Annotated in this window: 40 protein-coding genes (2 of these 40 cut by a window edge); 22 read left to right on the top strand and 18 right to left on the bottom strand. The window is 72.4% G+C overall.

The window, feature by feature from the left end; genetic code table 11:
- The 5 genes from HNQ09_RS19125 to HNQ09_RS07520 all read left to right on the top strand — a co-directional run.
- Window positions 1-914, top strand: the 3' portion of a protein-coding gene (locus HNQ09_RS19125) for a glycosyltransferase (RefSeq protein ID WP_184027453.1). 295 nt of this gene lie to the left of the window's left edge; the window shows 914 of its 1,209 coding nt (coding positions 296-1,209); its start codon lies off the left edge, out of view; it ends in the stop codon at window positions 912-914.
- A 93-nt stretch (window positions 915-1,007) separates the two neighbouring features.
- Window positions 1,008-2,201 carry a glycosyltransferase gene (locus tag HNQ09_RS07535; protein ID WP_343057659.1) on the top strand — a complete coding sequence of 398 codons (1,194 nt, stop codon included), beginning with the start codon at window positions 1,008-1,010 and terminating at the stop codon, window positions 2,199-2,201.
- 271 nt (window positions 2,202-2,472) lie between these two features.
- Window positions 2,473-3,912 (top strand): exopolysaccharide biosynthesis polyprenyl glycosylphosphotransferase, encoded by a 1,440-nt coding sequence (locus HNQ09_RS07530; RefSeq protein ID WP_184027451.1) that lies wholly within the window; start codon window positions 2,473-2,475, stop codon window positions 3,910-3,912.
- 336 nt (window positions 3,913-4,248) lie between these two features.
- Window positions 4,249-7,836: an NPCBM/NEW2 domain-containing protein gene (locus HNQ09_RS07525; protein WP_184027449.1), complete on the top strand. Its 3,588-nt coding sequence runs from the start codon at window positions 4,249-4,251 to the stop codon at window positions 7,834-7,836.
- Window positions 7,837-8,052: 216 nt separating this feature from the next.
- Window positions 8,053-9,207, top strand: a complete 1,155-nt coding sequence (locus HNQ09_RS07520) for a WD40 repeat domain-containing protein (RefSeq protein ID WP_184027447.1) — start codon at window positions 8,053-8,055, stop codon at window positions 9,205-9,207.
- Window positions 9,208-9,217: 10 nt separating this feature from the next.
- Here HNQ09_RS07520 and HNQ09_RS07515 read toward each other — a convergent pair whose 3' ends face one another.
- Window positions 9,218-10,369, bottom strand: a complete 1,152-nt coding sequence (locus HNQ09_RS07515) for a GGDEF domain-containing protein (RefSeq protein ID WP_184027444.1) — start codon at window positions 10,367-10,369, stop codon at window positions 9,218-9,220.
- Window positions 10,370-10,830: 461 nt separating this feature from the next.
- Here HNQ09_RS07515 and HNQ09_RS07510 point away from each other — a divergent pair, with 461 nt between their 5' ends.
- The 4 genes from HNQ09_RS07510 to galK all read left to right on the top strand — a co-directional run bounded on the left by HNQ09_RS07510 (window position 10,831) and on the right by galK (window position 15,366).
- The gene (locus HNQ09_RS07510) at window positions 10,831-11,907 is read left to right on the top strand and encodes a glycosyltransferase (protein ID WP_184027510.1); all 1,077 of its coding nucleotides are present in this window, start codon (window positions 10,831-10,833) and stop codon (window positions 11,905-11,907) included.
- A gap of 46 nt (window positions 11,908-11,953) precedes the next feature.
- Window positions 11,954-13,099: a UDP-galactopyranose mutase gene (glf, locus tag HNQ09_RS07505; protein WP_184027442.1), complete on the top strand. Its 1,146-nt coding sequence runs from the start codon at window positions 11,954-11,956 to the stop codon at window positions 13,097-13,099.
- 96 nt (window positions 13,100-13,195) lie between these two features.
- Window positions 13,196-14,290, top strand: a complete 1,095-nt coding sequence (gene galT, locus HNQ09_RS07500; RefSeq protein ID WP_184027439.1) for a galactose-1-phosphate uridylyltransferase — start codon at window positions 13,196-13,198, stop codon at window positions 14,288-14,290.
- Window positions 14,287-15,366, top strand: coding sequence for a galactokinase (gene galK / locus HNQ09_RS07495; RefSeq protein WP_184027436.1), 1,080 nt, complete (start codon window positions 14,287-14,289; stop codon window positions 15,364-15,366). The genes galT and galK overlap by 4 nt, the downstream gene beginning before the upstream one ends.
- A gap of 176 nt (window positions 15,367-15,542) precedes the next feature.
- On the opposite strand, the gene HNQ09_RS07490 is transcribed toward galK, so the two are convergent.
- Window positions 15,543-18,917 carry a GAF domain-containing protein gene (locus tag HNQ09_RS07490; RefSeq protein ID WP_184027433.1) on the bottom strand — a complete coding sequence of 1,125 codons (3,375 nt, stop codon included), beginning with the start codon at window positions 18,915-18,917 and terminating at the stop codon, window positions 15,543-15,545.
- A 160-nt stretch (window positions 18,918-19,077) separates the two neighbouring features.
- Complete coding sequence (locus tag HNQ09_RS07485; protein ID WP_184027430.1) at window positions 19,078-19,950, bottom strand: tryptophan 2,3-dioxygenase; 873 nt, start codon at window positions 19,948-19,950, stop codon at window positions 19,078-19,080.
- A 56-nt stretch (window positions 19,951-20,006) separates the two neighbouring features.
- On the opposite strand from HNQ09_RS07485, the gene HNQ09_RS07480 reads away from it, so the two are divergent.
- Complete coding sequence (locus tag HNQ09_RS07480; protein ID WP_184027428.1) at window positions 20,007-20,846, top strand: VOC family protein; 840 nt, start codon at window positions 20,007-20,009, stop codon at window positions 20,844-20,846.
- 139 nt (window positions 20,847-20,985) lie between these two features.
- Here HNQ09_RS07480 and HNQ09_RS07475 read toward each other — a convergent pair whose 3' ends face one another.
- Entirely contained in the window at window positions 20,986-23,121 is a 2,136-nt protein-coding gene (locus HNQ09_RS07475) for a hypothetical protein (protein WP_184027426.1), read from the bottom strand.
- A gap of 847 nt (window positions 23,122-23,968) precedes the next feature.
- Here HNQ09_RS07475 and HNQ09_RS07470 point away from each other — a divergent pair.
- The 6 genes from HNQ09_RS07470 (at window position 23,969) to HNQ09_RS07445 (ending at window position 31,608) form a co-directional block, all read left to right on the top strand.
- Complete coding sequence (locus tag HNQ09_RS07470) at window positions 23,969-24,889, top strand: hypothetical protein (RefSeq protein WP_184027424.1); 921 nt, start codon at window positions 23,969-23,971, stop codon at window positions 24,887-24,889.
- 284 nt (window positions 24,890-25,173) lie between these two features.
- Window positions 25,174-26,031, top strand: coding sequence for a fimbrial biogenesis chaperone (locus HNQ09_RS07465; protein ID WP_184027422.1), 858 nt, complete (start codon window positions 25,174-25,176; stop codon window positions 26,029-26,031).
- On the top strand, window positions 26,028-26,576 hold the full coding sequence (locus HNQ09_RS07460; protein ID WP_184027420.1) for a hypothetical protein: 549 nt from the start codon (window positions 26,028-26,030) through the stop codon (window positions 26,574-26,576). The genes HNQ09_RS07465 and HNQ09_RS07460 overlap by 4 nt, the downstream gene beginning before the upstream one ends.
- Before the next feature lies 1 nt (window position 26,577).
- A complete protein-coding gene (locus HNQ09_RS19240; protein WP_184027417.1) occupies window positions 26,578-29,853 on the top strand; it encodes a carboxypeptidase regulatory-like domain-containing protein in 3,276 nt (1,091 codons plus the stop codon).
- 91 nt (window positions 29,854-29,944) lie between these two features.
- Complete coding sequence (locus tag HNQ09_RS07450) at window positions 29,945-30,439, top strand: universal stress protein (protein WP_184027414.1); 495 nt, start codon at window positions 29,945-29,947, stop codon at window positions 30,437-30,439.
- A 119-nt stretch (window positions 30,440-30,558) separates the two neighbouring features.
- Window positions 30,559-31,608, top strand: coding sequence for a zinc-dependent alcohol dehydrogenase family protein (locus HNQ09_RS07445; protein WP_184027411.1), 1,050 nt, complete (start codon window positions 30,559-30,561; stop codon window positions 31,606-31,608).
- Between the two features lie 11 nt (window positions 31,609-31,619).
- Here HNQ09_RS07445 and HNQ09_RS07440 read toward each other — a convergent pair whose 3' ends face one another.
- The 3 genes from HNQ09_RS07440 to HNQ09_RS07430 form a co-directional block, all read right to left on the bottom strand.
- Window positions 31,620-32,240, bottom strand: a complete 621-nt coding sequence (locus tag HNQ09_RS07440) for a methyltransferase domain-containing protein (RefSeq protein WP_184027409.1) — start codon at window positions 32,238-32,240, stop codon at window positions 31,620-31,622.
- Window positions 32,241-32,399: 159 nt separating this feature from the next.
- The gene (locus HNQ09_RS07435) at window positions 32,400-33,416 is read right to left on the bottom strand and encodes a TerC family protein (protein WP_343057657.1); all 1,017 of its coding nucleotides are present in this window, start codon (window positions 33,414-33,416) and stop codon (window positions 32,400-32,402) included.
- A gap of 307 nt (window positions 33,417-33,723) precedes the next feature.
- Window positions 33,724-34,080, bottom strand: coding sequence for a helix-turn-helix transcriptional regulator (locus tag HNQ09_RS07430; protein WP_184027408.1), 357 nt, complete (start codon window positions 34,078-34,080; stop codon window positions 33,724-33,726).
- A 147-nt stretch (window positions 34,081-34,227) separates the two neighbouring features.
- Between HNQ09_RS07430 and HNQ09_RS07425 the strand changes: the two genes are divergently transcribed.
- Window positions 34,228-35,727 (top strand): NADP-dependent isocitrate dehydrogenase, encoded by a 1,500-nt coding sequence (locus HNQ09_RS07425; protein WP_184027406.1) that lies wholly within the window; start codon window positions 34,228-34,230, stop codon window positions 35,725-35,727.
- Window positions 35,728-35,770: 43 nt separating this feature from the next.
- Here the strand turns inward: HNQ09_RS07425 and HNQ09_RS07420 are convergent, their stop codons facing one another.
- From HNQ09_RS07420 to HNQ09_RS07410, 3 genes are all read right to left on the bottom strand, one after another.
- Window positions 35,771-36,220, bottom strand: a complete 450-nt coding sequence (locus tag HNQ09_RS07420; RefSeq protein ID WP_184027404.1) for a response regulator — start codon at window positions 36,218-36,220, stop codon at window positions 35,771-35,773.
- Window positions 36,217-37,836, bottom strand: coding sequence for a sensor histidine kinase (locus HNQ09_RS07415; RefSeq protein WP_184027402.1), 1,620 nt, complete (start codon window positions 37,834-37,836; stop codon window positions 36,217-36,219). Before HNQ09_RS07415 ends, HNQ09_RS07420 begins: the two co-directional genes overlap by 4 nt.
- 135 nt (window positions 37,837-37,971) lie before the next feature.
- A complete protein-coding gene (locus HNQ09_RS07410) occupies window positions 37,972-39,666 on the bottom strand; it encodes a long-chain-fatty-acid--CoA ligase (protein ID WP_184027400.1) in 1,695 nt (564 codons plus the stop codon).
- 356 nt (window positions 39,667-40,022) lie between these two features.
- Between HNQ09_RS07410 and HNQ09_RS07405 the strand changes: the two genes are divergently transcribed.
- Window positions 40,023-41,813: an NPCBM/NEW2 domain-containing protein gene (locus tag HNQ09_RS07405; RefSeq protein ID WP_184027397.1), complete on the top strand. Its 1,791-nt coding sequence runs from the start codon at window positions 40,023-40,025 to the stop codon at window positions 41,811-41,813.
- Between the two features lie 143 nt (window positions 41,814-41,956).
- Window positions 41,957-43,252 (top strand): hydroxyacid-oxoacid transhydrogenase, encoded by a 1,296-nt coding sequence (locus tag HNQ09_RS07400; RefSeq protein WP_184027394.1) that lies wholly within the window; start codon window positions 41,957-41,959, stop codon window positions 43,250-43,252.
- A gap of 13 nt (window positions 43,253-43,265) precedes the next feature.
- Here HNQ09_RS07400 and HNQ09_RS07395 read toward each other — a convergent pair whose 3' ends face one another.
- The 3 genes from HNQ09_RS07395 to HNQ09_RS07385 form a co-directional block, all read right to left on the bottom strand.
- Window positions 43,266-44,840, bottom strand: a complete 1,575-nt coding sequence (locus HNQ09_RS07395) for a glycerol-3-phosphate dehydrogenase/oxidase (RefSeq protein WP_184027392.1) — start codon at window positions 44,838-44,840, stop codon at window positions 43,266-43,268.
- Window positions 44,841-45,077: 237 nt separating this feature from the next.
- Complete coding sequence (gene glpK / locus HNQ09_RS07390) at window positions 45,078-46,610, bottom strand: glycerol kinase GlpK (protein ID WP_184027389.1); 1,533 nt, start codon at window positions 46,608-46,610, stop codon at window positions 45,078-45,080.
- A 36-nt stretch (window positions 46,611-46,646) separates the two neighbouring features.
- Window positions 46,647-47,474 (bottom strand): MIP/aquaporin family protein, encoded by an 828-nt coding sequence (locus tag HNQ09_RS07385; RefSeq protein ID WP_184027385.1) that lies wholly within the window; start codon window positions 47,472-47,474, stop codon window positions 46,647-46,649.
- A gap of 212 nt (window positions 47,475-47,686) precedes the next feature.
- Here HNQ09_RS07385 and HNQ09_RS07380 point away from each other — a divergent pair, with 212 nt between their 5' ends.
- Window positions 47,687-48,688 carry a sugar-binding transcriptional regulator gene (locus tag HNQ09_RS07380; RefSeq protein WP_343057654.1) on the top strand — a complete coding sequence of 334 codons (1,002 nt, stop codon included), beginning with the start codon at window positions 47,687-47,689 and terminating at the stop codon, window positions 48,686-48,688.
- Window positions 48,689-48,991: 303 nt separating this feature from the next.
- On the opposite strand, the gene HNQ09_RS07375 is transcribed toward HNQ09_RS07380, so the two are convergent.
- Window positions 48,992-49,861 carry a manganese catalase family protein gene (locus tag HNQ09_RS07375; RefSeq protein WP_184027382.1) on the bottom strand — a complete coding sequence of 290 codons (870 nt, stop codon included), beginning with the start codon at window positions 49,859-49,861 and terminating at the stop codon, window positions 48,992-48,994.
- A gap of 266 nt (window positions 49,862-50,127) precedes the next feature.
- On the opposite strand from HNQ09_RS07375, the gene HNQ09_RS07370 reads away from it, so the two are divergent.
- The gene (locus HNQ09_RS07370) at window positions 50,128-51,138 is read left to right on the top strand and encodes an SDR family oxidoreductase (protein ID WP_184027379.1); all 1,011 of its coding nucleotides are present in this window, start codon (window positions 50,128-50,130) and stop codon (window positions 51,136-51,138) included.
- A gap of 102 nt (window positions 51,139-51,240) precedes the next feature.
- Here the strand turns inward: HNQ09_RS07370 and HNQ09_RS07365 are convergent, their stop codons facing one another.
- The 4 genes from HNQ09_RS07365 to HNQ09_RS07350 all read right to left on the bottom strand — a co-directional run bounded on the left by HNQ09_RS07365 (window position 51,241) and on the right by HNQ09_RS07350 (window position 56,588).
- The gene (locus tag HNQ09_RS07365; RefSeq protein WP_184027376.1) at window positions 51,241-52,704 is read right to left on the bottom strand and encodes a S8 family peptidase; all 1,464 of its coding nucleotides are present in this window, start codon (window positions 52,702-52,704) and stop codon (window positions 51,241-51,243) included.
- Between the two features lie 93 nt (window positions 52,705-52,797).
- Window positions 52,798-53,466 (bottom strand): DUF6766 family protein, encoded by a 669-nt coding sequence (locus tag HNQ09_RS07360; RefSeq protein WP_184027373.1) that lies wholly within the window; start codon window positions 53,464-53,466, stop codon window positions 52,798-52,800.
- Between the two features lie 106 nt (window positions 53,467-53,572).
- Window positions 53,573-55,696, bottom strand: coding sequence for a heavy metal translocating P-type ATPase (locus HNQ09_RS07355; RefSeq protein ID WP_184027503.1), 2,124 nt, complete (start codon window positions 55,694-55,696; stop codon window positions 53,573-53,575).
- A gap of 106 nt (window positions 55,697-55,802) precedes the next feature.
- Window positions 55,803-56,588, bottom strand: coding sequence for an IclR family transcriptional regulator (locus tag HNQ09_RS07350; protein ID WP_184027370.1), 786 nt, complete (start codon window positions 56,586-56,588; stop codon window positions 55,803-55,805).
- Between the two features lie 117 nt (window positions 56,589-56,705).
- Between HNQ09_RS07350 and hutU the strand changes: the two genes are divergently transcribed.
- A protein-coding gene (gene hutU / locus HNQ09_RS07345) for a urocanate hydratase (RefSeq protein ID WP_184027367.1) crosses the window boundary here: on the top strand, window positions 56,706-57,671 show its 5' portion. The gene runs 726 nt beyond the window's last position; only the first 966 of its 1,692 coding nucleotides appear in the window; the start codon lies at window positions 56,706-56,708; its stop codon lies beyond the right edge, outside the window.

The raw sequence follows: 57,671 nt of genomic DNA, 5'->3' as shown, positions 1-57,671 counted from the left end.
CGTACCTGGCCTATCCGGTGGGGCTGCTGACCCGCACCCCGGTGGTGGGCTGGGTTCACAACATGATGGACCGCAACCTCGCCGGGCACGAGGCCTGGCACACGCGGCTGGCGCGGCTGATCTACCCCCGGCTTCCGCAGGTGGTCTTCGTGTCGCACGGCGCGCAGCAGACCCTGCAAAACCTGATGGCGCTGCGTCCCGAGCGCCTGACTTCCATCCACAATCCGCTGGACCTGGGCCGGGTGCAGGCGCTGGCCGCCCAGCCTCTCCCCGAATGGGCAGCCTGGATGGCCCAGCGCCCCACCGTCCTCAGCGCCGGCCGCCTGTCGCCCGAGAAGGGCTTCGACCTGTTGATCGAGGCGCACGCCCGCCTGCGTGCCCAGGGCCACCCCCACGAGCTGCTGATTCTGGGTGAAGGCGACGAACGGCCCAACCTGGAAGCCCTTGCCCGCCGTCTGGGGGTAGAGGGCAGCGTGCATCTGCCGGGCTTCGTCGCCAATCCCTATCCCTTCATGCGGCAATCGGCCGTGTACGCGCTGCCCTCGCGCTGGGAAGGGTTCGGGTTGGTGCTCGTCGAGGCGATGGCGTGCGGGGCGCCGGTGGTGGCGGCCGACTGTCCCTCGGGACCGGCCGAGATTCTGGAAGGCGGGCGGCACGGCGTTCTGGTGCCCCCGGAAGACAGCGCCGCCTTCGCCCGCGCCCTGGGTGAGGTCCTGGGGGACGAACCCCTGCGGGGCCGCCTGCGCGAGGCCGGAGCGCGGCGGGTCCTCGACTTCGCGCCGGGGCGGCTGGTCCCCGCCTGGGAGGCGGTGCTGCGCGAGGCGGCGCGGCGCTCACCCAGGTCGCGGGGAGCGGGCCAGGCCCCGGTGGGTCCGGCGGGGGGCGACCCGGGCCAGCCCTCCTCCCGCGCCTGAGGGGTCCGGTCGCCCCGGCGCTCCGCCCCCTTCTCTCCGTTCCGGCGTCCTGCCGTTCTCATCCCCCTGCTCTTTTCCCTGGAGGTTTCATCCGTGCCCCGCCCACTCCGCATCCTGTTCGTCTTCGAGGGCCTGTATGGCCGGGGAGCCGAGCGGATCTCGCTGAGCCTGATCTCGCAGCTTGACCGCCGGGAATTCGCGCCGCAGCTGTGGGTGCTGCACGCCAAGGACGCCACCTTGCGGGACGAGGTGCCGGGCGACATCCCCCTGCGGGTGATCCTGCGTCCGGGCGAGCGCGTGCGTCACCTCCTGCGCCGCAGACACCTGACCCTGCTGCGCGAGGCCGCGCGGGCCGACGTGATCGTGGCGACCGTGGAGATCATGCCGACCTACCTGGCCTTTGCGGTGGGGTGGCTGACCCGCACCCCGGTGGTGGGCTGGGTGCGCAACTCGATGGCCCAGACCCTGGCCGGGCACTCGGCGGGGCACACCTGGCTCGCCCGGTTGATCTACCCCCGGTTGCCCCGGGTGGTCTTCGTCTCGCGCGGGGCGCGGCGCACCCTGCAGGAGTTGCTGCCCCTGCGCCCCGAGCGCCTCCGCGTGATTCACAACCCGGTCGATCTGGAGCGGGTGCGGACGCTGGCGGCCCAGCCGTTGCCCGAATGGGCGGCCTGGATGGCCCAGCGCCCCACTGTCCTCAGCGCGGGCCGCCTGCACCAGCAAAAAGGCTTCGACCTGTTGATCGAGGCGCACGCCCGCCTGCGTGCCCAGGGCCACCCCCACGAGCTGCTGATTCTGGGCGAAGGCGACGAACGGCCCAACCTGGAAGCCCTCGCCCGCCGTCTGGGGGTAGAGGGCAGCGTGCATCTGCCGGGCTTCGTCGCCAATCCCTATCCCTTCATGCGGCAGGCGGCCGTCTACGCGCTGCCCTCACGTTGGGAGGGCTTTGCCAACGTCATCACCGAGGCGATGGCGTGCGGGGCGCCGGTGGTGGCGGCCGACTGTCCCTCGGGACCGGCCGAGATTCTGGAGGGCGGGCGGCACGGCGTTCTGGTGCCCCCGGAGAACAGCGCCGCGCTGGCCCAGGCCCTCGGCAGGCTGCTGGAAGACCCGGCAGAGCGTGAATTCTGGCGGGAGGCCGGAGCGCGGCGGGTCCCCGATTTCGCGCCGGGGCGGCTGGTCCCCGCCTGGGAGGCGGTGCTGCGCGAGACCGCGAGCGGCCGCGCGCCGCAGCCCCGCCCGGACGAGCCGGACCTGGGGAGCGCCGCCGATCTGGCCCGGCGGTAGGTGGCCGCCGCTCCCGCTCCCTGCCCGGGGGTGCGGCGGGTCCTGACAGCAGGGGCCGATGAGCAGCGGCTAGGAAAAAGGCCCCTTGTTGCCGGGGGCGCTCGGCCAGGGCTTCCGGCTGCCCCGGGGGGCCTGGCCGGGCAGCCGGGACCCGCCAGCCGGGCAGGGGGACGGGTCAGCCGCGCCTCCCCGTCCCCATTTGCGTTCGCGTAACGAGCAGGCGGGCAAGATGGCGCTCAATCGGGCCGCAGGCTGCCCGGGGGAGACCGCCATGCAAGCCACCACTGACCGCTTTCCTGCCCTCACCACCCGCAGCGCCGCGCGGCTGTTTCGCAACCGCCAGGCGCTCAATGCCGTGGTTCTCGCCGTGGGGGACCTGCTGGCGCTGGGCACCGCCTTCGCGCTGGTGGCCTGGCAGCAGGGAAGTGGCCCGGCGGCGCTGCTGACCAGTCCCTGGACCGGCCTCTCGCTGGTGATCTGGCTGGGGGGGGCGCTGTTCATGCAGCTGCTGCCCAGCTGGGGCCTGGGCGCCCCCACCGAGATCAAACGCCTGACCGAGCTGACGCTGGTGGTCTTTGCCGGCACGGTCGTGAGCCTGTTTTTCACCCAGGCGGCGGGCGGCGTCCGGCCGGGCGTGCCGGTGCTGGGGGTGCTGGTCGCGTGGCCGCTGGTGCTGCTGCTGCGCCAGAACGCCAAGGCGCTGCTGGTCCGCGCCCGGCTGTGGGGCGTGCCCACGGTGGTCTACGGCGGGGCGGCGACCGGGCGGCTCTTGATCGCGGCGTTGCAGGAAAACCCCGGTTACGGCTACCTGCCGGTCGGCGTGTTCGACGACGACCCGGCCCTCCAGGGCCGCGACGTGCTGGGGGTCCCGGTCCTGGGACCGGCGTCCGGCGGGCGGGCGCAGGCCCCGGTCGCCGTGCTGGCGATGCCCGGCATCGGGCGCCAGCGCACGCTGGAGCTGCTGGAAGGTCCGCTGGCCGAGTACCGCAGCGTGGTCCTGATTCCCGACCTGTTCGAGATGGAGTCGCTGTGGGTCAAGGCCAGCGATTTCGGCGGGGTGCTGGGGCTGGAAGTCACCCGCAACCTGCTCGACCCGGCCGCGCGCACCTTCAAGCGGGCCTTTGACCTGCTCGCCACCGTGCTCACCATTCCGCTGTGGCTGCCGGTGTGCCTGCTCGTCGCGCTGGCAATCTGGCTGGAAGACCGTCAACACCCGCTGTTCGTGCAGGAGCGGGTCGGTCAGGGCGGGCGCCTGTTCAAAACCTACAAGTTCCGCACGATGGTCCCGGACGCCGAGGCCGCCTTGCAGCGCCGCCTGGCCGGGGACCCCGCCCTGCGCGCCGAGTGGGAGGCCCACGCCAAGCTGCGGCACGATCCGCGCATCACCCGGGTGGGGGGGGTGTTGCGCCGCACCAGCCTCGACGAGGTGCCGCAGCTGCTCAACGTCTTGCTGGGCCAGATGTCGCTGGTCGGCCCGCGCCCGCTGCCGCCCTACCACCAGCGGCAGCTCGCGGGGCAGGTGCAGCGCCTGCGCGAGCGGGTCCGCCCCGGCATGACCGGGCTGTGGCAGGTCTCGGGCCGCTCGGCGTCGGGCAACCTCGGCATGGAACGCTGGGACCCCTACTACGTCCGCAACTGGTCGTTCTGGCTCGACATCGTGATCCTGATTCGCACCCTGCGGGTCGTGATCGGCGGCTCGGGCGCCTACTAGTCCAGAGACCGGCGCAGATGAAAGCCGCTGCTCCTCCTGCCGCAGCTGGGCGCCTCCCTCAAGCGCGGTGGGGCAGAGACAGACGAGACGCGCTTCCTTAAGAAAGGGGTGCCCGGAGCCGTCTCCGGCGCCGCCGGGCTGACCTCGCCGCTGCGGGGCGGCGGGGGTGAGAGCTGGCCCGGCGCGGGTGTGGAATTGATGAATCGTTAGCGCCCGCTCACCGATTCTGGGGACAGTTCCGACATCACCCCTGGGCGTTCCAAGGGGGAACGTCCGTGAAGTTCACCGGATTAGCTTATTAAGGTGCCGCCTGAGCGGCCAAGGAGAGGGAGATTCATGCGACAACGTTGGTTTGGCCGTCATGCGGTGGGACGCTCCTTGCTGGCCGTCGCGCTCGGCGCGGGGCTGGTGGGGTGCGGGGGTTCGGTGCCGGGAGCGCCCGGAGCCGGAGCGGGCAAGGCGCCGGGCGCGCCGCTGGGCGGCCTCTATCCCTACGAACCCGGAGTGGACTACAGCTGGACCGATACGCCCGCCGCCGGAGACCCCTACCCCCAGGGCCGCGGCTTTCCCTGGCGCGGGCTGGCGCTGGGCACGCTCGCGGAACCCGCCGACAGCTTTCTGACCGATCAGAACTGGGTCTCGGCGGTCAACGGCTACGGCCCGGTCGAGATCGACCGCAGCAACAACACCAAGGCCGAGAGAGACGGGCTGACGCTGACCATCGGGGGCAAGACCTACGCGCGCGGCCTGGGGGTCCACGCCAACGCCGACGTGCGCTACAACCTGGCGGGGGCCTGCTCGGCCTTCAGCGCCGAGATCGGTGTGGACGACGAGGTCGGCAACCTGGGCAGCGTGGTGTTCGAGGTCTGGAACGGGGCCAGCACCCTGCTCTACCGCAGTCCGGTGCTGCGCGGCAGCGACGTGGCCGTGCCGATCACCGTGAACGTCTCGGGCGTGCAGGAACTGCGTCTGGTCGTCCGCGACGGGGGCGACGGCATCAACTTCGACCACGCCGACTGGGCTTCGGCGCAGGTGCGCTGCACGGCCGCCGCGCCGTCGGGCGACAAGTTCCTGAGTGACCTCGCGCCGGTCTCGCCGGTCAACGGCTACGGTCCCTACGAGCGCGACCGCAGCAACGGCGAGAAGAACCTGGGCGACGGCCGCCCACTCACCATCGAGGGCGTGAGCTACCCGCGCGGGCTGGGGGTGCACGCCCTGTCGCAGCTCACCTACCCGCTCGACGGCAACTGCTCGGCCTTTACGGCCAGCGTGGGCGTGGACGACGAGGTCGGGGCGCGCGGCAGCGTGGTCTTTCAGGTGCTGGTGGACGGCAAGGCCGCCTACGACAGCGGCATTCTGCGCGGCACCGACGCGGCGCGGGCCGTCAACGTGGACGTGTCGGGCGCGCGCGAGCTGCGGCTGATCGTGGGCGACGCGGGCGACGGGGTCGCCTACGACCACGGCAACTGGGCCAACGCCAAGCTGAGCTGCTCGGTCATCGTGCCGCAGGTGACGGCCGTGGCCGTGAACCCCGCCAGCGCGGTGATCACGGTGGGAGCTACCCGGCAGTTCGTGGCCGACGTACAGGGCAAGGGCGCCTACAACTCCGGCGTGACCTGGACCAGCAGCAATCCGGCGGTCGCGACCGTGGACGCCAGCGGCCTGGTCACGGCGGTGGCGCCAGGCACGGTGAGCGTCCGCGCCACCTCGACCTTCGACCCCAGCCAGTCGGGCAGCGCGGCCGTGAGCGTCAACGCGGTCTCGACCCTGCCGCCGCAGGGCCTGCGGGTCGATTTTCAGCCGGCCGGGGCGCCCACCGAGCCGGGATACGTGGCCGACACCGGGGCCGCCTACAGCGACGCCCGGGGTTGGGGCTGGATTCGCGAGGACAGCGTGGGCGGCTCCGGCGTGCCGCTGGACATCTCGCCCAACGCCCGCGACCGCGCGCTTGCGGGGATCGACCCCCGGCTGAACACCTTCCTCCATATGCAGTTCCCGGCCAGCGTCGCCAACGCCACCGCCGTCCGCACGCCCGCCGCCTGGGAATACGCCCTGCCCAGCGGGGTCTACAACGTGACCGTGGCGGTCGGTGACGCCAGCAACACCTTCGACAGCAGCCACCAGATCAACATCGAGGGCAAGCTGGCGGTCTCGGCCTTCACGCCGACCTCGCCGCGCAAGTTCAGCACCGTCACGCTGCCCGTCAACGTGACCGACGGCCGCCTGACCATCGACGCGCGCGGCGGCAGCAACACCAAAATCGATTACGTCACGATCCAGCGCGGCGACCGGCCCTCGGCGCGCAACACCAGTCCGCAAGACCACCAGACCATCGTGCCGACGACCAACTCGATCACGGTGGACGTGAACCTGCCCGCCAGCGCCATCGACCTCGCCACCCTGCGCTCGCCGGGGCTGCGGCTGGTCAACGTGGCGACCGGACTGGAGGTGGCGGGCACGGCCAACACCTCGGGCGGCGGCGACGTGATCGTGTTCAAGCCCACGGCGCCCCTTCAGGCCAACTCGCAGTACGTCTTCGAGATCAACGAGGGGGTTCAGGACACCAGCGGCACGCCCTTCTTGCCCTACCGGCTGAAGTTCGTGACCGGCATGAGCACGGCGGGCGGCAGCACGGTCGCCTTCGAGCAGGTGGCGCTGGGGAACGTGCCGGCGCGGCCCTACACCTCGGTCGAGATCGGTCCCGACGGGCGGCTGTACGCGGCCACGCTGCTGGGCGAGATCCTGCGCTTCGGCATCCTGCCCGACGGCACGCTGGAAGCCCCGCAGGTCATCACCTCGGTGCAGGCGGCCAACGGCGGCCCGCGCACCATCATCGGCATGAAGTTCGACCCCTCGTCCACTGCCGACGCCCCAGTCCTGTGGATCAGCAACAACCACTTCTGGAACGGCCAGAGCAACTCGCCCGACTGGAGCGGCAAGATCTCGCGCCTGACCGGTGCAAATCTGGAAAACGTGCAGGACGTGGTGATCGACCTGCCGCGCTCGATTCGCGACCACGCGACGAACTCGATCACCTTCAATCCCGCCGACCCCGGCGCGCTGTATGTCCTGCAAGGCAGCAACACCGCGATGGGCGCGCCCGACACCGCCTGGGGCAACCGCCCCGAGCGCCTGCTCACGGGGGCGCTGCTGCGGGTGGACCTGAACAAGATCACCTCGCCCCCCCTGAGCGTCAAGACCTCGGAAGGCGGCCTGTACAACCCCTACGCGCCCGGCGCCCCGGTGACGATCTACGCCAGCGGCCTGCGCAACGCCTACGACATGGTCTGGCACACCAACGGCCAGCTGTACGTGCCCACCAACGGCTCGGCGGCGGGCGGCAACACCCCGGACACGCCCGCCACGCTGCCCGAGTCGTGCCAGAACCGCATCGACGGTCCCTACACCGGCCCCGCCGTGCCCGGCCTGAGCGGGGTGGGCGTGCAAAACGACTTCCTGTTCCGGGTCATGCGCGGCAAGTACTACGGGCACCCCAACCCGCTGCGCTGCGAGTGGGTCATGAACGGCGGCAACCCCACGGCGGGCCGGGACCGGGGCGAGGTCGCGGCCTACCCGGTGGGCACCCTGCCCGACCGCAACTGGGGCGGCTTCTCCTACGACTTCGGCGAACACGCCTCGCCCAACGGCGTGATCGAGGAGTACACCACCGCCCAGACCTCGGCGCTGAAAAACAAGCTGCTGGTCGTGCGCTACAGCGCCGGGCGCGACATCATCGTCCTGACGCCCGGCACGGCGAGCCAGAACTTCGACATCGTGGGGGCCGAGACCTTCGTGACCGGCCTGACCGACTTCAACCCCAGCCCCCTGGACCTCACCGAAAACCGCAGCACCGGCCACCTGTACGTCGCGCAGCTCGACGAGCGCACGGGGTCGGGCAAGATCACGCTGGTGCGCCTGCGCTGAGGCTGGCTCCCCCCTGACTCCACCCTCTGGCCCCCGGCATTCGCCCTCCGGGGGCCAGCCCTTCTCGGTACGCCGGGCGCCGCCTCACCTGGGCTTCAACACGCCCACCTTGCGCGGCCCACACTTCAGGGGACTGGCTCAACCGACCGGCCCAACCGACTGGCCCAGCCCCTTTCTCCCCAGACTTTCCACGGCTCAGCCCCCAGGAGACGGAACATGCCCACCCCCGTGACACTCCGAACGGCCCCCTGCCGCAGCGCCCCGGTCCGCGCACTCGGCCTGGGGCTGCTGGCCCTGCCCCTTCAGGTGGGGTGCTCGCCCGCGCTGGCGGTTCTGGCCCAGGCCGCGCCCCAGGCAGCCCCTCCATCCGCGGCGCATTCAGCCCCTTCCACGCCCTCCGCCCCGGCTCAGACTCCTGCCGCCTCCCTCACGGCCAGCACCCTCAACGTGACGGCCCTGGCCTACCGCCCGGACGGGACCCAGCTCGCCACCGGGGGGGCGGAGGGCACGGTGGGGCTGTGGCCGGTGCAGGGGGGGCGGGTGGCGGCCAGCCAGGCCACGCGGTCGCTGACCCAGCCTGCCGCCGTGACCGCGCTCGCCTACAGTCCCGGCGGTGACCTGCTGGCGGCGGCGGGGGCCGACGGCCGGGTGCGGCTGTGGACCACCTCGGACGGACGGCTGCGGCGCACCCTCGATCTGGCGTCGTACTACGCGACCTCGCTGGCCTTCAGTCCCGACGGGCGGCTGCTCGCCACCGGCGGCGGGGACAACACCCGGCTGTCGGGACCAGCCAACAGCGTGAAGCTGTGGGCGCTGGACACGGGCGCGCTGCGGGCCACCCTCCAGGGCCACACCGACGTGGTGACCGCCCTGGCCTTTAGCCCGGACGGCACGTGGCTCGCCAGCGCCAGCCGCGACAAGACCGCCCGGCTGTGGCAGGTCGCCCAGGCGCGCGAGCTGCGGACCTTGCGCGGCCACGGCGATTACCTCAGCGCCGTGGCTTTCAGCCCGGACGGCACCCGCCTGGTCACGGCAAGCTGGGACACCACCCTGCGGCTCTGGGCGGTGCCGGGCGGTCAGGAGCTGCGGACGCTGCGCGGCCACGCGGGGCCGGTCACGGCGCTGGCTGTCGCGCCCGGGGGAGCCAGCCTGGTCTCGGGCGGCGAGGACCGCCGGGTGGTGCTGTGGTCCCTCGCGGCGCCGGGGGCAGGCGGGTGCGCTTTTCAGGCCCAGGCGGACAGCATCAGCGCCCTGGCCTACGCCCCGGCGGGAGACGTGTTCGCCTCGGGCGGGGGCCGTGACCGCACGGTGCGTTTCTGGCCTGCCCGGGCCGCCGCGCTGCCGTGCGAGCCGCCCTCCGGCGGAGGCTGAGAAGAGGGGGTCAGCCTCCGCGGCCGAGCAGCTCGCTGGTCCCCGCAGGCACCGGCAGGGCGTCCCAGTGGGTTTCGACCCGGTTGCGCCCGGCGGCCTTGGCGCGGTACAGCGCCGCGTCGGCGCGGGCCAGGCAGCGGCGCAGGTCGTCGCCGGGCCGGCAGGCCGTCACACCGAAGCTGGCCGTGACCCGGCCCACCTCCGCAAAGGGGCAGGCTTCCAGCAGGCGGCGCAGCCTCTCGGCGACCTGCCCGGCCTGGGACGCGGTCACGCCCGGCAGCACGACCAGGAACTCCTCGCCGCCCCAGCGCCCCAGGCCGTCGCTGCCGCGCAGGATGCTGCGGCACAGCTCGGCGGTGCCGCTCAGAACCTCGTCTCCGGCGTTGTGCCCGAAGGTGTCGTTGAGGCTCTTGAAGTGGTCGAGGTCAAAGAGGATCAGCGCGCCGCTCTCGCCCTGCTGCACGTCTTCCAGCAGCCTCCCGACGGCGGCGTACAGGGCGCGGCGGTTGAGCAGCCCGGTTAAGGGATCGGTGTTCGCCAGCTTTTCCAGCATCAGGCGCTGGCCGTGCTCGAACATGAAGCGTTCGCGGTACCACGCCAGGCTGTAGACCAGCAGCAGCACGGCGCCGCAGGTCAGCTGGACCCGTGCCAGGGCCGGCTGGTCTCCCAGGCCCTCGCCGCGCAGCGCCAGGGCGCCCCACGGCAGCGCCACGCCCAGCAGGTAGAAGCCCGCCGAGAACCACAGCGCTCCCCGGGTGCTGTAAATCAGGTAGCTCAGGATCGAGACGGCGACCAGCATCCAGTAGGCCGGGCTGGTCAGGTCCACCCCGGGGGTCTGCGGGGTCACCAGTCCCAGCCCCAGCTGCGCCAGGATGGCAACCGCGTTGACCAGAAAGACCACCCGCTCGGCCAGCAGCAAAGAGCGTCCCTGAAGCAGCCAGGCGGCGGCCCACACGCACATCACCAGCATCGCCGGATAGCCGAAGCGCACGAACGGCTCGGCGGTCCCCTGCCGCCACTGCAAGACCCACACCGAGATCAGGACGGCGCTTCCCAGCGCGGTCGCGGCCAGATACAGCCGCCGCCGCAGCGCCTCGGCGCCCGGAAGGGCCGGGGGCGCCCGGAGAGCAGGCGGGGGCAGGCGGCGGTCGGGGCGCGGCATCGGTGCCCCGAGCGTAACAGGCGCGCCCCCCCTGCGGGGCCGATCTGGGGAGGCCCCCCCCGGCAACGGGGTCTCTTTCTGATGTGAAATCAATGAAGTTGTCTTGACAGGTTTTACATGGCTGAATGAACTTTTGCTCCAGGGACGTTCAGCCTGCGGTTGGGGACCGGACGCTAAGCTGTATGAGTTCCCGGTGCTGCCCTTTTCGCGGCGGCTGGAGGACCAGGCCACCCCCTCCTTGCGGGCAAGCCTGTCCAACCCACAAGACCCGTCCTGCCGGTGGCAAGGCTTTTTCGCGCCCGGTCCCGCAGGTCGCTGGCGACTATTTCATCCCTGGGGAGGGACCACCTGTGAAAACATCGGAAACCCGTTTGCGCCTGAACCGGGGGGATAGCCCCGCCGCCCTGCTGGTGGTGTCCCACCTGCGCTGGGATTTTGTCTTTCAGCGCCCGCAGCACTTGATGACACGCGCCGCCCGCACCCGGCGCGTGTACTACGTCGAGGAACCGCAGTTCGTCGCTGCCCCTGACAGCTTGAACGTGCGCGAGGACGCCAGCGGCGTGATCGTGGTCACCCCCCAGATTGAGGAGGGTCACGACGCCACCGAGTCGCAGGCCCGCACCGCCCGGCTGCTGGAGGGCCTGGTGGCGTCCGAGGGTCTGGCCGAATACGACCTGTGGGTCTACACCCCGATGGAGTTGCCCATCACGGCGGGGCTGTGCCCGCGCGTCACGGTCTACGACTGCATGGACGAACTTGCCAAGTTCAAGGGCGCGCCCCCCGAGCTGCGCCGCCGCGAGGACCTGCTCTTCCGGCAGGCCGACCTGGTCTTTACCGGCGGCCACCGCCTGTACGAGGCCAAGCGCGAGCGGCACGCGGGCGCCCATCCCTTTCCCTCCAGCGTGGACACGGCGCACTTTGCGCAGGCCCGCGCGGGCCTGCCCGACGCGCCCGACCAGGCGGGGTTGCCCCGGCCCCGACTGGGCTTTTACGGGGTGATCGACGAGCGCTTCGACACCCGGCTGATCGGGGAACTGGCCCGCCGCCGCCCCGAGTGGCAGTTCGTGCTGCTCGGCCCGGTGGTCAAGATCGACCCCGCCGAGTTGCCGCGCGGCGAGAACCTGCACTACCTGGGCATGAAAGGCTACGCCGAGCTGCCCACCTACCTCGCCCACTGGGACGTGGCGCTGCTGCCCTTTGCCCTCAACGAGGCGACCGAGTTCATCAGCCCCACCAAGACGCCCGAGTACCTCGCGGCGGGGGTGCCGGTGGTCTCGACCGGCATCCGCGACGTGATCCGGCCCTACGGCGAGAAGGACCTGGTGCGCATCGCGGACGGGGTGGACGCCTTTGAGGCTGCCTGCGCCGCCGCCCTGGCCGAGCGCGAGACCCCCGCCGGGCAGGAGCGCCGCGAGCGGGCCGACAGGTACCTCTCCACCCTCTCCTGGGACCGCACCTGGGCCGAGATGAGCGCCCTGATCGAGCGCGCGGCCGCCGAGCGCAACGTCGTGGCCCTGGCGGGAGTGGCCGATGACTGAGCCTGTGTCTCCCGGCGCCCCGGTGCCCCACTCTATGATGGACCCGATGACCGATTCCCCTGTTTCTGCTGGTTTCGACTACCTGATCGTCGGCGCGGGGTTCGCGGGCAGCGTGCTCGCCGAGCGCCTCGCCAACGACGGCAAGCGCGTCCTGATCGTGGACCGCCGCCCCCACATCGGCGGCAACGCCTACGACCGTTACGACGACGCGGGCATCCTGATCCACCCCTACGGGCCGCACATCTTCCACACCAACTCCAAGGACGTCTTCGACTACCTCTCGCGCTTCACCGCGTGGCGGCCCTACGAGCACCGGGTGCTGGCGAGTGTGGACGGGCAACTGCTGCCCATCCCCATCAACCTCGACACCGTGAATCGGCTGTACGGCCTGAACCTGACGGCCTTTCAGCTGGAGGATTTTTTCGCCTCGGTGGCCGAGCCGGTCGAGAAGGTCCGCACCTCGGAGGACGTGGTGGTCGGCAAGGTGGGCCGCGACCTTTACAACAAGTTCTTCCGGGGCTACACCCGCAAGCAGTGGGCGCTCGACCCCAGCGAACTTGACGCCTCGGTCACGGCGCGGGTGCCCACCCGGACCAACCGCGACGACCGCTACTTCGCCGATACCTACCAGGCGATGCCGCTGCACGGCTACACCCGGATGTTCGAGAACATGCTCGCGCACCCGAACATCAAGGTGATGCTGAACACCGACTACCGCGAGATCGCGGAATTCATCCCCTACGGCCACATGATCTACACCGGCCCGGTGGACGCCTTTTTCGACCACCAGTACGGCAAGCTGCCCTACCGCAGCCTGGAATTCGTCCACGAGACGCACGCGCGTGAGCAGTTTCAGCCCACCGGCACGGTGAACTACCCCAACGACTACGCCTACACCCGCATCAGCGAGTTCAAGTTCATCACCGGGCAAGTCCACCCGCACACCAGCGTGGTGTACGAGTACCCCCGCGCCGAGGGCGACCCCTACTACCCGGTGCCGCGCCCCGAGAACCAGGAGCTGTACAGGAAGTACGCCGCCCTGGCCGACGCGCGCAGCGACGTGACCTTCGTGGGGCGGCTGGCAACCTACCGCTACTACAACATGGACCAGGTCGTGGCCCAGGCGCTGGCGACCCACCGCCGCCTGACGGGCGCGGCCCAGCCGGAAGCCGAGACCGCCGGAGCGGTCTGAAGCTTTCTTAACTTCCACGCTCGCTGCGCCCTTTCCGCACTCCGGGAAGGGCGCGCGGCTTGTAGGCGGGGGCTGCCCGGCGCATCCTGTGGGGCAATGTACAAATCCGAGTTCCGCAAACCGGACGGCCGCGCGCTCACGCTCTACGGGGTGAAGCCTGTCGAGCTGGCGGGCGAGGTGCCCAGCCCGTCACCCGAGCCGGTGGAGGCCCGGCCCGTGCTGCGCTGGCACCCGGTGCGCGGCGAGTGGGTGATGTACGCCGCGCACCGCCTGAACCGCACCTTCATGCCGCCGCCCGAGTACAACCCGCTGGCACCTACCCGCGATCCCCACAACCCCACCGAGCTGCCCGCCGGACGCTACGACATGGCGGTCTTCGACAACCGCTTTCCCAGCCTGGTGCTGGACGCGCCCGCGCCGGAGCCGGTGCCGGGCGTGCAGGGGCGCGGCGGCGTGGGCAAGTGCGAGGTCGTGGTGTTCAGCCAGGACCCGCAGGGCACGCTGGGCGGCCTGCCGCCGGAACAGGTGCGGCTGCTGCTGGACGTGTGGGCCGACCGTACCGGGGTGCTGGGTGCCGACCCCCGGATTCACTCGGTGCTGCCCTTCGAGAACCGGGGGGTGGAGGTCGGGGTGACCCTGCACCACCCGCACGGTCAGATCTACGCCTACGACCACATCCCTCCCGTGCAGGCGCGGGCGCTGGAGACCATGCGCGCCTACCGGCAGGAGCACGGGCGGCCCTGGCTGGAGGACTTCGTGCGGGGGGAGCGCGCCGCCAAGCTCAGGATTGTCCGCGACCACGGCGCGGCCCTGAGCGTGGTGCCGCCCTTTGCCCGCTACACCTACGAGACCTGGGTGCTGCCGACCCGGCCCGCCGCCTTCCTGCACGAGCTGTCTGAGGCGGAGCGGGACGCGCTGGCCGCCGCCCTCAAGGACGCCCTGCTGCGGCTGGACGCGCTGTTCGGCGTGCGGATGCCCTACCTGCTCACCGTGCAGCAGGCCCCGGTGGACGGGGCGGCCTACCCCGAGTGGCCGCTGAGGGTCGAGATCTTTCCGTACCTGCGCGCGCCGGGCCGCATGAAGTACCTCGCCGGGACCGAGCAGGGCGCGGGCGAGTTCGCCAACGACAAGCTGCCCGAGGCGGCGGCGCAGGAACTGAGAAGCCTGAACCCTCAGGAGGTTTCCCCATGAGCATCCCCACACCCAACCCGGCCGACGCGAGCACCTTCGAAACCGTTTTCGGCCGCCCGCCCGAGGCCAGCGCCCAGGCGCCCGGCCGGGTGAACCTGCTGGGCGAGCACACCGACTACCAGGGGGGCTTCGTGCTGCCCTGCGCGATCCCGCAGCAGGCGACGGTGGCGCTGGCCCGCAGCGGGCGGGAGAGCCACCGCCTGCACTCGGTCAACTTCGGGGAGACGCTGGAGGTGCCTGTGGGCGAGGTGGGCACGGGCTTCGCGCCGTACCTCACGGGCAGCATCGCGGTGGCGGGCGTGACGGACGCGCTCGACGTGTGGATCAGCTCCGAGGTGCCCTCGGGCGGTCTGAGCAGCAGCGCCGCGCTGGAAGTCGCCATCCTGCGGGCGCTGCGGACGCTCTACGGGCTGGTGCTGAGCGACGTGGACCTCGCGCTGCTGGGGCAGCGGGTCGAGCACGAGTTCGTGGGGGTGCGCAGCGGCGTCATGGACCAGATGGCGAGCAGCCTGGCCGACACCGCGCACATGCTGTTCGTGGACACCCGCACGCTGGAGCGCCGCCGCCTGCCCCTCCCGGCGGGCGCGGAGGTGCTGGTGCTGGATTCGGGCGTGCCCCGCCGCCTGGCCGAAAGCGGCTACAACGAGCGCCGCGCCCAGGTCGAGGAGGCCAGCCGCCGCCTCGGCGTGCCCGAGCTGCGCGACGTGAGCGACCCGGAGGCGGTCGGGGCCTTGTCCGACCCGCTGCTGCGCCGCCGCGCGCGCCACGTGGTGACCGAGAACGCGCGGGTGCTGGAAGCCGTCCGGGAGGGCGTCACGGCAGCGCGCTTCGGGGAGCTGATGAACGCCTCGCACGCCAGCCTGCGGGAGGACTACGAGGTCACCGTGCCGCGGGTGGACGAGCTGGTGGCGCTGCTTCAGGGCCACCCCCGCACGTACGGAGCGCGCATGACCGGCGCGGGCTTCGGCGGAGCCGTCGTCGCGTTGGTGGCGGCCGGGGCAGCCCGGGAGGTCGCGGCGGCGGTGCTGGAGGCGTACGGCCCCGAGGGCCAGCTCGTGGTGCCTGCACCGATTTGAGGGCGTGTTCCAGGGGATGGACGGAGGGCGGCGGGGGGCGTGACCGGGGCACGGCAGCCTGACGGCGCCGGTCTCACCCTCCGCCCCGGGCACCCCGCCGGAAGCGGCCCGAGCCTCTGTCGTGTGGGCCTGTGGGCCGGGAGGGAAAGGGGCCTGGCGTTCCGGTCCTCAGGCCTTCAGGGGGAGTCCGGGGCCTCCGGGGCGGGCGCCTTCCCCTCCGCCTGCATCTCGGCCAGCAGGTTCAGGAACACCCCCACGACCTGGGGGTCGAACTGGCGCCCCGCCTGGGCGGCGATCTCGGCCAGGGCGGCCTCGGCGCTCCAGGCGGGCTTGTAGGGGCGCGGGCTGGTCAGGGCGTCGTACACGTCCACGACGCTGAAGACCCGCGCGGCGAGCGGGATCGCCTCGCCCGCCAGCCGGTCGGGGTAACCGGCGGCGTCCCAGCGCTCGTGGTGGTGGCGGACCACCTCGCGCGCCAGCGGGTGCAGGGTGGGAATCGAGCGGGTGAGGTCGTCCCCCACGGCGGCGTGGCCCTGCATGACCGCCCACTCCGGCGCGTCGAGTTTGCCCGGCTTGAGCAGGATGCCGTCGGGGACCGCCAGCTTGCCGATGTCGTGCAGGTAGGCGCCCTGACGCAGGCCCTCGAGGTCGCTGCTGCTCATGCCCACGGCCTGCCCCAGCCGCGAGCACAGCGCGACCACCCGCTCGGTGTGCCCGGCCGTCTCGAAGTCGCGCAGTTCGAGCGCCAGCCCCAGCGCTCTGAGCGCGCCCTCGCGGGTCGCCTCGACCTCTTCCAGGTGGGTGCGGCGCTCCAGCGCCTGCCCGATCAGCTCGGCGGCGCGGGTGGTCAGGGCCACCGCCGCCGGGGGCAGGGCCGTCAGCGGGCTGAACCACACCAGGCTGACCAGCCCGGTGACGCGGCCGTCTTGCAGCACCGGGGCCAGCACGGCCGCCTGGACGCCCGCCGCCACCAGCTCGGGCCGGGCATACGGCTGGGCGGGGTAGGCGTGGGTCGCGACCACGCCGCGCGCCTGGCCCAGCCCGGCGAGAAACTCGCCGGGCCGCTGCATGTGCCGCTGCACGGCCTGCTCGAATCCGGCGGGCGCGGTCCCGACCGGCAGGTGCAGGCCGCGCCCCGGCACGCTGAAGGCCGCGAAATCCGCGCCCAGAAACTGGCGGCAGGTGTTCAGGCAGCGCCCGGCGACTGCCAGCGGCTGCTCCAGCGCGCTCACCAGCGCCGACAGCTCGGCCAGCATCCGGAACTCCTCGGCACGTTCGGTCTCGGCGCGGGCCGCCAGCGCCCGCTCGATGGCCGTGACTCCCGCCGACGCGATGGCGCCCAGCAGCTGCGCGTCAAGGTCGCTGAAACTGCCGGTGTGGTCGCGCGAGACGACCAGCGCCCCCAGCGCCCGGCCCTTGCCGTCGCGCAGCGGCGCCGCCATCACCGCGCCGATCGGCTCGTCGTTGGGGCGGTAGACCCGGGGGTCTTGCTGCGCGTCCGCGGCCCGGACCACCTCGCCGCTCTCCAGGGCGGCCCAGGCCAGGCCGCTGCCGCGCGGCAGCCGGTCCGGCTGAAACCGGGCGTACACGCCCCCCGGCGCCACCGCGCGCAGCGCGTCTTCTGCGGCCTCGTAGCGCAGCAACACCACGTGTTCGGTGCCCAGCAGCAGGGCCGTCTGCCGCGCCAGGACCAGTTCGGCCTCGGCGGGCGTGCGGACAGTGCGCAGCGCCGCGTTCACGGCGACCAGCCCTTCGAGTTCGCGGCGCCGGGCGGCTTCCCGGGTCTGGCGTGCCCGCGCCGCGAGCAGGGCCGCGACCTGGGTGGCAAAGGCCTCGGCCACGGCCGCCGCCTCGGGGCCGAACGCGGCCTCGTCGGTGAGGCTGTCGAGGTTGAGCTGCGCCACGACCTGGCCGTCGCCCTGCACCACCGGCACGCACAGGCTGGCGCGCAGGCGGGTGATCTGCCCATGCTGCTGGTAGGTCTGGGCCAGGGGCGTGTCGCCGAAGCTGCCGGTCAGCTCGTTGCGCCGCTCGATCTCGGCGCCCGCGATCACGCGCGCCCGGCCCGCGTGCCAGCCTCCGGGGTCGCCGTACCACACCTGCGACGCGGCGGCCGGTTCCGTCAGGCCCAGCAGGGTGTCGGAAAAGCCCATCTGCGCGCGCAGCACGAACTGATCGCCCTCGCGCAGGTAGAGGCTGCCGCCCTCGGCGCCCGGCACCGAGGCCACCGCGGCTCCGACCAAGGCGGCCCAGGCGGCGTCACCGGTGTCGTCGTCGCGGGCCAGCAGGGCCAGGGTAAAGCGCAGCGCCTGCAAGGCCACCTCGCTGGCCCGCTGGGCCGCGCGGTCGTCGAGCGCCACCCTGCCCAGGCGGCCCAGCCGCTGACTGGCCCGCCGCGCCGCTTTCTCGCGCAGCATGCGCCCGTCGGCCAGCCGCAGCAGGTCGCCGGGGCGCTGGGCCTCGGCCGGACAGCTCGCCACGCCCGCCGCCACGCTCAGGCCCGGAAAGCCCCGCGCCTGGGTGAGCCGCTCGGCTTGCGCGGCCCGGCCCAGCAGTTCCTGGGTCAGCGGGCGGGCGGCGTCGCCGTGGGCAAGCACCACGAACTCGTCGCCGCCGAAGCGGTAGACCCCGTCCCCGGGCCGGAACGACTCGCTCAGTGCCCGGGCGAACTCGCGCAGCAGGGCGTCGCCCCGGAGGTGGCCCCCCGCGTCGTTCCAGGTCTTGAAGTCGTTCACGTCCAGCAGCAGCAGGTGGGCCGAGTCGCCCGGCGGCAACTGCGCGAGCAGGGCTTCGAGGTCGGCGTCAAAGGCCCGGCGGTCGCCCAGCCCGGTCAGGGGGTCGCCGTGGGCCAGCTCCCCCGGGGCCGGGCGCTCCGGTGACGGGCGTTCGCTGCGGCCTGCCCCGCCCTGCGCCGAGGCCGCGTTCGCCTGCGCCCGCCGGAGCACCCGGGCGGGCTGCTGGCGGCCGGGTGGGCGCGCCGCTGCCCCTGCCGCGAGGCTGTGGGCGGCCAGCCCGGCGAGATCGGTGAGCACGCCGCGCTGCGCGTCGGTCAGGTCCGCGCGCGGGCGGCGGCCCAGCACCGCCAGGCTGCCCATGACCTGCCCGCCGGGCGTGTGCAGCGGCGCTGCGGCATAGAAGTGCAGCTCGGGGGCGCCCGGCGCGGGCGGGCGCTGCCCGAACTCGCTGCGCCGGGTATCGGGCAGCGCCAGCACCTGACCGGGCGCCAGCGCGGCGGTGCGCCGCCCGACCTCCCGGTCCCAGTCGGTCACCCCGCCGAACAGGCTCCACCCGGTCCCGCCCGGCTCCTCCGGGTCGGGGCACGCGCCGTGGCAGACGGTCCAGTCGCGCGCCTCCCCGGTCGCGGGGTCGCTGAACAGGCTCAGGCAGGCCAGAGGAACCTCGAACAGCCGCGCCGCGAGCGCCAGAATGCGGTCCAGCGCCGCCCGGTCGGCGGCAGGTTCCCGCGCCCCGCCGGGCGTCAGGCGGGGCGCTTTCCCCTCCTGTGCCGCCCTGGAGCCGCAGGGAACCCCGGCCGCCTTCACGGCCCTCACGGGCGCCGCGTGCCGGGCGGGACGGTCAGGGCCGCGCCGACACGGGCGGTGGGGGGAGGGGGTGGGGGGCCGGGGGGCATCACTGCCGCCCAAGCTAAGAGCAGGGGTGTCACAGCCCCCTTACGCCTCCCGCCTGGCTCCCGGCCGGGCGAGGGGCGCGCTACAGCTGGGTGCGGACCTGCCACAGTTCGGGAAACAGCACCGCGTCCAGCGCCCGGCGCAGGTAGCCTGCCCCGCTGGTGCCGCCGCTGCCCGCCCGGAACCCGATGGTGCGCTCCACGGTGGTGAGGTGGTTGAAGCGCCACGCCCGGAAATGGTCCTCCACGTCCAGCAGCTTCTCGGCCAGCTCGTACAGGTCCCAGTGCCGCTGCGGGTCGCGGTAGACCGTCAGCCAGGCGGCCAGGACCGCCGGGTGCTCGGCGGGCGGCGCGGCGAGGTCGCGTTCCAGCACCTCGGGCGGCAGGGGCAGCCCGCGCGCGGCCAGCAGCCGCAGCGTCAGGTCATACACGCTGGGGGCGTGCAGGGCGGCCTGGAGAGGCCCGTGCAGGTCCGGGCGGTGCTCGAAGGGCCGCAGCAGGGTGGGGTTGCGGTTGCCCAGCAGCACCTCGACCATGCGGTAGCCCGCCGACTGGAACCCCGACGCCTCCCCGAACGCGTGCCGGAACTGGAGGTACTCCGCCGGGGTCATGGTCTTGAGCACCTCCCAGGCCGCCGTGAGCTGCTCCTGGGCGCGCACCACCCGCGTCAGGCCCTTGAGCGGCGCGTCGGTGACGCCCCCGGCCAGCTGGTCCATCGCCGCTCTCAGCTCGCGCACGATCAGGTCCAGCCACAGCTCGGAGACGTGATGCACCGTGATAAAGAGGTGCTCGTCGTGCGCCGCCGTCAGCGGTTGGTGGGCCGCGAGCAGCGTGCCCAGCCGCAGGTAGTCGCCGTAGCTGGAGCGCCGGGCGAAATCCAGCCGGGCGCGCTCGGGGGCGTCGGGGCCGGGTGGAGGGTCAGGTGCCGTGCTGCGCGGATCGTTGCCTGCGGCCATACCGGGAGCTTACGCCTGCGGGGGTCCGGGCTGCCGGGCCAGGGTAGCCTGCGCGTATGTCCTCTCCCATTCTCGATCTGGCGGGCCTGACGCTGGAGGTCAACCACCTGCCGCGCGGCGTGCGCTTCTACACCCAGGTGCTGGGCCTGGAAGTGCAGCATCTCGACGAGGCGGCGGGCGTGGCCCGGTTCGGGGTGAACGCCGCGCAGACGCTGACCCTCTGGAAGCCGGTCACCCGCCAGCCCAACGACCCCCGGCTGGCCCCGCTGCGCGCGCGCGGCGCCTCGCACCTGCACTACGCCTGGCAGATTCACCCTTCGGACCTGGAGCGCTGCAAGGCGCTGCTGGACGCGCACGGCCTGCCCTGGCAGGAGATCGACCTGGGCACTCCCGAGCGCCCCGATCCCACCGTGTACTTCTTCGACCCCTTCGGGCACGGGCTGGAGCTGCGCGGGGTGGATCTGGACGACGAGCGCCAGCCGACCTATCCGCCGGAGGAAACCGGGCGGCCCGAACAGGCCCTGCCGGTGCTGGGGCTGCGTGAGGTGGCGCTCGCCTTCGGGGACTACCCGGCGATGAAGGAGCGCCTGCCCCGCGCCTACGGCTTTGCCCTCGCCAAGGAGCAGCCTGACCGCGACTTTGCCCAGTTCACGCTGGGTCCTGCCCCCGAGCTGGACGGCAACGGCACGCCCCGGCGCTGGCTGTACGCCTGGGACCCCCAGGTGGGCCTGGCCGACATGTTGGGCGGCGACCACGCCCACGTGCAATTCTACGCCCAGGTCGAGCAGGTGCGCGCCCGCGTGGAGGCCGAGGGCCTGCCCCACCTGCTGGAGGAAGGCCGCCTGGCGGTGCGCGACCCCGAGGGCCACGTCTTCGAGTTCCTGCCGCCGCGCTGAGGGCGCAGGCCCTGGGGTACAGGCTCTGGGGTGGGGCGGCCAGGCCTGGACGGGGCGCGTTTGGACACGGCGCCGGGGGCGAGAGAGCTTCCCCGGCGCCGCCGCCCCTCCTCCTCTGCGTCCGCGCGGATGGGGGAAGCTAGCGCTCGCGCAGGTCGCCGCACAGGCCGCGCAGGCTGCCGCCTTCCCACTCCAGCGCGCCGACGGTCAGGGCCGCGTCGAGCGCCCGCACGCTGAGTTCGGGAGCGCCCGCGCCGCCGCCCTCCGCCCGGCCCGCGCGGCGCGGTGAGCACAGCCGGAACCACTGGCCCAGCGGCAGCACGCCGCCGAAGATGTGCTCGGCGCCGTCCTCGTGGTGGTCGGCCTCGTGGTGGTCGGGCAGCGGCCTGCTGGCGTAGACCGTGCGGGGTCCCGGCCCGCAGCGCACCCCCAGCGCAAAGGGCGGGGGAAAGGCCTCGCCGTCCCGGCGGGCCTGCTCGGGCACGTCCAGCCGGGCGACCAGGGTCCAGGCCCCGCCACCGCCCGCGCCCGGCAGCGTCAGCGTGAGCAGCGGTGGTGGCCCGGGATGCCCCCGGCGCAGCACATGCAGGAAGCCGCATTCCAGCGTCACCCGGTAGCCGCCCGGCGTGAACGCCTCGCGCCGGGGGTGCGCGGTAGTGGGCGGCTCGTCGGCGGGCGCAGCCGTGCCCAGGCAGCGGGGGGCGGGCAGGGCGGGCAGCGCGGCGCGGGCCGCCGCCGCGAGGTCGGGCCGCTGGGCGCGGGTGGCGTACAGCAGGCTCCGGGCGGGGTCGGTCTGGACCAGCAGGCCCGCCAGCGCCGCGCGCAGCGCGTGACGTTCGGCGGCCGGGAGGGTTCCGGCCAGGGCGCTGCGGGTGATCTCGCTGGCAAAGGTCAGGCCCGTCTCGGCGTCGTCGCTGCGGCTGTCCAGCTCGGGCAGACTCAGCTGTTCGCGGGCGCTGGCCGCCGCCAGCAGCCCCGCCTGAGTGCCCACCCGCAGCACCTCCGGGGCCGCCTCGCCCAGCAGCGCGGCGGCCAGCGCGGGGTCGAAGCGGCCATACACCTGGGCCAGCCGCGCCAGCCCCCCCCGCGCTGCGGAAGGCAGGCGCGCCAGGTCCGCGAGCAGCAGGTCGCGTACGGCCGCCGGAAGCCGCGCGCCCAGCGCCTCCCCTGGCGTTTCCCCCTGTGCCCGCGCGTTCTGCGCCAGCGCGTTCACGTACAGCGGCAGGCCCTCGGAGAGTTGCACCAGGCGCGTGGCGTGGGCGCGGCGGGCACTGCTGCTCGCGGCCGGGCGGCCTGCGGCGGCCTGCGCCGTCTCCGGGGGGGCCGCCGTGGGGGAAGGCGCCGCTTCCCGGGCCGCCAGCCCCCGCATGACCTGCGCCACCCCCAGCGGCGGGAGCGTCACGCAGTGCAGCCGCCGGGCGCTGACCTGCCCCAGCGCCAGCCGCAGCTCGGCCAGCCCCCGGGCCGAGGTGGTCGTCAGCACCAGCGCGAGCGGCAGCGGCAGGTCGAGCCAGAACAGCAGCAGGTGACGCAGCCAGGCGGGCACCTCGTCCACGTTGTGCAGGGCGATCAGCAGCGGTACTCCGGCCTGGGTCATCAGCGCGGCGACCTGAATCAGGGCCGCGTCGGGATCGGCCGCGAGCAGGAAGGTCGGCGGCGGGCGCTGCTCGGGGGGCAGGGCGCGCGTGAGCTGCTGGGCCAGCGCCGAGAGCAGCAGCGCCTGCGAGGAACACTGGACCTGCACCGCGTACCAGGGGGTCCCCTGCACCAGCCGCCCCAGCAGGCTTCGGCGGGTGCCGCCGTGGCCCTGAAGCAGCGCGAGCTGGGGCGTGCGCGCGGCGCGCTCCATCACCTCCCGCAGCGCCCGCTCCTGCTCGGGCCACTCGAAGCTCAGCTCGCTGCTGGGGGGCGCGGGCGGGTGGGCCCTCAGTTCCAGCCCCAGCCGCTCGGCGCGGGCGCGAATCAATTCCGCCGCGCCGGGCTGGCCCAGGCGCCCGAAGCGGGCGTGGGCGCTGCTCAGCCGCTCCTCCACCTGATCGTGGATCACGCTGCGGCGCTGGTCCACCCAGCCCCGGAACGCCGCCGACCCCAGGTCCTCCAGGCCGCTGAGCGCCGGACCCCGCAGCGGCGCCAGCCAGGCCAGCAGATCGCGCTCCTGCTGCGGCTCCGGCTCCCGGCGCCAGCGGTCCAGGTCGGTCTCGCAGCGCAGGCTGAGCATAGGCTGGCGGTCCGGAAAAAGCCGCAGCCCCGCTTCCTTGAGCCGCGTGAGTTCCACCCGCAGGTTCCGCAGGGTATCCGGCGTGTCCCACAGCAGCCCGGCCAGGTGCTCGCGGTGGTGCGCCCGGCCCTCCAGCGCCAGGTAACTCAGCAGCGCCGTCGCCTTGCTGGACAGGTTCAGGGCCTCTTCCCCGTGGCCCTGGGCGCGGCTCAGGTGAACGTGTCCCAGCAGGTGCAGTGTGAGGATGGGTGATCTCCTCCCGTCGGGAATAGGGTCCAGAGTCTGCGGCGGTGAGAAAGCCCGTCTCTCCCTTGGGTCCTCGCGCCACGCCTTGAGATGAGAAGCCTAGCAAGAGTCTGGGACAGGTGAGGCCGATTTCGCCCTGGAGCTGCATCTTCTCATGCGGCGGCGCGGTCGAGCAGCGTCCTCGTTGCTCCTTTCCCCCTTTCCGGGGAGGCGAGTGCGGTGGGTAGGGTGGTGACCACAGTTTAACGCTCTGAGCGTGGGATGTGTGCTCTGTAACGATCATTCCTCGTCGCCTCGCCGGTCTCATCTGGGCATGACAGACGCGAAAAAAGGGTCTGGAACGGGAAAAGTCGGCTGGGTCCCCCCGCCCCATACCCCCAGTGGTGGCGTGCCCAAGCGGCCAGCCTGCCTCAGAGACGACTTTCCCCCCAGAGATTTCGGTCAGGCTTCACGGTCCTTAATTTGAAGAAGTGCGGGCAGCTCGGTAGATACGGACGCCCATCGCGCCAGCTGAGAGCGGCGTGTGCAGAGCTTTAACGTGATCAGCCCCGAATTAGCCTGGGATTAACGTGACCTTTATTACTCTCACGCCAGCAACGGGGCATCTCGCTCCGCTGCCTGGCCCAAAGCCCCGCATTCAGGCAGGAAGGAGAGGGACATGAAACACTTCTGGATTATCGGTGCGCTGCTGCTGGCTTCTCAGGCGGGTGCCCAGACGGCGCAGGGGGGCAGCTGCACGGCCCCCGAGTGCACGGCCATGACCACGACGGGCGACCGGGTCAACATCGCCGAAAAGGCCCCGGACTACAAGGGTGCGCTCAGCAGCACGCTGACCGAGGACATCACCGTCTCGATCCCGGCCATCGTGGCGATGCACCTGCACGAGACGAGCTGGAACGTGGACCTCGCCAAGCTCGACGACCGGGGCAACGACTGCGACTGCTACCGCGCGGGCGAGCACGACGTGACCACCGGGCGCGACAACACCTACGACCTGCTGGGCCTGCTGCGGGCGGGCGGCAGCTGGTGGACCGGCGACGGCGTGGACCGCGCCGACAACAAGTACTCCTTTGCCGGAGACCTCAAGTTCGACACGAGCTTCGGCAGCGGCCTCTACAACAAGCTGGTGCCGGTCAAGCGCTACCCCGGCATCGAGTACGACAGCCGCGACATGAGCAAGGTCTCGTGGAAAGGCCCGATCGTCTGCTTCAACCGCAAGGTCGTCGAGAAGTTCACCAACTCGCCCAAGGGCTGGACCTTCAACGTCTCGCTTCAGGGCCAGGGCAACGCGGCCATCACCCCCGGCTTTCCCACCCTGATCGTGGGGGACCGCGTGGCGCAGACCGGCCTCGCCAGCAACACCGCCAACCCCAAGAAGGTCGAGGTGCTGTACAACGCCGCCACCGGCGCCAAAACCACCCTGACCTTCGACAACGCCTTTGCGATGGGGTCGGCCGCCAAGACCACCACGGGCGGCTGGCTGGACGACTACATCGTCGAGGCGCTGGTCTTTGACGGCAACGAGACCGCCGGGGTCAAGAGGGCACAGGTCAAGTTCGAGCTGGTCGGCCAGTTCTGAGTGCCCTGGCCGGGGGGGCGGGGCTGTGCCGAGGCGCGCGCCCCCGGCCCTCCGGCCCCCCTCCCCGCTTCCCCGCAGCGGAGACAGTCGCGTAAATCCCGGGAACGCGTCGCGGGGCGTGCCGCGTTCCCCCTTAGCCTTTCTTGCTGGCCTTTTGCTGCTGTTCCCCCATTTCCGAGCTGGTCCCTTTGCCGCGCCCCGCCACAACACCGGAAACTCCCGTTTCTGTCCGCACGCCCCGGCCCTCCGTTCTCTTCGCTGGCTGCTTCTCCGGAGGACATCCCATGCTGCACGCCCCCCGCTTTCTCCGCTCCCACCTGCTTTCCTCGCTGACCCCGGCCCGGGTGGCCCGGGGCGTGCTGCTGACCCTCGCGCTGGGCATGCCCGGAGTGGCCCACGCCGCCTCGGGCGTCAGCGTGGACGTGTCGCGGGTCGAACTCGCGGCGCAACCCGGCGCCACCATCAACCACGCCGTGACCGTGCAGAACCCGGCCCGCTCGGGCGAGGCGGCGATGGTGGTTCAACCCTACCTGCGCGACTTTGTGCTGCCGCCCAGCGGTCAGGCCCAGTTCCTGTCGCCCGGCAGCAGCAAGAACAGCCTGGCGCGCTGGCTCCAGTTCACGCCCGCGCAGTTCACGCTGGCGCCGGGGCAAAAGCAGCAGGTGCGCTACACCGTGCAGGTGCCGCCCGGCACCCCGCCGGGGCTGTACTGGGGGGTGCTGTTTTTCCGCAGCGACGCGCCCTACGGCGCGGGCCTGAAGGGCGACAACGGCGTGTCCATCAACTACGCCATCGACGTGGGCCAGATCATCTACGTGCAGGTGGGCACGCCCAGCCTGACCGCCCAGCTCAGCGGGGTGGGGGCGAGCTACGCCGCCGGGCAGCTCAGCGTGAGCGCCAGCGTGAAAAACACCGGCAGCAGCCTGGTGCGCGCGGCGGGACGGGCGCAGGTGGTGGACAGCCAGGGCAAGACGGTCGCCACCCTGCCCATCGACGAGAGCGTCGCGCTGCCCGGCTACACCCGGACCTTCAGCGGCAACGCGGGCGCGGCCCTGGCACCGGGGCAGTACCAGGTGCTGATCGCGCTTCAGTACGCCAAGGGCAAGTTCTTCACCGGCCAGACGGGGCTGGTGGTGAAATGAAGAGGCGCGCGGCGGCGCTGCTGCTCTGCGGGGTGCTGGGGGCGACCCCCCCCGGCCTCGCGCAGACGGTCACCCTTCCGGTCGCCCAGACGGCCCCGGTGGCCGGGACCCCCCTGCTGCTGCTCGACGGCCAGCGGCTCACGCTGAAGGTCGCCTTTCGCCCCGGCGACCGGCTCGGCCCCGCCTACCCCCCGGCAGGTCCCTTCTCGCGCGCCCACCCCGCCTATTACCCCATGCAGGCCGAGGAGGGGGGGGGCGGCGGGCCGCTGCGCCTGACGGTGGCGACCAGCCTGCCGCGCGCCGTGCTGGTGCTGCGGGCGCAGCCCGTGCCGCCGGTCGCGGGGGGGTCGGCCCTGCCCGCCGACCGCATCGAGTACAGCGTGAACGGCGCGCCCTGGCAGCCCAGCCGGGGCCTGCAAGTCGTGGCGCTGCTGCCCGCAGGCGGCCAGGCCACCTTCGAGATCGCGCTGCGGCTGCGGCTGGAGGGCGACGAACCGGCGGGCGTGGGCCAGATTCAACTCAGCTGGACCGTGGAGGCGCAGTGACGTGCGGCCCCTTCCTGCTCAGACCCTGGTGCTCACGGCGCTGCTCGGCCTGGGAAGCCTGCCCGGCGGCGCGGGCTGGGGAGCGGCCCAGACCTCCCCGGTTCAGTCCGCTCCGGCCCGCCTGGAGGCCCTGCCCGGCGACTTCCTGACCCTGCCGCTGCGGCTGCCGGACCAGCCCCCGGGCACCTACCGCGTCACGGCCACGCTGCCGCGCGACTGGGCGCTGCTGACCACGGAACTCGACCTGGCGGCAGGCGGCGCGGCCCTGCTGGCGCTGCACCTGCCGGACGACGCCGCAGCGGGGCCGCACGACCTCGTGTTCACGCTGACGGGTGCGGGGGGGGCTGAGGTGCGCTGGCCGGTCACGGTGGTCGTGGCGGCGCAGCCCAACTTCGCGCTGACGCTGCCGGACCCCGCGCAGGTGCGGCCCGGCGAGCGGCGCACTTTCACGGCGCGGGTGACCAACCTGGGCAACGCCCGCGACACCCTGCGCCTGAGCGTGGAGGGCAGCGCGAGCGTGACCCCCGAGCGCCTGACCCTCGGCCCCGGCGAGAGCGCCGAGGTGAGGCTGGACTACACGCAGAGCACCCTGGGCAACGCCGATACCCTGACCCTGCGCGCGCAGAGCAGCGTGGACCCCGCCCTGCGCCGCGAGGGCCTGCTGACCTTGAGTGTCGGCACCCCCCCGGCGCGCGGCGGCGGCCCCCAGCTCACCTGGAGCGCCACCCTGGCGCCCGAGGTCTCGCGGGAGGCTGGGGCGCGGGCGACCCTGCCGCGCGACCCGGTCACGGGCGTCCCCACCCTGCCGGGCCTGCCCGCCCCGCCTGCGGGGGGCGCGGACCCCGTCGGGGACGCGGCGGGCCTGAGCTGGGGCGGGAACTTCGGCGTCGGCGTCGGCGGGCAGCTCAGCGACTACGCCTCGGGCGGGGTGGGCTACGCGGCCCGGCGCCTGGACGACGGGACCTGGCGCGACGACGGCCTGGCCCAGCTCGACTGGGGGGGGCTGAGCGTCACGGCCCGCAGCCGCTCGGGGCTGTCGCAGCTCGACCTGGGCGCCGAGTACCGCCGGGGCGACTACCTCTACGGGGTCAGCGTGGCGCGGGACGTGGGGGAAGGCGGCGTGACCTACGGGGTCGGCGGGCGGGTGTCGCACCGCTCGGGCCTGTACCTGTCGGCCACCCACACCTTCGGGGAACCGGGCGCAAATGCCTTCGGGGTGGGCTGGACGCGCGCCCTGGGCGCCTTCACGCCCACGCTGGAGGTCAGCGCCCTGCGCCTGGGCGCCCGCTGGGGCTACGGGGTGCTGGAGCGCCTGGACTACGAGAATGCCCTGCTGCTGCTGCGTCAGGAGTACCGCTTCGACAGCCTGGGGCAGCAGCAGCAGCTCAGCGTGCAGGTCAGCTCGCGCCAGCTCGAACCCTTCGGCGTGAGCGTGGGCGCCAGCGTGAGCAGCCTGGGGGGCGTGTGGCGCTACGACCTGGGCGGGCAGGCGACCTACCGCCCCGACGAACACTTCCGCGCCGCCGTGCAGGCGGGCTACGGCAGTGGTGGCTTTCGCGCCCGGTTCAGCGCCCTGAAGCAGTGGCCGCTGGCGGTGGGCGACCTGTACCTGGGCGGCCAGGCCGACTACGAGGGGGGCCAGCTCAGCGGCGCCGCGCAGCTGACCGCCGCGTTGCCGCAGCCGTCCGGCGAGCTGCTGCTCAGCGGGCTGGTGGGCTACGCGGGCGGCGTCTACGCGGGCGCCGGGGCCGGCTACCTGCGCGGCCCCTTCAGCGTGGCGGGCAGCGTGCAGTACGGCGCTTCCGGGCTGCGCGGAACCCTGAGTGCCGCCTACCGCCCCGAGCGCGGGCTGTACCTCTCGGCCGACTACCGCCTGGACCGGGGCGGCCTGGGCCTGGGCCAGAGCGTGCGCGGCAGCGTGGGCTACGGCCGGGGCGGGTGGTCGGCGGGCGCCTTGCTGGGCTACAGCCGCGCGCCGGGCCGCGCCGCAGAGCTGAGCTACGGAGCCAGCGCCACCGGCCAGCTGCTGCCGACCTTGCAGGTGCAGGCCAGCGCCGAGCGCACGGGCAGCCGCACCCGTTTCTCGGTGGGGGGCCGCTTCACGCCCTCGGGGGCCGTGCGGACGCCGGACGCCGTGGTGGCGCTGTTCGGCGGGCGCAACGCGGGCACCCTGCGGCTGCGGGCCTTCGAGGACCTCAACCGCAACGGCGCGCGCGACGCGGGCGAGCCGGGCGTGGCCTCGCGCTTTCTGGTTGGCGGGCAGCCCCTGAGCACGGACGCGGCGGGCGAGGCCAGCCTGCTGCTCACCCCCGGCCGCTACGAGGTGGGCCTGGACGGCGACGTGCTCGCGCAGTTCCTGATTCCCGCCCTTCCGGCGGCCGAGGTGAAGTGGCGCGAGACGGTCAGCGTGGAGGTTCCCGTGCGGCAGGTCGGCTCGGTGCAGGGCCGCCTGACGGACGAGGGCGGGCGGCCCGTGGTGGGCGCCGAGGTGCGGCTGGCGGGCGCGGTCGGCGAGCACGGCGCCGTCAGCGACGGGGCCGGGTACTACCGCCTGAGCGGCCTCGATTTCGGGACCTACACCCTGACCCTCCAGGCCGACCCGGCGCTCTACCGGGTGCCCGGCCCCGCGCCGCTGACCCTGGCGAGTGGTGAGGCCCTGCTGACCCACGACGCCGTTCTGGCCAGCAACGCCGAGCTGCGCGGGGTGGAGACGGAGGGCCTGAGCCTGCGGGTGATCCTGCCGGAAGAGGCCCTGCCCCCCGGCACCACCCTGCCTGTCCGGGTGGAGGTTGACCCCGCTGCTGGGGGCGCTGCCCAGAGCGTGGCTGCCGAGAGCGTGGTGGTCGAGGGCCTGCCGACGCCGCTGGTCCTCAGGAACACCGGCGGCAACGTCTGGGAGGGTACCCTGACCCTGCCCGCCGACCAGCAGACGCCGCTGGAGGTGCAGATCGTGGCCCGCCAGGGAGACCGCCGCGTGGCCGAGGAGCGGGCGCTGCTGCTGGTGGACCCGGCCCTGCCTGCCGCCAGCCTTCAGGTGGCCCCCTACAACGCCCTGCCCGGCCAGGTGCTGACCCTGCGCGCCGTGGTCTACGGCGCCGTGACCCGGGTGCAGGTCCGCGACGCCGGGGGCCGCGTGACCGACCTGAGCGCCGGGCCGGGCCGCAGCTACGCCGCCGAACTCGCGGCCCCGGCCTCGCCCGGCTCCCACACCCTGACCCTGCTGGTGGACGGCGAGCCGCGCGCCGAGGCCGCCTACCGGGTGCTGGGCCGCCCCTGAACGGCGGCAGCGGCGCCTGCGGGGGAGAGGGGAGCCAGCGGTAATGACCCCGTAACAGCCAGGACCCACCCTGAGGGCAAGGAGGGAAGGTATGTTCCGACACATCCTGGTGACGACCGACGGCAGTCCCCTCGGGAATCTGGCGCTGCCCACCGCCGCCGACCTCGCCCGCAAATACGGTGCCCAGTTGACGCTGCTGTACGTGCTCCCCCCGGCCCCGACCGGCGTCTTCGCGGAGGGCGCCGCCTACGCCTACGACTACGACGAGGAGCGCGAGCGCCTGCTCGAATACGGCACCCACCTGCTCGACGAGGCCCGGCGCAGCATCGACTATCCTGGCACGCAGGTCCTGTGCCTGGAAGGCACCGGCCAGCCGGTCGCGCAGGTGATCGCCGACCAGGCCGAGCGCCGGGGCGTGGACCTGGTGGTCATGAGCACCCACGGGCGCAGCGGGCTGGCGAACTTCTTCCTGGGCAGCGTGGCGGGGGCGGTCCTCCGCAAGGTCCAGATTCCGGTCCTGCTCGTCCGCAATCCCAAGACTGCCGCGAAAGCCCCTGCCGCCGAGCCGCAAGAAAACGCCGTCTGAGCTGGAGGCTGGGCCACAGGCAAATCCGGGCCGCGCGGGCCTGCCCCTAAAATGCCCTGGCCTGGCGCGGAGCGGCTCCACCTGCCGCTCCACTCTTTGTCAGCCGCTACAGTCGGCCCATGCAGGCCATCCTCTACCGGCAGTTTCAGGCGCGCCCCGAGCTGGTCACCGTTCCCGACCCGGCGCCGCCGGAAGGCGGGGTGGTCGTGGAGGTGGCGGCGACCGGCGTCTGCCGCAGCGACTGGCACGGCTGGATGGGCCACGACCCCGACATCGCGCTGCCGCATGTGCCCGGTCACGAGCTGGCCGGAACAGTGGTCGCGGTCGGCGCGGGCACCCGCAACTGGCAGGTGGGCGACCGGGTCACGGTGCCGTTCGTCTCGGGGTGCGGGCGCTGCGGCGAGTGTCAGGCGGGCCACCAGCAGGTCTGCGAGCGGCAGTTTCAGCCGGGGTTCACCCACTGGGGGTCTTTTGCCGAGTACGTGGCGCTGCACCACGCCGACGGCAACCTGGTCCGGCTGCCGGAGAGCCTGGATTTCGTCACGGCGGCCAGCCTGGGGTGCCGCTTCGCCACCTCGTTCCGGGCGGTGGCGCAGCAGGGGAGGGTCCGGGGCGGCGAGTGGGTGGCGGTCCACGGCTGCGGCGGCGTGGGCCTCTCGGCCGTCCTGATCGCCCACGCGCTGGGGGCGCGGGTGATCGCGGTGGATATCGACGGCGCCAAATTGCAGCGGGCGTGCGAGCTGGGTGCCGACCTCACCCTCGACAGCCGCGCGGTGCCCGACGTGCCGGGGGCCATCCGCGACCTGACGGGCGGGGGCGCCCACGTCTCGCTGGACGCGCTGGGGCACCCCCGGACCTGTTTCGATTCGGTCCAGAGCCTGCGGACGCGCGGACGGCACGTGCAGGTCGGCCTGCTGCTGGCCGATCAGCGCTGCCCGCCGCTGCCGATGGACCGGGTGATCGCCCGCGAACTGGAAATCTACGGCAGCCACGGCATGGCCGCCCACGCCTATCCAGGGATGCTCGGCATGATCGAACGCGGCCTGCTGCGGCCTGAGCGTCTGCTGGGGCAGCGCATTCCGCTGGCGGGCGCCATCGACGCGCTGGTGAACATGGACCGCTTCGTGGGGACCGGCGTCACGGTGGTGGACCGCTCGCTGCCAGGCTGAAGGGCCAAAGCCTACCGCCCCGCCCGGGCCGTCACCGCGTACAGCGGGTCGTGGCCCGCGCCCGGACTGCGGTCGTGCGAGGTGATCTCCTGCCAGCCCCCGGCCTCCCGCAGGTAGCCCGCGACGAGTGCCCGTTGCCCGGCGCTGTCCAGCGCGTGCCAGATGGCGACGGCTTTGGTGGGAAAACAGCGGTTGGAAAAGGTGATCACCACCGGCGCGCCCGGCGTGAGCACCCGGCCCAGGTCGCGCAGAACCTCGACCGGGCGAGTCAGGTAGTCGATCGAGACGGTCAGCCCCGCGCCGTCAAATTCCCCGTCCCCGAAGGGCAGCCGGGGGTCGCGGTTGAGGTTTTGCACCACCCAGGCGTCCAGGCGCCCATTGGCGGCCAGCTCCTCGCGGTTCAGGCCCAGGCCCACCACCCGGCGGTAGGCGACCTCCGGCGGGAGGTGGCTCACCCACGAACTCATCAGGTCGAGAATCGCGCCGCCCGGCGGCAGGAACTCGCGGTACAGCGTGGTGACGGCGGCGATGGCCGCGTCGTCGATGTGGGTGACAAAGCGCGGCTGGCGGTAGAACGCCTCGTCGGGCGTCTCGTCCAGGCGCCGGAAGGCCTCCGGGGGCAGGCGGCTCATGCGGTCCATTGTGCCGGGCGGGTCGCCGGACAAGCGTGCGAAGTCCTGCGGTGCGGGGGCGGGCGCCGTGTCCTCCCGGCAGCAAGTGGCCCCCCACCCCAGGGGCGAAGGGGGGGGCCAGCCGAACTGAGGGGCCGACCTGAGGGTCTGCGGCAGCCGTCAGGCCTGGGGCCGGGCGCTGGGTTTGCGCGTCTGCCACAGGCTGACCAGGATGCCGCCGCCCAGGATGGCGAGGGTCACGCCCAGACTGATCGCCGGGTCAAGCTTGCCGAAAAACTGGTTGTAGAAAATTTTGCCGCCGATAAACACCAGCACCAGCGCCAGCGCGGGCTTGAGCGCGGCGAAGCGGTGAATTAGGGCGTCCAGCGCGAAATACAGGGCGCGCAGGCCCAGAATCGCGAAGATGTTGCTGGTGTACACGATAAAGGGGTCCTGGGTGATCGCGAAGATCGCCGGAATGGAATCCACCGCGAAGACCAGGTCCGCGAACTCGACCAGCAGCAGCGCCAGCAGCAGCGGCGTGGCGTGCAGGCGCACCCGTCCGGCCGCGTCGGGCAGGCGGGTGACGAACTTCTCGCCGTCGAGCTTCGGGCTGATGGGCATCACCCGCCGCAGGGCGCGCACGACCGGGTGGCGCTCCAGGTCGGGGGCCGCGTGTCCGCCCTTCACGAACAGCAGCCGCACCCCCGTGAGCAGCAAAAAGGCCCCGAACACCCACATCACCCAGTCGAAATTGCTGACCAGCGCCGCGCCCAGCCCGATCATGACGCCCCGCAGCACGATCACGCCCAGGATGCCCCAGAACAGCACCCGGTGTTGCAGGTGCCGCGGGACAGCCAGCGCCGCGAAAATCACACTGATCACGAAGACGTTGTCCAGCGCCAGGGCTTTTTCCACCGCGAAGCCGGTGAAGTACGCCAGGCCGCTGTCGGCGCCCAGTGCCCACCAGACCCACCCGCCGTAGGCCAGCGCGATCAGGATGTAAAAGGCGCTGAGCTTCAGGCTCTCGGCCACCCCGATCTCCTGCGGCCCTTCCTGGGCCTGCTTGGCGGCGCGGCGGCGGCCCAGCACGCCCAGGTCAAAGGCCAGCAGCCCCACCACCAGCACCAGAAAGATCAGCCACATCCAGGCGGGTTTGCCCAGCCACAGGGTCGTCAGCACATCGCCAGCCAGCACGTCCACAGCGAAGCCCTTTCGGCCGCGTCCCGGCTGGACGTGTGCTGGCGCGGGGGCCATCCACGGACAGGCGCGGGAACGGGGCCTGCCCAGGTCTGGCCTTTGCTGTTCTGGACCGGGGCGAGCTTCTCACCCGAACTGACGATCCCGAACGCCCTGCCCCACGGGGCAAGGTGGCGTACTCCCCTGGCGTTTGGAAGATAATGCCGTGATTTCGTGGCCGCGACTGTACTTTGAATCACGGTTCCGGATTCCGGTTATTCGTGTCGCCTTAGGGCAAGACCAACCGGCGGCCGTGGCCGGTGGGTCAGGCGTCTTCCGGGCCGGGCAGCGGGTCGGGCGGCCCCAGCACGCTCAGCAGGTCGTGGAGGCTGCGGTGGGCCTCCAGCGGGTGGCGCAGCGGGCGCGACGTGTCGATGCGGTAGCGGTTGCGGCGGCCCTCGCGGACCTTGCTGAGGACCCCGGCTTCTTCCAGGTCGGCCACGATGCGCTGCACCGCCCGCTCGGTGATGCCGACCCGGCCGGCCACCTCGCGCAGGGTGCTGCCTTCTCCCTGCGCCAGACACAGCAGCACGTGGGTGTGGTTGGTCAGGAAGGTCCAGCTGCCCTCGGCTGGCCGCTCAGCGGGCGGCGTTCCCGCGCTGCTGGAGGAGGAAGTCCTCATGCGCCCTGCTCCCCTGGCTTGCCCACCCCAGCCCTTCCCGGTCTATACGCAGTCCAAGTCACGACCTCAAACATACGACAAACGTTTCGTGTATCTTGATTCGCGTTAGACATGGCCAAGCCGAGTCTAACGGAAGCGAGGCTCCCCATGACCCTGTCCCAGACTTCTGCCCATCCCTCCGAATCGCTGCCGCCCACGGCGGTCCGCCCCGCCCTGATTCCGGTCGCGGTCGCGCACGGCGACGGTATCGGCCCCGAGATCATGCGCGCGACCCTGCGTGTGCTGGCGGCGGCGGGCGCCCCCATCGAGCCGGTCGAGGTCGGCATGGGCGAGCACCTCTACCGTCAGGGGCACACCTCGGGCTTCGATCCGGGCGCCTGGGAGACCCTGCGCCGCACGGGGGTGCTGCTCAAGGCCCCCATCACCACCCCGCAGGGCGGCGGCTACAAGAGCCTGAACGTGACCCTGCGCAAGACGCTGGGTTTGTACGCCAACGTGCGGCCCTGCCGCGCCTACGCGCCCTTCGTGCCCACCCTGCACCCGGCGATGGACCTCGTCATCGTGCGCGAGAACGAGGAAGACCTCTATGCCGGAATCGAGCACCGCCAGACGCGCGAGGTCGTGCAGTGCCTCAAACTCGTGACCCGCGAGGGCTGCGAGCGGATCGTGCGCTACGCCTTCGAGTACGCCCGCGCGCACGGGCGGCGCAAGGTCACGGCGCTCACCAAAGACAACATCATGAAGCTGACCGACGGCCTCTTTCACCGGGTCTTCGACGAGATCGGCGCCGAGTACCCCGAGCTGGAGAGGGAGCACCAGATCATCGACATCGGCACCGCGCGGGTCGCCACCCGCCCCGAGCGTTACGACGTGATCGTGACCCTGAACCTCTACGGCGACATTCTCTCGGACGTGGCCGCCGAGGTCGCGGGGTCGGTGGGGCTGGCAGGCAGCGCCAACATCGGTGAGCGCTTCGCGATGTTCGAGGCGATCCACGGCTCGGCCCCCGACCTGGCCGGACAGGACCGCGCCAACCCCAGCGGCCTGCTGCAAGCGGCGGTGCTGATGCTGGCGCACCTGGGCGAGACGGCGTGCGCCGAGCGCATCCAGAACGCCTGGTTGCGGACCCTGGAAGACGGCGTGCATACCCCCGACATCGCGGGCGAGCACACCCGTGAGGTGGTGGGCACCCAGGCCTTTGCCCAGGCGGTGGTCGCGCGGCTGGGCCAGCGCCCGGTCCACCTTCCGGCGGCGGCGCTGGGCAGCCAGGCCCCGGCGCTCGACCGCCCGCCCGTCACGCGGCCCCCCATCGCCAAACAACTTGTCGGCACTGACGTCTTCTTCGAGTGGTCGGACGCCGGGCGCGACCCCGAGGTGCTCGCCGGGGTGCTGCAAGCGGCCCAGACCGAGCGCCTGACACTGAGCATGATTACCAACCGCGGCGTCAAGGTGTGGCCGCAGGGCTTTCCCGAGACCTACCACGCCGACCACTGGCGCTGCCGCTTCCTGGGCGAGGGGCCGGTGACCCACGGGGACGTGCTGGCGCTGCTGGAGCGCCTGCTGGGCACCGGGCTGGACTTCATCAAGACCGAGCACCTCTACACCTTCGACGGGGCGCCGGGCTACTCGCTGGGCCAGGGACAGTAAGGGCCGGGAGCGCGCGGCCCGGCGCCTCCTGGCGGGCCGCCGCTCAGGGCTGGTGCTTGGGCGACAGGGCCACGGTGGTAAACCAGAAGGAGCCGAACGAGCGGATCACGTCCACGAACTCGCTGATGGTGACGGGTTTGGGGATGTAGGCGTTGGCGTGCAGGTTGTAGCTGCGCCAGATGTCACTCTCGGCGCGCGAGGTGGTGAGCACCACGACCGGGATATTGCGCAGGGCGTCGTCGGCCTTGAGCACGTCGAGCACCTCCAGGCCGCCCATGCGCGGCATGTTCAGGTCGAGCAAGATCACGTCGGGGGTGGGCGCCCCGGCGTGGAGACCCTGGCGGCGCAGGAAGCTCAGCGCTTCGACGCCGTCGCGGGCGATGTGCAGCCGGTGGGGAAAGTGCGCCTCCTCAAAGGCTTCCTCGGTCAGCAGGATGTCGGCCGGGTTGTCCTCGACCAGCAGGATCTCGATGGCTTTGGGGGCAGGGGTCATGGCGGGGAGGTCTCCTGTGGGCCGGGGGGCGGGCGGGTGGGGGGCGGAAGGGTGAAGGTGAAGGTGCTGCCTGCGCCGGGGGTGCTCTGCACGCGGAACTGGCCTCCGTGCCGCTCGGCGGCGGTGCGGGCGACCGCGAGGCCGATGCCGCTGCCGGGAAACTCGTCCATCCCGTGCAGGCGCTGGAAGACCCCGAAGATCCGCTCAAAATACTGCGGTTCGATGCCGATACCGTTGTCCTGCACATGAAAGGCCCAGCCCGCCGCGCCGCCGTCTTCCCGGCGGCCCACTTCCGGCTCGGCCCAGACCCGGACCTGCGGCGGGCGGCCCTCGGCGCGGAACTTCAGCGCGTTGCCCAGCAGATTCAGGAAGATGTGGCGCAGCAGGTCGGGATTGGCCTGGACGGTGGGCAGCGGCCCGCGCTCGACCGTGGCGCCCGAGGCCTCGACCTCGGCGTGCAGGTCCTGAATGACCCCCTCCACCAGCGCGGCGGTATCGACCTCGGTCAGCGGGCGCTGCGACTGGCGCACCCGCGAGTAGGCCAGCAGGTCCTGAATCAGGTTCTTGAGCCGGGCGGTGGCCGCCGTGGTAAAGCCGATGTACTGGTCGGCGCGGGCGTCGAGCTGGCCGTGGTAGCGCCGCGCGAGCAGCTCGGTGTAGCTGGAGATGGTCCGCAGCGGCTCTTGCAGGTCGTGCGAGGCCACGTAGGCGAACTGCTCGAGTTCGCGGTTGCTGCGGCTGAGTTCCTCGTTGCTGGCGCGCAGAGCCTGGCCCGCTTCCTCCAGCGCCCGCTCGCGGCTTTGCACGGCGTCCGCCATGCGGTGGAACTGGCCGCCCAGCTCGTTGAGTTCGCGCAGCGGCAGGGGCGGCAGCCGGGCGCCGTACTCCCCGGCGGCAATCGCCTCCGCGCCCACCATCAGCTGCGCGGCGCTGCGCGAGAGGGTGTGGGCGGTGCGCAGGGCCGCCAGAATCAGCAGCGCGGTCGAGAGCAGCAGGCCCGCCACCGTGAGCAGCTGCACCCGGCTCAGGGTCGCGGTGCTGGCGGCCACGGCAGCGCGCAGCCGGGCATTCTCGTTGGTCCGCATCTCGCCCAGCACGCTGCGGGCTTCTTCCAGCAGGCGCCGCCCGTCGCTGCCCTCCACCAGCGCCGCCGCGCCCTCCAGCGAGGAGCGCCGCGCGGCGATCTCGGGCTGCCCGGCCCGCTCGTTCCAGGCTCGCGTCAGCGCGCGGATCCGGCCGATGTTGCGGCGTTGCAGGTCGGTCACGCTGCGGGCCTCCAGCTCACGCAGGTCGTCTTCCAGCGCCAGCCGCCCGCGCTCGTAGGGCTGCAAGAACGTCTCGTCGCCGGTGATCACGAAGCCGCGCTGACCGTTTTCCAGCTCGGACACATCCTCGGCGATGGCCTCGATCAGGGTCAGGCGGGTCTGGGCCGCCGTGACCAGCGCCGCGCTGCGGGCATTTTGCTCCACCCCCGCGATCACGGCGGCGGCCACCCCGATCAGCAGCAGCAGCGGCAGCGAAAAGGCCCGCAGCATCAGGGCCGCGATGCTGGGGGCGGGGCGGGGGCGGGCTGGGGGGGCGTTGGCGGGCGCGGGTGGCGCGGCAAGGGGCGGCATCAGGCTGCATTGTAGGCAGAGGCCGCGTCCTGCTGGGGGCGCCGGGGGAGAACCGGGCGAGAAAGGGAGCGGCCGGTTCCTGGCCCGCCCCCTCTCCCTTGCCGCACTCTCCGGCGGGCACCTCCCGGCGGGAGGTTAGGCCCGGCCCTCCAGGGCGGCGCGGGCCTGTTCCTGAAGGGGCCGCCAGGCGACCTTGCCGGTGGCGCCGCGCGGCAGGCTCTCGACAAAGACGTAGTCGCGCGGGACCTTGTAGGTCGCCATCTGGGTTCTGGCCCAGGCCTCAATCTCCCCGGCGGTCGCCTGCTGCCCGGGCTTCAGCACGATGAGGGCGCGGGCGCGTTCGCCAGTGCGGTCGTCGGGCACCGAGATCACGCAGGCTTCTTGCACCGCCGGATGCCCGTGCAGCGTGTTCTCGACCTCGGCGGGCCAGACCTTCATGCCGGACACGTTCACCATGCGCTTGAGGCGGTCGGTGAAAAAGAAGTAGCCCTCCTCGTCCATGTAGCCCAGATCGCCCGAGCGGAAAAAGCGCTGGCCGCCCAGCTGCATGAAAGCCTCCTCGGTCGCCTCGGGGCGGTTCCAGTAGCCCTGCATGACCTGCTCGCCGCGCATCACGATCTCCCCGACCTCGCCGGGAGGCAGCTCCTGGCCGCTGTCGAGGTCCACCACCCGCGCGTCCACCCCGAACAGCGGCACGCCCAGGCATTGCAGCTTCTGGCGCCCCTTGGGGTTGGAGTGCGACTGCGCCATCGTCTCGGTCAGGCCGTAGCCCTCGGCAAAGGTGATGCCCGTCAGGTCGAGCAGCCGCTGCCCGATGGCCGCCGGGAGGCTCGCGCCGCCGCCCGTCACGCTGCGCAGGCTGCCCAGGTCCGCCGGGTCGAAGTTCGGAGACGCCATCAGGTCGATCACCATGGTCGCCGTGTTCGTCCAGAGGGTGACCCCGTGGTCACGGATCAGCTCACGCGCCGCGTCGCGGTCCCAGCGGGCCATCGCCACGATGGTGCCGCCGCCGTTCAGGGGCGCGAGCAGGCTGTTGATAAAGCCGGTCACGTGGAAAAAGGGCAGCGAGGCCAGAAACACGTCCTCCACCGTGCCGTCCACCCAGGCCCCGGCACCGAACACGTTGGCCTGCACGTTGCGGTGGGTGTGCATGCAGCCCTTGGGCAGCCCGGTGGTGCCGCTGGTGTAGGGCATCACGGCGAGGTCGTCGGGGGTGACCTCGGCGGCGGGCGCGGGGGCGGCCTCCAGCGCCTGCTCCAGCGTCACGTCGCCCGCTTGCAGCCCCGGGGTCACGTCCAGCTCGGTCGGCAGGGGGATTCCGGCCCGCGCCGGGTCGGTCCCCGCCATGACGTTCGCCACGACCGCGTGGGCCAGACCGCCTGCCTTGGCCTTTTCGTACAGCTCGGCGCCCACCACTCCGGCCCGGATGCCCGCGTCTTGCAGGAAAAAGCCGAACTCGCGGGCCTGGAGCATCGGCGCCAGCGGCACCACCACGGCCCCCAGGTGCCAGGCGGCGTGCGCGGCGACGGCCCAGGCGGGGCTGTTTTGCAGCCACACGGCGACCCGGTCGCCCTTGACGACCCCCTGCGCGGTGAGGTGCCCGGCCAGCCGCTCGGCCGAGTCGCGCAACTCGCGGTAGCTCAGCTCGCGGCCGTAAAACCACATCGCGGCCTTGTCGGGGTAGCGCTCGGCCGAGACGCGCAGGTTGTGCATCAGCCCGGTCTGCGGCAGCGTCAGGTTGTGCGGTTTGCCGGGAGGCCAGTAGTGCCCCACGCTGCGGGTGGCGGGCGCGACGGGACGGGGGGGATGCAGGGGACGGTGGTGGGTCATAGGGCCTCCGGAGGAGTGGGGGGAAGCAGCCGCCACGGCGGGGCTGCGGGAACCGGGGACAGCGGAACGCTGAACCTGCGGGGAACTGGGCCTGCCGAAGCTGGGCCTGCCGGAAGAAGTGTGTGCCCCGAGTGTAGGACAAACCCCGCCCGCCACGCACGCGCCCCCTCCCTGCTCGTCACGTGACGAGTAACGTCGGCTGCGGGGGCAGCCCCAGACCTGGGCGCTCCACACTCATGAAGGCCAGCTAAATGTAAAAAAACTCACACGGGGCGCAGGATGACCTCGACCCACACAGTTTCCCCCCCCACCGCTATCCTGAGCCTCCTTTCACCGTGGGTTTCCTGGGAGAAGAGATGAAACACCGTGCATCACGCCGCCTGCTGCTGGGCGCCGCCCCCGCCCTGCTGCTGGCCTCCTGCGGGCAGTCCACCCCACTGGCCGGGGCCGACCCTTACGCGGGCGGCGCCAGCTATCCCTGGTCCTACACGGCCCCGGCCGGCAAGCTCACCACCCTGAGCCTGACCCCCGGCGAGAACAACCTTTACTACGAGCCGATTCTGGCTGCCCGCAACGGCTGGGGGCCGGTCGAGATCGACCGCTCCAACGGCGAACGCTTTGCCGGGGACGGCCGGGCGCTCACCCTGAACGGCAAGACGTACCAGCGCGGCTTCGGCACCCATGCCGGGAGCGAACTGCGCTTCAGCCTGAAGGGGACCGGCGGCGCGACCTGCACCCGCTTTACCGCCGATGTCGGCGTGGACGACGAGGTGGGGTCTCGCGGCAGCGTGGTGTTCGAGGTGTACCTCGACGGGGCCAGGGCCTACAGCTCGGGCACCCTGACGGGCGCGGGCGCGACGAAGCGGGTGGACCTCGACATCACGGGCAAGAGCGAGTTGCGGCTGGTGGTCACCGACGCCGGGGACAACATCCACTACGACCACGCCGACTGGGCGCAGCCCCTGATCCGCTGCGTGGCGAGCGGCGCCCCCGCGCCCGGCAGCCTGGACACCAGCTTCGGCCGGGGCGGGCGCAGCGAGGTGGGCGGTACCGACGCGCAGGCCGAGCCGGGCGGCGCCGTATTGATCTCGGACAGCGCGGGGGGCGACTTCGTCCTGAAGCGCCTGTTTCCCGACGGCCGCGTGCAGCAGGTGCAGACCGACCTCGGGGCCGAGGACGCCGCGTACGCGCTGGCGCGCCAGTCCGACGGCCGGGTCGTGGTCGTGGGCCGCAGCGGGAACAACTTCGCCGCCGCGCGTTACAACGCCGACCTCAGCCTCGACGCCACGTTCGGCAGCGGCGGCAAGGTGGTCACCGACCTGGGCAGCCTGGACGCCGAGGTCGCCTACGCCGTGGCCCTGCAACCCGACGGCCAGATCGTGCTGGCGGGGACGACCGTGCAGCCGGTCCCTGAGGGCACCATTCCCTCACGGGACCTCGCGGTGGTGCGCTACACCGCCGGGGGTCAGCTCGACCCGAGCTTCGGCCGGGGCGGGGTCGTGGTGCAGCGCTTCGACGGCCTGGATTCCCTGGAAGCCACCGAGGACGAGGCCCGCGCCGTGGCGATTCAGCCGGACGGCCGGATCTTGATCGCGGGGAAGGCCGACGATCCGGGCGGCGGGCGGCAGGGGCTGCTGACCCGCCTGACGGCGGCGGGAGCGCTGGACCTCACCTTCGCGGGCCGGGGGTTCGTGCGCAGCGGCGCGTACAGTATCTACAACGGTGTGGCGCTGGAGCCAGACGGCGAGATCGTCGTGGTGGGCTACGATGGCCGCTTCTTCTCGCCGGGCCTGGTGCAACGCTACCGCACCGACGGCAGCTTGCAGGGGCAGGCGGCGGTGGAATTCACCGCGCGTCAATTCGGTAACGAGAACATTCTGAGCGATGTGCTGATCCAGCCGGATGGCCGTGTGCTGGTGGGCGGCCGTGCCATCACCAACGACGGAACGGGCCTGAACGGCTACGCACTGGCGCGCCTCAACACTGACCTGAGCCTGGACACCACCTTCGGCACCGGCGGCAAGATCAACACCGGACTGGGCGCCGTGGCCCTGAGCGGGGCGGAAACGCCTCTGGGCGCCCTGGTCCGCCAGGAGGACGGCCGAATCGTCGTCGTCAGCGCCGGAAGCGCCCGCTTCTGGCCCTGAAGGGCTGAGCATCCGGCAAGTGGGGCGAGCGCGGCGAGAGGGTGCGCGCTCGCCCCGCCCCGTGCAGGGTGAAGGTGAAATACTGGCGCCCAAGTCGTCCTGCCCGCTTGCTGCACTTCCCACCCCCGTCCCGGAGGTCTCCCTTGCCCACGCTTCCCGACCGCCCGTCCGAGCACGAAACCCTCTTCACCATCGAGGCCACGCCCGTCAAGTTCGGCCCCGGCGCCGCCGCCGACGCGGGGTGGGAGGCCGCGCGGCTGGGCCTGCGGCGGGCTTTCATGCTGATCGACCCCGCGCTGGTGGGGGGAGAGGCGGCCCAGGGAGTCCTGGAGAGCCTGCGGGCGGCCGGGGTGGACCCGGTGGTCTACACCGACATCCGGGTCGAACCCGACCTCGCCAGCCTGGAGCGGGCCGCCGCCGCCGCGCGGGCGGCCGGGGTGGACGGCTTCGTCGCGCTGGGGGGCGGCTCGACCCTCGACACGGCCAAGGTCGCCAACCTGCTCGTCACCCACGGCGGCACGGTGATGGACTACGTCAATCCGCCCATCGGCGCCGGGCGCGCTCCGCCGGGACCGCTGCGCCCGCTGCTCGCGCTGCCCACCACCTCCGGCTCGGGGTCGGAGGCGACGACCGTGGCGATCCTCGACCTGCCGGACCTGGGGGTCAAGAGCGGCATCAGCCACCGTTACCTGCGGCCCGCCCAGGCCATCGTGGACCCCCAGCTGACCCGCACCGCGCCGGGGGGCGTGATCGCCTCGGCGGGGCTGGACGTGGTGTGCCACGCCGCCGAGAGCCTGCTCAGCCGCCCCTACACCACCCGCCCGCGTCCGGCGACTCCCGCCGAGCGGCCCCCTTACCAGGGCAGCAACCCGGTCGCGGACCTGTGGTCGGCCCAGGCCCTGCGCTACGGCGGCCAGTACCTGCGCCGGGCCGTGCAAGACCCGGACGACCTCGAGGCGCGCGGCTTCATGATGCTGTCGGCCACCATGGCGGGCGTGGGCTTCGGCTCGGCGGGGGTGCATATCCCGCACGCCTGTGCGTACCCCATTGCGGGCCTGCGCCACAGCTACCGCGCGCCGGGCTATCCGGCGGACCACCCGTTCGTCCCCCACGGCTTCAGCGTGATCGTGACGGCCCCCGCCGCCTTCCGCTACACCTTCGCGGCGGACCCCGCCAAGCACGTCTTTGCCGCCAGCCTGCTGACCGGGCAGACGTACGCACCCGACGACGCCGAGGCGCTGCCAAACGCCCTGCTGGCCCTGATGCGCGACGTGGGCACTCCCAGCGGCGTGGCCGAACTCGGGTACGGAGAGGCCGACCTGCCCGCACTGGTGGCGGGCGCACTGAAGCAGCAGCGCCTGCTGGCGGTCGCGCCCAGGGTGCCGACGGCGGAGGACCTGGAAGGGATTCTGCGCGACTCGCTGCACAACTGGGTGTAGGGAGGAAGGCGGCTCACCCCAGCACGTACCCCCGCGCCACCTCGCGGTAACGCTGCACCTGCGTGTTGGCCCAGGCCTGGTCCTGACCCAGCTCCTCGGCCAGGATGGCGGCGGCGCGGGGGGCGGCCTCCAGGCTCGCGCGGGCGTTCAGCAGCAGAGCGCGGGTGCGGCGCGCCAGCAGGTCCTCGACCGTGCGGGCGCGCTCGAAGCGGACGGCCCAGCGCAATTCGGCCTCGCGGTAGGGCAGCTCCGGGTGCAGCGGGCGGTCGGCGCCGGGCAGCGCCTGCACCCGCTCGGCGTCGGTGCCGTAGACCTTCCAGTGGTCAGGCCGGTCCTCCTGCGACCAGCCGTGCAGGTGCAGCCCCGGGGTCACGGTCAGGCGCTCGGGCAGGCCCGCGAGGCGCTCGGCGCGGTCCACCACGTCCTCACCCATGCGGCGGTAGGTCGTCCACTTGCCGCCCGTCAGGGTGATCAGTCCGCCCCCGGAGACCCGGATGATGTGGTCGCGCGAGAGGGCCGCCGTGGCCCCTGCGGCCGTGGACCCCGCCCCGTCAGTCTTCTCGTTCTTCACCAGCGGGCGCAACCCCGCATACACGCTCCGCACGTCGGCGCGGCCAGGCGCCGGGCTGAGGTAGCGCGCGGCGGTCGTCAGGATGAACTCGATCTCCTCGTCCAACGGACGCGGCTCGAAGCTGGCCTCGGGGACCGGGGTGTCGGTCGTGCCGATCACCACGTGGCCCTGCCAGGGCACCGCGAACAGCACCCGGCCGTCGTCGGTGCGCGGAATCATGATCGCGCTGTCGCCGGGGAGGAAATGGCGGTCCACGACGAGGTGCGTTCCCTGGCTGGGCGAGAGCATGGTCTTGGCGTCCGGGTCCTCCATCCGCCGTACGTCGTCCACCCATACGCCGGTCGCGTTCACCACTGCCCGCGCCCGCGCCTCGTACTCGCGGCCCGTCTCGGCGTCGCGGAAGCGGGCGCCGACGACCTGCTTGCCGTCCTGGAGCAGCCCCACGACGGGCGCGTAGTTCAGGGTCACGCCGCCGTGGTCCTCCAGCGTCCGCAGCAGCGTGATCGCCAGCCGCGCGTCGTCGAACTGCCCGTCGAAATACAGGATGCCGCCCATCAGCCCCTGGGGCTGGAGGGTCGGCGTGCGTTCCAGTGCGGCCTCGCGGTCCAGATACTTGCTGCTGCCCAGGTTCAGTTTTCCGGCCAGGATGTCGTAGAGCTTCAGGCCTACCCCGTAAAAAGGCCCGGCCCACCAGTCGTAGGCGGGCACCACGAAGCCCAGGTCGCGCACGAGGTGGGGCGCGTTGCGGCGCAGCAGCCCGCGCTCGCGCAGCGCCTCGCGCACCAGCGACACGTTGCCCTGCGCGAGGTAGCGCACCCCGCCGTGGACCAGCTTGGTCGAGCGGCTGGAGGTGCCCTTGGCGTAGTCGTGGCCCTCCAGCAGCAGGGTGCGGTGCCCGCGTGTGGCGGCCTCGACGGCGGTGCCCAGCCCCGACGCGCCCCCCCCGATCACCAGGATGTCCCAGGGGTCGGCGGAGGTGGCGGCGGCGAGGGCGGCGGGGCGGGGGTCGGTGGTCATGGGAGTCCTTTCGGTGGCAGAGGGGAGGCGGTGGTCCATCTGAACAGATGTTCAGCCTGTTTGCACATCTGTTCAATGGTCTGGAACACGGTTGCGGGAGGCGGGCCGGGGCGGGTCCAGGGTGCAGAGGCGCCCGGAGAGAAACCGTTCCGGGCGCGTTCTGGGGGGCTGTGCTGCTGTTGCTGAAGGGAGGGCAGAGACGGACGGGCCACGCCGCGCCCGCCCCCTCCCGGGGCCTTACGCGGGCGCGGCCTCGACCTGCTCGGCCTCCTCCCAGGCGCGGCTGCGCTCGACCGCCCGGCGCCAGCGGTTCATGCGGTGCTCGCGCTCGCCGGGGTCCATCTGCGGCTCGAAGGTACGGTCCATCTGCCACTGGCGGGTGATCTCCTCCGTGCCCTGCCAGTAGTCCACCGCCAGCCCGGCGAGGTAAGCAGCCCCCAGCGCGGTCGTCTCGGTGACCTTGGGCCGCACGACCGGCACGCCCAGGATGTCGGCCTGAAACTGCATCAGCAGGTTGTTGAGGCTGGCGCCGCCGTCCACCCGCAGTTCCTTCAGGGGCGCCCCGCTGTCCTGGCCCATCGCGGTGAGCAGTTCGGCCGACTGGTAGGCGATGGCCTCCAGCGCCGCCCGGGCGATGTGGGCCGCCTTGGTGCCGCGCGTCAGGCCGACCAGCGTGCCGCGCGCGTAGCTGTCCCAGTACGGCGCGCCCAACCCCACGAAGGCGGGCACCAGAAACACCCCTTCTGAGGACGGCACGCTGGTCGCCAGCGCTTCCACCTCGCCGCTCGACCGGATGATGCCCAGGCCGTCGCGCAGCCACTGCACGACCGCGCCCGCCACGAAGATGCTGCCCTCCAGCGCGTAGGTACGCTGGCCCTGGCCGCCCGCATCCGGCAACTGCCACGCGACGGTGGTTAGCAACTTGTTGTGGCTGGGTACCGCCTCATCTGCCGTGTTCATCAGCATGAAGCAGCCGGTGCCGTAGGTGTTTTTCGCCATGCCGCGCTCCAGGCAGGCCTGCCCGAAGGCCGCCGCCTGCTGGTCCCCCGCGATTCCGGCGATGGGAATGCGGCTGCCGAACAGCCCCTCGGCGGTCGGGCCGTAGACCTCGCTGCTGCTGCGGACCTCGGGCAGCAGGGCGCGCGGCACGCCCAGCAGGCCCAACAGTTCGTCGTCCCAGTCGCCGGTGTGGATGTTGTAGAGCAGGGTGCGGCTGGCGTTCGTCGCGTCGGTGATGTGCAGCTCGCCGCCGGTCAGCTTGTAGACCAGCCAGGAATCCACCGTTCCGAAAGCGAGTTCGCCGCGCTCGGCCCGCTCGCGCGCTCCCTCCACGTTGTCGAGCAGCCAGCGCACCTTGGTGCCGCTGAAGTAGGCGTCGAGGATCAGCCCGGTCTTCTGCTGGAAAGTCGGCTCATGGCCCTGTGCCTTGAGCGTGTCGCAGAAGGCGGCGGTGCGGCGGTCCTGCCACACGACGGCGTGGTGCACCGGCTCGCCCGTGCGGCGGTCCCACAGCACCACCGTCTCGCGCTGGTTGGTGATGCCGATGGCAGCGATGTCGCCCGCCCGCAGTCCGGCGCGCGTGATCGCCTCCTGCGCCACGCCGCTCTGGGTGCTCCAGATTTCCAGGGCGTCGTGCTCCACCCAGCCCGGACGCGGAAAGATCTGCCGGAACTCCTTCTGGGCCGAAGCCCGGATATTGCCCTCCTGGTCGAAGACGATGGCGCGGCTGCTGGTGGTGCCCTGGTCGAGGGCGAGGATGTACTGGGCCATGGGAGAACTCCTTGGGGGCAAGAGGGGAGAGGGGCGTCAGCGCTGGTCGAGGTTGTAGGCCGGGTCCACGCCCTGCTCGCCGACGACCGCCTCGCCCGCGCGGGCCAGCGGCCGACCGATGAAGAAGTCGTAGATGAAAGCGCCCAGCACGCCGCCGACGAGTGGCCCGATCACCGGCACCAGCCACACGCCGTTAGAAAAGCCGGTGTTCTGAAAGCCCGCCACCAGCGAGAAGAGGCGCGGCCCCAGGTCGCGGGCGGGGTTGATCGCGTAGCCGTGCATCCCACCGAAGCTCATGCCGATCGCCATGACCACGAAGGCCACCGCCAGCCCCCCCCAGGCGGCCCCGGCGGGGTTGTTGAGCTTGTCCCCGATGGCGAGGATCAGGCCCACCAGCAGCGCCGTGCCGACCACCTGATCGATAAAGCCGGGCCAGAACCCGGGCACGGCCGGAAAGGTGCTGAACACCCCGGCGGTGCGGGCGAGGTCAGGGTCGAACTGCACCCACCGCGCCGAGTACACCGCGAACACGATGGCCGCGCCCAGAAAGGCGCCGACCAGCTGCGCGGCGATATACGGCAGCACCTTGCTCCAGGGAAAGCGCCCGGTGGCCGCCAGCGCGACCGTGACGGCGGGGTTGAGGTGCGCCCCGCTGATCGTGCCCGCCACGAAGATCCCCATCAACACCCCGAAGCCCCAGCCCAGCGTGATGTTGGTATAGCCGCCGTTCACGACCTGCCCCGGCACGGCCGGATCGGTCGCGGCGAAGATCACCACCATCGCCACCACGCCCACGCCAAAGAGAATCAGCACCATGGTGCCCAGCACTTCCGCCATGAATTCCTGCGCCAGCGTGAATTTCATGTGCCTCCCCCCCACACTGCTCCCGGCGGCCGGGCGGCTTCGGGAGGCGGGGGGTCCAGACGGCCACCGGGGGGGTGCTGCCCCGCCTCCACCGCGCCACATTGTCGGTTCGTTCATCTTTGGAGGCGGCTGAACAGTTGTCAAGGGGTGGCGAACACATGTTCATGCTCGCGGGTACGGGCCAGGAGCCGCAGCGCCGTATCCTGAGCGGCGTGACCGATGCCTCCCATGACGGCCACGCCGTTCTCGCCGTGCAGGTGGCCCGGCTCTACTACCACCAGGGCCTGACGACCGACGCCATCGCCCGTGAACTCGGTCTCTCGCGGCCCAGGGTCAGCCGCCTGCTGACCCTGGCGCGGCGCAGCGGCCTGGTCGAGATCCGCATTCACGACCCGCAGGCCCATCCGCAGAGCCTGGAGGCGCGGCTGCGGGAGCGCTACCCCTTCCTGCGCCCACAGGTTGTCGGCGTGCCGCCCGGCAGCCCCGAGGACCTGTGGATGGAGCGGGTGGCCGTCGCCGCCGCCAGCCTGCTCGACAGCGTGCTGCGGCCCGGGCAGACGGTCGGGCTGGCCTGGGGCAACACCCTGGAGGCCGTCTCGCGGGTGCTGCGGCCCCGGCGGCTGGACGGCCTGGACTTCGTGCAGCTCAACGGCAGCGCCAACGCGCTGGACTTCATGAGCGGCTTCGTGACCGACACCATCACCCGCTTCGCCCAGAACTACGGGGGCCGCGCGCACCTCTTTCCGGTCCCCACCTTCTTCGACGATCCCGAGACCAAGCGGGCGATGTGGCGCGAGCGCAGCGTGCGGCATGTGCTCGACCTGCAAGCCCGCGCCGACGTGCTGCTCTACTCGGTGGGCAGCCCCGCCGCCCGGCGCCCCAGCCACGTCTACGTTTCGGGCGCCCTCGACCCCGCCGACCTCGCGCAGCTGGAGGCCGAGGGCGTGGTGGGCGACGTGGCGACCGTCTTCTACCGCGCGGACGGCAGCTACGGCTCCATCTCGCTCAACGCCCGCGCCAGCGGCCCCAGCCTGGGGCGTCTGGCCCAGGCCCCGCACGCGATCTGCGTCGCCAGCGGGCTGGGCAAGGTGACGGCCCTGCGCGCCGCCCTGACTGGCCGGTTGCTGAACACCCTGGTCACCGACGAGGTCACCGCCCGCGCCCTGCTCGGCCCGCCGGAAGGAGAGGCCGACCCCAGCTCACCTTCCGCCTGAAAGCCTCAGTTTGAAGGTCTCACCGCGGTGACCACCAGACCTGAAACGGCACCCCTCAGGTCTCCTGGGGCGAACGAAGGGGTCACCACGGTAGGCGGCGGCCTGTGTGCAGGCAAAGGGGGTACCGTCTTCCCTGCGGCGGAACTCCGCTGGTCGCTTCTCTGGACGGCCTGCCCACAGCGGGTTCGCCGGGACGCAAGGAGCGGGGTCCTTCAGCCACGGGCCAGCCACAGAGCCGCAGAGAAGGAGAAGCGGCGGGCGAATTACCATCTCCCGTTCGCCGCTTCCCGGTCCAGCTCTGGCTCAGTCGTCCGAACCCGCGCCCGTGCCGCCTCCCGCCGCGCCCATCATCTGCTGGGCCTCGGCGTAGGCCTGCGGCAGCGGGGGCGCCAGCGCCGGCTCCTGGCCCATCGGCTGCGCGGCGACGAGGCGGAACTCGCCCAGGCCGTCCAGGGAGGGTCCCTGGGTCCAGCGGCCCTGGGGGGGCGGCACACCCTCGGTGCCGGTGAACACGTAGTCGTAGCTCACCTCGCGCAGCTCCTCCTCGACCGGGAAGGAGTTGGGGATGGGCAGGGTGCCGGGGTGCCCGCCCAGTTCCTCGATCACGGCCAGCCACTGCTGCTGGTGCATGGTGTCACGCGCGATCAGGAAGCGCAGCATATCCTTCATGCCGGGGTCGTCGGTCAGCTCGAACAGGCGGCAGGCCAGCGCGCGGCCGGTCGCCTCGGCCGTCACGTTGGAATACATGTCGGCGGCGAGGTTGCCGCTGGCGTACACGTGCGAGCCGTTGAAGGGCACGCCGTTGGCGTCCGAGGCCAGCGCCGCCATGCCCGCCGAGAGGTACTGCCGGGGGTCCATGCCGCCCATCACGGCCTCGACGAGCGGGTTGGCCCTGGCCGCCGCCTCCTGCATGCCGCCCGGCGCACCTTCCAGGTTCAGCGCGACGGCGGTCGCCAGCATCTCGATGTGGGCGATCTCCTCGGTGCCGGTCGCCAGCAGCATGTCGCGGTATTTCTTGGGACCGCGCGCGCCGAACGCCTGAAAGAGGTACTGGAGGCACACCCGCATCTCGCCCTCCACGCCGCCAATGGCCTGCTGGAGCATGCGCGCGAAGCGGGGATCGGGCGTCTCGACCCGCACCGGATACTGCAATTTGCCGTCGTAGTAGAACATCTCTGGCCTCCTGCTTGGGGTGCTGCCCACTGGGGGGGGTTGTTGCCGGAGGGCATTCCAACACCTGGCCTGGGCGCCGCCATGAGCTTTGGATGGGCCAGCCCCCTGCCCAATCTGACGGCCACCCTCCAAAGGCATGAAGCCCCCCCGCGCGGGCGGCTCATCTGGGGGGCGGACCCGCCGCCCCGGCGACGGCGCCGGACGTGACCCCCGGCTTTAACGAACCGGAATCCGCCTCATCCCGGCCGCCGAGCAGACTGGAACCCATGACGAAGATCAAGTTGAGGCCCCTGCGCGATCAGGTCATGGTGATCACCGGGGCGTCGAGCGGCATCGGCCTGAGCACGGCGCGGCTGGCCGCGAAGGAGGGCGCGCGGCTGGTGCTGGCCGCCCGCAGCGAAGGCCCCCTGCGCCAGCTCACGGCGCAGATCGTGGACGCGGGCGGCCAGGCCGTCCCCGTCACCGCCGACGTGAGCCGCGAGGAGGACGTGGAGCGGATCGCGCAGGCGGCGCTGGACACCTACGGCAGCCTCGACACCTGGGTCAACAATGCGGGCGTGGGCATGTACGGGAAGCTGGAAGACCTGAAGGTGGAGGACATGCGCCGCCTCTTCGACGTGAACTTCTGGGGGCTGGTTTACGGCTCGCGGGTGGCGCTGCGGCACCTGAAGGCCAGGGGCGGCGCACTGATCAACGTGGGCAGCGTGGTGTCCGAGCAGGCGATTCCGCTGCAAGGGATCTACGCGGCCTCCAAGCATGCGGTCAAGGCTTTTACCGACACCTTGCGGATGGAGCTGGAGCACGAGGACGCTCCGGTCTCGGTCACGCTGATCAAGCCCGGGCCGATCGACACGCCCTTTCCGCTGAACGCCCAGAACTATCTGGACACCGAACCCCAGCACGTCCCGCCCGTCTACGCGCCCGAGACGGTGGCCCGCGCGATCCTCCAGGCCGCCGCCGCGCCCACCCGCGAGCTGTTCGTGGGCGGCGGGGGGCGGGGCATGGCCGCCTTCGGGATGCTGGCTCCCGGCGCCGCCGAACGCGCGATGGCCGCCACCGTGATTCCCGGCACCCACAGCGGCAAGCCGCCGCTGCCGCCCGGGGCGAGTGCCCTCTACCACCCTTCCGGCAAGCTGGCCGAGCGCGGCGACTACCCCGGCCACGTGCAGGCGACCAGCGCCTACACCGAGGCCGCCTCCCGCTCGCGCCTGATCGGCGTGGGGCTGCTGGGGGCGGGGCTGGCGGCGGCGCTGTGGCGCGCCTCGCGGCGGGATTGAAGCTCGGGAAGGGCACCGGCCAGCAGAAGGGGGGGGGGGGGAGGCCCGCGCCGTGGCCTCCCCCTGTCCAATGTGTCGGCGGTCAACGTGCCAGGGGAGGCGTCAGGGCGTCAGGCCGTTGGCCGTATTGACCGCCCCGCGCACATTCAGGAAGTTCAGGCCGCCCGTCTTGCGCGCCCCGTCCTTCAGCGCCTGGCGAATCTGGCCTGCCTTCAGCCTGGGGAAGGCGCCGCGCAGCAGCGAGGCCGTGCCGCTCACCAGCGGGGCCGACTCGCTGGTGCCTGCGCGCAGGGTGTAGCCGCCCCGCGCGGCCGTGGTCAGCGTCAGGATGTCCTCGGGGCTGTTGCTCAGGCAGTTTGAAGTGCCAGTCCCCGCCTGCCCGCCCGGCGCGACCAGATCGAGCGCCCGCTGGCCGGAGAGGGGCCGGGCGCTGTAGCAGGCCAGCCGGTCGTCCTTGCCGACCGCGCCCACTGCGATCACGTTGGGGTCGAGTGCCGGGTAATACAGCCCGTCGCCGGGAGTGTTGCCCGCCGCCGCCACCAGGACGATGTCCGCGCCCGCCGCCGCCTTGATGGCGGCCTGAAGCGCGGGGTCCGGCTGCACGGGTTTGCCCGCCGCGCCCCGGAAGCCCAGGCTCATGTTGATCACCCGCGCGCCCTGCTCGGCGGCGTAGTTCAGGCCCGCGACCACGCTGGCGCTGGTGGCCCCGGTCGTGGTGCCGTCGGTGCCGAAGACCTTGACCGGCAGGATGGTCCCGCCCCAGGTCAGGCCCGCGATCCCCTGCCCGTTGTTGGTGTTGGCGGCGATGAGTCCTGCCGAGCTGGTCCCGTGGCCCACGTCGCCCGCCGTGACCTCGTCGGGCACGTTGTCGCTGCCCCGGCAGGTGCTGCCCTCCAGCCGCGCGCAGAAGTCGAAGCCCTGACGCAGCCGTCCGGCGAGTTCGGGATGAGCGCGGTCCACGCCAGTGTCGAGCACGGCGGTCAGGACCCCGCACTTGGTCTTGCCCAGCGCGTCGAGGCGGTCCCAGCCCCCCAGCGCGTCGATGCGCGTGAGGTAATCCTGGTCGTAGGCCACGGTGCCGACCCGTACGCCGGGGCGGTTGGCGCCTGGGAACCCCGGATCGTTGGGAGCCGCCAGCGCCTCATAGCGGAAATTGGGCTGCGGCCTCAGGCCCGCGGCCGCCAGTCGCCGCGCAAAGGCCGCGTCGCTCTCGCCCGCCGGGGTCGCGGCCAGCAACAGGTCGCTGCCCTCCACGGCCTGAACCCGCACGCCGGAGAGCGCGGCCAGGTTCTGGGCGCCCAGCGCGCCGCCCGGAACGCCCCGCAGCAGCACCTCTCCGGCCACGTGGGGAGCCTGCCACAGCGCGTCCAGCGCCGCAGGGGCCAGGGCCGGACCCGCCGCAACCCCCCCACTGCCCAGCGCCAGCCCCTGACCGGCAGGTGCGCAGACGGCCCCCGGTTGCCCCGGAGTGCCCGGTTGGCCCGGTGTTCCCGGATCAGGCGCGCCCCCACCCCCGCAGCCGACCAGCAGGGCGCCGACCAGCAGCAGACCTGTATGTTTTTTCATACGTCAGTCTGCTCACCTCGCAGCCGCCGCCGGGTTACGGCGAGATGAAGGCGGCGGTCATCCTCCGGTCAGGGGGCAATCAGGCAAGGCGTTTTACCCGCCGGTGCGCCTGTGGGGCGCCTCCACGTCCTTGGACTCGGCCGAGCCGCGCTCGCGCAGAAATATCGAGAGGATGACCATCGCCGCGACCGAGAGAAACTCGCTTTGCCAGTTCTGAAAAGACTGGCTCCAGAACTCGGGGCTACCCAGGAAAGCCAGCGTCGACACCGCCTCGCCGCCGTGCAGGGCCTGCTCGGTGTTGTACTCGGCCGCCCCACCCAGCAGATGAATCACGAAGGACAGCAGAAACAGGCCCAGCAGCGTCAGCGACAGCGAGTGCGAGTACAAGCCCAGCACCCAGCCGCCGCGCCGTACCGGCCAGGGCCGCTGCTCGGGCGGGGTGGGCGGCGCCCCCTGCTCGCCTCCAGGTTGGTCCTGTTCCTCCGGCAGTGGGTTGGACTCCGCCGAGCCGCGCTGGTAGAGCCGGGCCGTCAGCACCACGAAGGCGGCCATCTGAAGAAATTCGCTCTCCCAGTTCTCCCCGGTCGCCTCCCAGAAATGCCCGCTGCGCAGGTAGGCCCCCAGACTCAGGGCCTGCCGTCCGTGTTCTTCCAGATCGCCGTTGTGGACCTCAAACCCGACCGCTGCCTGGGCAGCCCAGAACAGCACGAATAGGGTCAGGGTGACGACCGACAGGCCGTTGCGGTGCAAAAAAGCGCGCATGACTGGGACCCTCCTCAGTCCCCACCCTCTCACGCTGCCGCGAAGGGACGGCTCAGGCGCCATTGACCCAACTTTGGGTGTTCGGGGTTACACTCTGACGCCCGGTCTACTGCGGCCCGCGCCAGCGCAGCAGCCGCAGGGCGTTGGCGGTGACCAGGGCCGTCGCCCCGGTGTCGGCCAGGATCGCGGTCCACAGATGGGTGTAGCCCAGCAGGGTGGTGACCAGAAAGACCGCCTTGAGGCCCAGCGCGAACACGAGGTTCTGGCGGATGTTCCGCAGCGTGGCGCGCGACAACCCGACCAGCTCGGCCACGCCCGTGACCCGCCCGTGCAGCAGCGCGGCGTCGGCGGTTTCCAGGGCCACGTCGGTGCCGCCGCCCATCGCGATGCCCACGTCGGCGGCGGCCAGGGCAGGCGCGTCGTTGATGCCGTCGCCGACCATCGCCACGCCGCCCGCCGCGCCGTACCCGCGCACCAGCCTCAGCTTGTCTTCCGGCAGCAGGCCCGCTTGCACCTCCAGCCCCAGCGGCCCGGCGATGGCCTGGGCTGTGCGCGCGTTGTCGCCGGTCAACATCACCGGGCGCAGGCCCAGGCGGCGCAGCCGCGCGACCGCCTCGGCCGCACCGGGCCGCGCCTCGTCACGCAGGGCGAGCAGCGCCAGGGCCGCCGACCCGGCTGCGCCGTCCTCCTCGGCCAGCACGACCACGGTCTTGCCCTGGGACTCCAGCGCCAGCGCCTGCGCCCCGGCCTGTGGGGTCAGCCAGCCCCGTTCGGCGGCCCGGCGCGGCGAGACCACGTGCAGCGTGCGGCCTTCCACCCGGGCGCGGACACCGTGGCTCGGCTCGGCGTGGGCGTCCTCGGCGGGGGGCACAGCCAGGCCCAGCCCCTGCGCGTGCGCGTGGATCGCGCGGGCCAGCGGGTGATCGCTGGCACCCTCGACGGCGGCCGCGAGGCGCAGGGCTTCCCTTTCTTCCAGCCCGGCCAGCGGCTGCACGTCGGTCACCAGCGGCTTTCCGGCGGTCAGGGTCCCGGTCTTGTCGAAGGCGACCGTCCGCACGCGGGCCAGGGCTTCCAGCGCGGCGCCCCCCTTGACAAGCAGGCCGCGCCGGGTGCCCGCCGCCACCGCGCTGGTGATGGCGGCGGGGACCGACAGCACCAGCGCGCAGGGGCAGCCGATCAGCAGCAGGCTGAGGCCCCGGTACAGCCAGGGCTGCCACTCGGCCCCGGCCAGCAGCGGCGGCAGGGTGGCGACCCCCAGGCTCAGGGCGACCACGCCCGGCGTGTACACCCGGCTGAAGCGGTCGATCAGGCGGGCGGTGGGAGCGCGGTGCCCCTCGGCCTCCTCGACCAGGTGCAGGATGCGCGCGATGGTGTTGTCGCTCGCCTCCCGCGTCACGCGCAGGGCCAGCAGCCCGCCGCCGTTCACGCTGCCCGCGTACACGGGGTCGCCCACCCCCTTCTCGACGGGCACGCTCTCGCCGGTCACCGGGCTGTCGTCGAGCGCCGAGGCCCCGGCCTCAATCACCCCGTCGGCGGGCACGCGGGCGCCGGGGCGCACCTGCACCCGCTCGCCCACCCGCAGGCTCGCGGCAGGGACCTCGCGCACCTCACCGCCCGAGAGCCGCAGCGCGGTGCGGGGCGTCAGGCTGATCAGGGCCTGCACGCCCGCGCGGGCGCGTCCAGCCGCGACCCCTTCCAGCAGCTCGCCCACCGCGAAGAAAAAGACGACCACCGCCCCCTCCGCCGCCTCCCCGATCAGGAGCGCGCCCAGCGCGGCCAGCGTGACGAGCGTGTTGATGGAAAAAGGCTCGCCCAGCCGCGCCGAGGCCAGGGCGCGGCGGGCCAGCGGCCCCACGCCGACCAGGGTGGCGAGGACGTAGCCCCAGGCTCCCAGCGCCGGAAAGGCGAAGGACAGCGCCCACGCCGCCGCCAGCAGCGCGCCGCTGCCCACGACCAGGCGGCCCTGCCCGGTCGCGTACCAGGGGGTAGGCCGCGAGGCGGGTGGGGTCTTTCCCTCCGCGTCCGCCGTGGGGGCCGCCGCCTGCGCCAGCAGCCGGTGCGGCACGTACCCCAGCGCCCGCAACTGCCGCTCCAGCTCGCTGCGGGGCGTCTGGGTCTCGTCCAGGCGCAGGCGCAGCGTCTGGGTGCCGAAGTTGGACTGCACCCCCTCGGTGCCGGGCAGGCGCGAGACCGCCCGCTCGACCTTCTGCACGCAGGAGGCGCAGTCCATGCCGTCCACCCGGTAGCGCAGCTCGGGCAGAGGCAGTTCAGGCAGGGACAGACGGGGAGGGGAGACCGCCGGGTCGCTCACCCCCCCATGATACCTGAGCAGATGCTCAGATGTTAGCCCTCCGGCCCTCTCCCCGTCCGTGGGGCGTGCGGTGGCCCAGCGTCCAGGCCGCCTCCGCCGCCGCGTCGTGCAGGCGCCGCAGCAGGGCGTCGCGCTCGCGCAGGCGCGGGGTGGGCAGGCTGACCCCCAGCGCCGCCAGTACCTCGCCCCCGGCGCCCAGCAGCGGTACGGCCAGCCCGCTGCTGCCCACGGCCCATTCGTCGCGGCTGACGGCCAGCCGGGCGGCGCGGATGGCGGCGGCCTCGGAGGCCCAGGCGGCCGGGTCGCGCCGCGTGTGGGGCGTAAAGGCCGGGGCATTCGCCGGGGGGTCCCACCCGCGCAGCGCGAGCAGCAGTTTGCCGCTGGCGGTGGCGTGGACGGGCAGCTCGAACTGCGTTTCCCCCACGACGGGCGGCCCGTCGCGGCCCTGCACCGAGCGGGCAATGCACAGCACCCGCGCGTCCGCCGCCTGCCCCTCCAGCACGCACACGAAGGCGAGCAGGTGGGTGCCGCGCGAGAGCGCCGTCATCGCGTCGTGCGCGGCGGCGTACCACGGGACACTGCCGTACAGGGCGCTGGAGAGCTTGAGCAGCCGCCAGCCCAGCCGGTAGCGCCCCCGCCCCACCCGCGTCAGCAGCCCCGAGGCCGTCAGGGTGCCGAGCTGCTCGTGAACGGTCGAGGTGGGTTGCGCCAGCCGCCGCGCCAGCGCGCCCAGCGTCCATTCGGTGTGGTCGGCGTCGAACAGCTCCAGCAGCCGCACGGCGCTGTCCACGGTGGCGAGGGTCCGGGGCATGGGGGAAGCCTACGCCCTTTTCCGGACTATGCGGAAAGTCGCCTTGTGGCCTCTGCCGGGCGGGAGGACGATGACTGCACCTCAATCCACCACCCTCTTTCCCCCTCAGGAGTGCCCATGCCCCCAGTCTTTCCCAGTCTGACCGACGCCCCCGTCATCCGTGCCCCGCGCGGCCCGCAGCGCACCGCCAAAGGCTGGATGCAGGAGGCCGCCAAACGGATGCTGATGAACAACCTCGACCCCGAGGTCGCGGAAAACCCCGCCGAGCTGATCGTATACGGCGGGCGCGGCAAGGCGGCGCGCAATTGGCCCGCCTTCCACAAGATCGTGGAAACGCTCGACCGCCTGGAAAACGACGAGACGCTGCTGATCCAGTCGGGCAAGCCGGTCGCGGTCCTCAGAACGCACGAGTGGGCGCCGCGCGTGCTGCTCGCCAACTCCAACCTGGTGCCGCACTGGGCGACCTGGGAGACCTTCGACGACCTCGACCGCGCGGGCCTGACCATGTACGGCCAGATGACCGCCGGATCGTGGATCTACATTGGCACCCAGGGCATCCTGCAAGGCACCTACGAGACCTTTGCGGGCGCGGCGGCCAAGCATTTCGGCGGCTCGCTGAGGGGGACGGTCACGGTCACGGCGGGCCTCGGCGGCATGGGCGGGGCGCAGCCGCTGGCCGTCAAGCTGGCCGGGGGCGTGAGCATCACCATCGAGATCGACCCCCACCGCATCGGGCGGCGCCTGGACACCCGCTACCTCGACGAGGTGGCCGACTCGCTGGAGGACGCCGTCGCGCGGGCGGAAGCGTACAAGGCCGCCGGGGAGGCCCGTTCCATCGGGGTGCAGGGCAACGCCGCCCTTCTCGTGCCGCGCTTGGTGGAGATCGGCTATACGCCCGACCTGGTCACCGACCAGACCAGCGCCCACGATCCCATGTGGGGCTACCTTCCGCCGCTCGCCCCCGACGAGGACGGGGACAGACTGCGGGCGGAGGCCCCGGAGGAGTACCGCCAGCGGGCCTACGACGCGATGGCTGCCCACGTGCGCGCGATCCTGGAACTCCAGCGCCGGGGGGCGGTCGCC

The organism is Deinococcus budaensis, from assembly GCF_014201885.1.
GTDB classification, from domain to species: domain Bacteria; phylum Deinococcota; class Deinococci; order Deinococcales; family Deinococcaceae; genus Deinococcus; species Deinococcus budaensis.
The sequence above is the reverse complement of the archived record's forward strand: the minus strand, read 5'-3'. Positions and strand labels throughout refer to the sequence as shown.

What these genes read in the sequence shown, in the direction of transcription:
- HNQ09_RS07530 (WP_184027451.1), top strand. Translation starts at nt 2,473, where the DNA reads ATGCAAGCCACCACTGACCGCTTTCCTGCCCTCACCACCCGCAGCGCC.
- HNQ09_RS07525 (WP_184027449.1), top strand. Translation starts at nt 4,249, where the DNA reads ATGCGACAACGTTGGTTTGGCCGTCATGCGGTGGGACGCTCCTTGCTG.
- HNQ09_RS07520 (WP_184027447.1), top strand. Translation starts at nt 8,053, where the DNA reads ATGCCCACCCCCGTGACACTCCGAACGGCCCCCTGCCGCAGCGCCCCG.
- HNQ09_RS07515 (WP_184027444.1), bottom strand. Translation starts at nt 10,369, where the DNA reads ATGCCGCGCCCCGACCGCCGCCTGCCCCCGCCTGCTCTCCGGGCGCCC.
- HNQ09_RS07510 (WP_184027510.1), top strand. Translation starts at nt 10,831, where the DNA reads ATGACACGCGCCGCCCGCACCCGGCGCGTGTACTACGTCGAGGAACCG.
- glf (WP_184027442.1), top strand. Translation starts at nt 11,954, where the DNA reads ATGACCGATTCCCCTGTTTCTGCTGGTTTCGACTACCTGATCGTCGGC.
- galT (WP_184027439.1), top strand. Translation starts at nt 13,196, where the DNA reads ATGTACAAATCCGAGTTCCGCAAACCGGACGGCCGCGCGCTCACGCTC.
- galK (WP_184027436.1), top strand. Translation starts at nt 14,287, where the DNA reads ATGAGCATCCCCACACCCAACCCGGCCGACGCGAGCACCTTCGAAACC.
- HNQ09_RS07485 (WP_184027430.1), bottom strand. Translation starts at nt 19,950, where the DNA reads ATGGCCGCAGGCAACGATCCGCGCAGCACGGCACCTGACCCTCCACCC.
- HNQ09_RS07480 (WP_184027428.1), top strand. Translation starts at nt 20,007, where the DNA reads ATGTCCTCTCCCATTCTCGATCTGGCGGGCCTGACGCTGGAGGTCAAC.
- HNQ09_RS07470 (WP_184027424.1), top strand. Translation starts at nt 23,969, where the DNA reads ATGAAACACTTCTGGATTATCGGTGCGCTGCTGCTGGCTTCTCAGGCG.
- HNQ09_RS07465 (WP_184027422.1), top strand. Translation starts at nt 25,174, where the DNA reads ATGCTGCACGCCCCCCGCTTTCTCCGCTCCCACCTGCTTTCCTCGCTG.
- HNQ09_RS07460 (WP_184027420.1), top strand. Translation starts at nt 26,028, where the DNA reads ATGAAGAGGCGCGCGGCGGCGCTGCTGCTCTGCGGGGTGCTGGGGGCG.
- HNQ09_RS07450 (WP_184027414.1), top strand. Translation starts at nt 29,945, where the DNA reads ATGTTCCGACACATCCTGGTGACGACCGACGGCAGTCCCCTCGGGAAT.
- HNQ09_RS07445 (WP_184027411.1), top strand. Translation starts at nt 30,559, where the DNA reads ATGCAGGCCATCCTCTACCGGCAGTTTCAGGCGCGCCCCGAGCTGGTC.
- HNQ09_RS07440 (WP_184027409.1), bottom strand. Translation starts at nt 32,240, where the DNA reads ATGAGCCGCCTGCCCCCGGAGGCCTTCCGGCGCCTGGACGAGACGCCC.
- HNQ09_RS07430 (WP_184027408.1), bottom strand. Translation starts at nt 34,080, where the DNA reads ATGAGGACTTCCTCCTCCAGCAGCGCGGGAACGCCGCCCGCTGAGCGG.
- HNQ09_RS07425 (WP_184027406.1), top strand. Translation starts at nt 34,228, where the DNA reads ATGACCCTGTCCCAGACTTCTGCCCATCCCTCCGAATCGCTGCCGCCC.
- HNQ09_RS07420 (WP_184027404.1), bottom strand. Translation starts at nt 36,220, where the DNA reads ATGACCCCTGCCCCCAAAGCCATCGAGATCCTGCTGGTCGAGGACAAC.
- HNQ09_RS07415 (WP_184027402.1), bottom strand. Translation starts at nt 37,836, where the DNA reads ATGCCGCCCCTTGCCGCGCCACCCGCGCCCGCCAACGCCCCCCCAGCC.
- HNQ09_RS07410 (WP_184027400.1), bottom strand. Translation starts at nt 39,666, where the DNA reads ATGACCCACCACCGTCCCCTGCATCCCCCCCGTCCCGTCGCGCCCGCC.
- HNQ09_RS07405 (WP_184027397.1), top strand. Translation starts at nt 40,023, where the DNA reads ATGAAACACCGTGCATCACGCCGCCTGCTGCTGGGCGCCGCCCCCGCC.
- HNQ09_RS07395 (WP_184027392.1), bottom strand. Translation starts at nt 44,840, where the DNA reads ATGACCACCGACCCCCGCCCCGCCGCCCTCGCCGCCGCCACCTCCGCC.
- glpK (WP_184027389.1), bottom strand. Translation starts at nt 46,610, where the DNA reads ATGGCCCAGTACATCCTCGCCCTCGACCAGGGCACCACCAGCAGCCGC.
- HNQ09_RS07385 (WP_184027385.1), bottom strand. Translation starts at nt 47,474, where the DNA reads ATGAAATTCACGCTGGCGCAGGAATTCATGGCGGAAGTGCTGGGCACC.
- HNQ09_RS07375 (WP_184027382.1), bottom strand. Translation starts at nt 49,861, where the DNA reads ATGTTCTACTACGACGGCAAATTGCAGTATCCGGTGCGGGTCGAGACG.
- HNQ09_RS07370 (WP_184027379.1), top strand. Translation starts at nt 50,128, where the DNA reads ATGACGAAGATCAAGTTGAGGCCCCTGCGCGATCAGGTCATGGTGATC.
- HNQ09_RS07365 (WP_184027376.1), bottom strand. Translation starts at nt 52,704, where the DNA reads ATGAAAAAACATACAGGTCTGCTGCTGGTCGGCGCCCTGCTGGTCGGC.
- HNQ09_RS07360 (WP_184027373.1), bottom strand. Translation starts at nt 53,466, where the DNA reads ATGCGCGCTTTTTTGCACCGCAACGGCCTGTCGGTCGTCACCCTGACC.
- HNQ09_RS07355 (WP_184027503.1), bottom strand. Translation starts at nt 55,696, where the DNA reads ATGGACTGCGCCTCCTGCGTGCAGAAGGTCGAGCGGGCGGTCTCGCGC.
- HNQ09_RS07350 (WP_184027370.1), bottom strand. Translation starts at nt 56,588, where the DNA reads ATGCCCCGGACCCTCGCCACCGTGGACAGCGCCGTGCGGCTGCTGGAG.